Origin of the sequence: Erysipelatoclostridium sp. MSK.7.34 (genome assembly GCF_019041935.1) — a bacterium.
Lineage (GTDB): Bacteria > Bacillota_I > Bacilli_A > Erysipelotrichales > Coprobacillaceae > Thomasclavelia > Thomasclavelia ramosa.
On record NZ_JAHPYJ010000004.1, the window covers coordinates 1 to 57,671 of the forward strand.

A 57,671-nucleotide genomic window follows, 5' to 3' on the forward strand; every position below is an offset into this window, starting at 1 on the left:
TTTTTTATTTCGCATACTTCGTATGCTCAACTGACTTAAGTCTATATGTTCAAATTTTCAATTTGAACAGGTAAAATAAAAAGCCACAGTTATCAAACTGTGACTAAATAACTTCTTCTTCCATTGGTAAAGTTACTTTAAATGTTGTTCCTTCATGTAATTTACTTGTTAATGTAATATTTCCTTGATAATATTGAACGATATGTTTGACAATCGCTAATCCTAGACCAGTTCCCCCTGTTTCTTTATCACGACCTTGATCACACCTAAAGAAACGTTCAAATACTCGTCCTTGATCAATTTTTGAAATTCCTCGTCCAGTATCACTAACTTCAATGATAATATTACGACCAAATTGGTATGACTTAATTATAATTTTACCACCATCAACATTATACTTAATTGCATTAGTAATCAAATTACTTAATAACTGATGCATATGCTGATGATTTGATGTATATGTAATATCTTCTAATTCTTTATCTACTTGTAAATGTTTCTTATCAATCTCTACTTGCATCGTATCAATTATCTCATCTACTAGTGGTGTTAAATGAACTGGATGCTTGATTACATCAACATCTTTATTTTCTAATCTCGATATCATTAAAATATCATTAATTAAAGTAGACATATTATTCACTTCATCATGAATTTTATCCAATGCTTTTTTTGAAGCATCTTTATCATTGATAACTCCCGTTTCTAATAATTCACTATATCCACGAATCGAAGTCATTGGTGTTTTCAACTCATGAGAAACATTAGAGAAAAATTCCTGACGCATCTTCATAGCATTATGCTGCTCAGTAATATTTACAAACAGCAAAGTTACCCCATAATCAACCTTAGCGACATAACAGTTATAGAATTCTTTTTCCTTTTCAACTTCAACTACCTGTTGTTCATCACTTAAATGGTCAAGTGCATTAATAATTTTAAAGTCAAAAATAAAGTCTTTGATTGAACAATTTAACTTGATTGTATGACCATATAATTTTTGAGCTTTACGATTAACCATTAAAACTGTTAAATCACTATCTAATAAGACAAAGCCCTCTTTCATTTGATCAAGAATCCCATTGATTTTTATTTGTTCACTTTTAAGCTTTTTCATAGTATCATGAATTGTTTTAGCCTGTTCTTCCAATTTTGAAGCAATGATATTAAACTCATCATATTTATAACTATCAAATTCTAGTTCACGATAATCCTTCATTTTTGTAACCTGTGTCGTAATATCCTGAATTGGCGCTGTCAATGTATTAGCAAATCGTTTCGATAAGAATAAAGCAATGACTAACGACATTATCGCGCCTACCCCTAGCGGTCTAACCAAAGTTGGAAGATTATCAAAAATACCATTATATGGTAAAGCCAGACGAACTATATATCCTTTATTAAATACTGCCACATAGAGCATATTTCTTTTAACAGTACTTGAGTAACGGGTTGCATAACCAACCCCTTCACTTAGAGCCTGTTTAACTTCTTCACGACCTTTATGATTTTCATCAATTTCTTCACTACCACTATCTGCTAATACTTCACCATTAGTATCAATGACAGTTAATCTAGTTTGATCATTGTAAGCAAGTGGATTCAATGCATCTACTTGTGCTTTTAAATCGTGTGATTCATCTAATTGATAATCAACCAACTTAACCGCGTAAAGCATATCATGTTTAGTATTTTCCAACATTTGACTTGATAAAATAACCATTGAAACACTGCTTGATAAAACTAGAGTGACTAATAAAACTGTGAGAAAATAGCGAAAAATAGTTTTATTCACTACCATCACCTTCCTCATAAAAACGATATCCAACACTACGTATCGTCTTAATATACTTATGGCCATCATCATTTAATTTACTTCGTAAAGCACGAATATGAACATCTAAAGCACGAGATTCACCAATAAAATCATATCCCCAAATTTCGTTTAATAATTCTTCACGTTCAACTACACGATGTTTATTATCCATTAAATAGACCAATAATTGATACTCTTTATTAGTTAATTCTAATTTCTGATCATCTAATTTTACTAAACGTGTTTGCTTGTCAACAGTAAGATGTTTAGTTCTAATAATATCGCTAGTAACATGGCGTCTTAATAATGAGCGAACGCGAGCTTGCAATTCAAGAATCCCAAACGGTTTAGTCATATAGTCATCAGAACCGCTATCTAAACCATTAACCTTATCTATCTCACGATCTTTAGCACTTAAAATTAAGATAGGTAATTCACTATCAGTTTCACGAATTTCCTTGATTGCATCAATTCCGCTCATTTTTGGTAACATTAAATCAAAAATAGCTAATGATGGTGCTTTTTTATCAATTTCTGCCAGTGCATCGATAGCATTATCAAATTGAACAACTTCATAACCATTGCTTACTAATGCTAAATTAATTATCTCGCGGATATTTTCATCATCTTCAACTACAAATATACGTTCACCCATGTTCAGTCCCCCTTAGATCAAACGATAATTATCAACTGTTCCAGTTTGGTTAAATTCAACCCATTCACAAATATTTACAGCATGATCACCAATTCTTTCGAAATATTTAGCAATCATTAGGAAGTTAATCGCTAAATCAATCGTTTCCTTTGACTCATTTACTATTTGTATTAATTCTACCTTAACTTCTTCAAATAGTCCATCCATATCATCTTCCAATTTTTTTACTTCTGAAGCTTTTTTTAAATCATGCTGATGAAAAGCTTCAATTGATTGTTTAACCATATTTTTAGCAAGATGAGCCATATTAGGTATATGTTCAACCATTTTATAAGGGCAGGTTACATCTGTATCTAATAAAATTTCTGCAATATCTGCTCCTTGGTCACCAATTCTTTCTAAATCTGTAACGACTTTTAAAGCTGTAGACACATTTCTTAAATCACTAGCTACAGGCTGTTGTTTTAAAATTAACGATAGACAACGAGCTTCTATCGTTCTTTCCATATCATTAATCACTTTGTCTCCAGCTAAAATATCACGGCATAATTCACGATCTCCTGATTTAAATGCCACAATACAGTTTTCAATTGCTAAAATAACTAGATGACACATCTTATCAAGATCTACGTGTAATTTGTTTAAATCATTTTCAAAATTTGTTCTTAACATTTTTTTCTCCTATCCAAATCTTCCGGTAATATAATCTTCAGTACGTTTATCTTTAGGCATTGCAAAAACATCCTTAGTTTTTCCATATTCAACCATCTCACCTACTAAGAAAAACGCAGTATAATCAGCGATACGACTCGCTTGCTGCATATTATGTGTAACAATTGCAATCGTATACTTTTCTTTAAGTTCCATTAACAATTCTTCAATTTTTAATGTTGAAATTGGATCCAATGCACTTGTTGGTTCATCTAATAAGATCACATCAGGTTCTACTGCTAAAGCACGAGCAATGCACAAACGTTGCTGTTGTCCTCCAGATAATCCTAAAGCACTGCTGTGCAAACGATCTTTTACCTCTTCATATAAAGCAGCTGCTTCTAATGAATCTTTAACAATCTTATCTAACTGTTTTTTATTTTTGATTCCATGAATTCTTGGTCCATATGCGATATTATCATAAATACTCATCGGAAACGGATTTGGCTGTTGGAAAACCATTCCAACTTTTTTCCTCAAAACCGTTGTATCAACACGACTATCATAAATATCTTCACCATCAAGAACCACACTACCAGTTATCTTAATATCTTTAACATAATCATTCATGCGATTTAATGTCTTTAAAAATGTTGATTTACCACAACCGGAAGGCCCGATAAAAGCCGTAATTTTATTTGTTTTAATATCTAGACTAACATTTTTTAAAGCATGCTTTTCACCATAATACAGATCTAGATTTTTTGCTTCAATTTTATTTTCCATTCTAATCCACCCTATTTACATCAAATTTATTTGTAATCAGTTTTGCTAACATATTTAATCCTAAAACAATAACAATTAAAACTAAGGCAATCACAAAGGCCGATTCATAATTAGCTTTAGCCATCTCCAAATATAATTGAATCGTTAGTGTTGCACCTGAACTTGATAAATGTGTAAAGATATTTTTTGGCAAAACACTTACTGAACCAGCTGTAAACAATAACGCCGCTGATTCTGCAACAATTCTACCCATTCCTAAGATCACACCCGTTAAAATTCCTGGCATAGCACTTGGCAATAACACAGTTCTAATCATATACCATTTAGTAGCTCCAATACCCAATGCAGCTTCACGATAACTTTTTGGTACCCCTTCTAAAGCTACCTGAGTATTTCTTGTAATAATTGGTAAGATCATAATTGCAAGTGTGAAAGAACCCGTTAATATTGAGAATTTAAATCCTAATAAATTTCCAAAAAATAACATCCCAAATAAACCATATATAATCGAAGGAATTCCCGCTAATACTTCAGTTGTAAAAGAAATAATATTAACAAATTTCTTATTTTTTGCATACTCATTTAAATAGATTGCTCCCCCAATCCCAATTGGGCAGGCAATTAATAAAGTAATTACAATAATATATAATGTGTTAATAATATTTGGTAGTATCCCTACCGTACCTTTTAAAATACTAGTAGTATTAATTAAATATGAAAAATTAAAGTATGGTAATCCACGATATAAAATATATCCAATACATACAACCAAGATCAGCACTGACAAGGCACTAGAAAGCTGTATCAAAAAATTTAATATTTTATCGCTGCTGCGATGTCTTCTTTCAAAGATACTATTCATGCTGATCTCCTCTCTTAATAATAAATGTTAGGATCAAGTTAATAATTATGATGAAAACAAATAGTACTAATCCAATCGTAAATAAAACTTGACGGTGTGTCCCTGAGGCATATCCCATTTCAGAAACAATTCCCGTAGTTAAAAAACGAACTGAATTGAATGGTAAAGGCAGATTAACTGAGTTTCCTGCTACTAATAAAATTGCCATTGCTTCCCCAATTGCACGCCCTACTCCTAATACAATTGCTGAAACTATCCCTGATTTAGCACTAGGCAAAACAACTTTAAAAATTGTTTGCATTTGACTTGCCCCTAAAGCCAATGAACTTTTACGATAATCATCTGGAACTGCCTTTAAAGCTGTTTCAGTAATATTGATCAAAGTTGGTAAAATCATAATCGCAAGAACTAAAATTGCTGAAATCAGATTTGCCCCACCAGTAAACTGATGAGTCTTTGATCCTGCAAAAATTAATAATTCTAACCTATACATAAACGGACAAATAATTAAAATTCCTAGTAATCCATATACCACTGAAGGAATTCCGGCAAGTAATTCGATTGCAGATTTAACAATTTTACGCACTTTCGGATTTGCCAATTCAGCTAAATTGATAGCTGTAAACAATCCGATTGGTACCCCAATACAAATAGCTAAAAAAACACCAATAATTGAGGTAAGTATAATTAAAAGGATTCCAAATTGAGGATCAGCAGCGGTTGGCGCCCAAACAGTTCCAAAAAGAATATCTAGTATTCCCACTTTGAAAATAGCTGGTGTACCAGAAATAATCATATAACCTGTAATAGAGACAACAGCAATGATAGACATAACAGCACAGCCACGAAAAATTATCGCGGCTGTTTTCTCTACCAAAGATTTTGTTTTTCTATTACTTATAATAGATAACATATCTTTTTCCATAATTAACTCCTATTTTTTATCTGGAATTATTAAACCAACTTGTTCAATAACTTTTTGTCCAGCTTCACTATTGATAAAATCGAACACAGCTTGTACTTCTTTACTTTGTTCACTGATTTTTCCTTTAGTAGCCATTACGAATGGTCTTTGTAAAGTGTAGCTTCCATCTTTAATAGTTTTTTCAGAAGCTTTTACACCATCTAATTTTAATGATTTAACTGTGTCATCAACAACATCTAAAGAAACATAACCAATTGCTCCTGCTGTTTCACTAACTTTTGCCATTACTGCACCAGTTTCGTTTAATTCTTGAGCATATTTACAAGCATCTTCAATTCCTAAAATTTCTTCAAATGCTCCACGAGTTCCTGAACCAGCTTCACGTCCAACAACAACGATTGCTTGATCATCACCACCTAAATCTTTCCAGTTTGTAATTTCACCAGTATAGATTTTCTTTAAGTCATCAGTAGTTAAATCAGACACTTTGTTATCTTTATGAGTAACTACAGCAATACCATCAATAGCAACAATATTTTCTTCAATTCCTTTTGCTTTTTCTTCATCTTTTAAAGCTCTTGAAGAATCTCCGATATCAGCAGTTCCATTTGTAACAGCTTCAATCCCTGCACCTGAACCAGTAAATTGTGGTTCTAATGTTAAGTTTGGATATTCTTCAGTAATCGCTTCTTTTAAAGCATTTACGAATTTTTCCATAGATGTAGACCCGTTAAGGCTAACATTTCCGCTTACATCGTTTCCACTTGCAGAAGAATCATCACCAGATCCCCCACATCCAGTAAGCCCTAAGCATAATACTAATGTTAATAAAACTCCGAATACTTTTTTCATATTTAATAATCCCTTTCTTTATCTTTTCTTAAGACACCTATATAATAATCAAATTGCAATTTACGATATATCAATAAATTGTATTTATTATGTTAAGTTTACGTAAAGAAAAAAGAGAACCCTCAAGTTCTCTATTCATATATCCTTAACATAGCCCTTATTCGTGTCTTTACAATCTCTTTTAGACTTAAAGGAAAAACAACTTCAACCTTATCTTGAAGCATCATTATCCAGCCAATTAAACCATCTGATAAAGCCACATCTTTAATAAATGCTTCAATTCGACCATCAAAGCATTTATTTACATTAATATCTTGTCCAAACTGATTAACAACTTCTCTTAGTACACTAGATTCAAAAGCAATCTTTAAATCGATTCGTTCATTACTAACATACATATTAACATTATTTTCAAATTCTTTTTCCATATCGAAACGATCTTGAATATCTTCATAACTACTGCTATGATTTCTCACGATACGCATTCGATCAATTCGATAAACACTTAAACTATCTTTTCTTTTATCAAAATAACCAATCAAATAATAATTAGAATTTCTAAGAATCAATTTATATGGGGAAATAACATATGTTTCAGGATTAAGATTACCATTAGTATGGTATACCTCTTGAAGAGCATTATCTTTGATATCATAACTAATATATTTAAAAGCAATATTTTTGTGGTTATTAATTGCTTTGATTACCGTAGTTAAATTTAATAATAGATCATATGTTAATTCATTATCATTTTGATGTTCCGTATTTAAACGTTCCATTTGAATAACTGAACTAATCAAAGCTAATTTATTAACTAAATCATTCGCTGATTTTTTATCAAGATTGGGATTAAATAAAACACTGTCAATTAATAGCTGCAGCTGTCCATCTTCAAAAAAATCCTCATCAATAATATAACCCCTTCTTCTAATTGTTTTTATTAACTGCTTATTACTCAAACAATAATAAAAATCATTAAGTTTTTTTATTAAACTATATACCGTTTTAATATCTAGAAAAATCTCATAATTTTCCAAACGCTTTAAAATATCTTTAGCACTAATCGGCTCCCTAGCTTCCTTAATGATTTTAAAAACATAATACAGTTTTTCACCCATAATTTCCTTACTCCTACATTATCGCTAAATTTAATGGTATATACATCATTCTAGCATATTTGTTGTATAATCGGGGACTAAAGTTATACAACGCCGGTAAATAACGTCCCAGTCTTTCATCAATTGTAATGTATTCAAGATGATTATATACTTTTTTATATTGCTTTTCTAATAATAAGATATGACTTGCAAGATAGTGATAACGTTCATTACTAAAGTTTAAACGTGTAGCCAAAGCCATGATAAAATCATTAAGATTATTATTAGTAAACTTAATTAGATGTCTTAATAAACAATACGTTTCAATTGAAAATCCACCATTTTCAATAATATAATTTAATAACTTATATTTATATGTCAACATCGGACTATAATGTTTATCCAATAAAAGATTCATCATGATCAAATGATTTTCCATCTCATTTAAACCCTGAGCCTGATCAATTAGTTTTTTTATCTTACTAAATACTGCTAATTCTAAATCCTTACGTCTCATTAATTTTTTGCGAATAATTTTAACATCCATACTTATATTAATAAGATCATGGATATCCTGCATCCAATATCCTTCACTTATATCCAATAAATACTGTTTAACTTCAATAATATCCTTATCTATAACTTTTTGATAACTTTGCTTTTTCATGATATCACTCCTTTAACTACTTCTATTATAGTAATTTAAAAAATTTTTATACCAAAAATAAGCTAATTAAAAACCGTTATTTTGGTTTTTAATTATTTTGTTAAAATTTGTCGTAAGAAAAACTAAGGAAATCCATTTCAGATAAAATGTTCTTCCTTAGCTATCAATAAAATATATTTATTTAAATTAGCAAAAAGTCTTCAATCCCTTAACAATTATGCGAGTCTTTTCTTAATAACAAAATGAATAATTCTTTCAATAAATAGTCCAAAAATAGATAAGATTAAACCAATAAAAACTAAATTTAATGTTATCGGTGCTAAATGTAATAAACCACTAAATAATAATACTGCACCATAAAAACCTCCAGCCATCATCGTACAGATAATAATTCTTAACATTGTAAAAGGATAACAAGAGCGTATTACCGCTGCCATAGAAATAGTTCCTAAAACTAAATACATTAATGTTACTAGTTCTAAATCATTTATTTTCCACATTGGTCCAAAAATCATGATAGCAATGAATAAAATCACAATACTTAGTGCATTACCAGCTGCTTTACTAAATACTTTAGGCAAAAAACGTCCAGTAATTTTACGAGTATCAGCTTCAAAAATCGTCATAAACGATGGCATTGCTTCAATCAATAAATCAATTAATGTAATTTGTAACGGAATAAATGGGAAGGCAGTATTACTGATTACACAAAACAACGATAATAAAATCGTATAAATTGTTTTGATAAAGAATACACCCGCTACACGCGTAACATTATTAACAACTTTACGTCCTTCGAGAAGAACATCTGGTAAACATGTAAAATCTGAATTTAATAAAACTACTTGTGAGATTTGTTTTGAAGCATCACTTCCATCAGCAATTGCAATTGAACAATCAGCTTCTTTTAACGCTAACAGGTCATTAACTCCATCACCTGTCATAGCTACATGATGACCATCATTTTTTAAAGCTTCGACAATCATTTTCTTTTGACTAGGAGTTACCCGACCAAAAATAGTGTAATTACGAACTACCTCTTGAATTTCATCATCATTTATCGTTGACATATCAATGCAACGTTCATAATTTAATACCCCTGCTTTTTTAGCAATTGCCATAACTGTATTTACATTATCACCAGAAATAATTTTCGCATCTATTCCTTCTTGATGAAAATATTCTAATGTTTCTTTAGTATTATTTCTAATTGTATCTGATAAAATAATCGCCATTAGTGGTTGTAATCGTGGCAACTCTTCTTTATCATCAACAGTCTTTTCAGTATAACCAATGGCAATCGCACGCATTCCTTGCAACATTAATTCATGAATATCTTCAGGCAGTTCACCAGAAATAATTTTTTCTGCTGCTCCTACGACGATGGTTCCTATACCTTTAAATTCAATCGCACTCCACTTACGTAATGAAGAAAATGGGATCTTTTTAACATATTCATAAAGATTATTTTCTCCAAAATAGCTATTCATCGCTTGAAAAGTTGCATTATTATCATCACTGGCACGCATATATGAGCCCATTACTTCATCGAGTTTAAAATTCTGAGTTGTTTCTAACGTATATGTTTTTTCGACCTTCATTTTTCCATCAGTGATTGTTCCTGTTTTATCTAAACACAAAACATCAACATGCGATAATGTCTCTAATGAATATAAATCTTGAATCAACACTTTACGTCTTGCTAAACGAGTCACTCCATTTGCTAACGACACACTAGTTAACAAGACTAACCCTTTAGGCAACATTCCTAATAATCCTGCTGCCGAAGAGACAACTGCATTAAATAACGTATCTTGTCGTAAATACATTGCTTCAACAAACAAAATAATTCCCAATGGGATTATCATAAAAGTAGTAACTTTTGTAACTTTATTCATTGAATCCATTAATTCAGAATTCTTCTCTTTAACTTTTTGTGCCTCTTTAACAATAGTTGTTGCATAATTACTATCACCAACATTTTTAACCCTTGCATAACATTTTCCAGAAACTACACTACTACCTGACAGCAGGTGCCCACCTATATTTTTATGAATCGGATCTGATTCCCCAGTTAATAGTGACTCATTGGCCTCAACCATTCCATGAATCACAGTTGCATCATTACATACTTGATTTCCACTTTCAAGAACTAAAACATCATCTAGAACAACTTCATTAATATCGACAATTACATGTCTACTGTTACGAACAACCATAATTGTTGGCTTAGTTAAAATTGATAATTGATCTACTAGTTTTTTTGCCTTTACTTCTTGCCAAATTCCAATAACTGAGTTGGTAACAATAATTGCCATAAAAACTAAATTTGACCAAGCCTGAACAAATACTAAAGCTACAAATATTAAAAAATTCAAAAGATTAAATAATGTGCAAACATTATCTTTTATAATCTGCCCATAACTTTTACTGACAGGTTTACTAACTCCGTTAACTTGCCCCTTAGCAATTCTTTCTTGGACTTCACTATCATTTAAACCCACTTCATAATACATAGGTAATTCCTTTTCCATCTATTCCACCTCCGGATTTCTCATCATTATATTACACTTTGTTGAGCAAGCATATACACTTTACTAATTCTTAACATTCCCTTAACTAAAATAAAACAAAAAAAAGGATAACTAAGCGTTATCCAATTTTCGCGGTATTTTAACCTCATCATCAAGCTCTCCCTTTTCTTCCCAGTGAGCTTTTATTGTTTTATTGATTAGCCAAATCAGTAAAAATTCACAATATAGAATCCAACTGAATTTGCTTTGAATAAACATAATAAACTTTCCTAATAATGGTATATGCCAAACATATTTACCAATGATATCACTACGTTTTGTATAATATAGATCTAATTCATCTCGACCCTCGGCATTTGTTCGATAATATAATTGTCCATTTTCTTCTTGTGTTTTATTAAAATGATGTGTCAACACTATTTCTTGCTCTCCCCGCTGAACTTTAAATGTAATTATTTCTCCAGGGGCAATAGATTCATTTTCATCAATTGTTTTAGTAAGTACCATTGAATACGTTGGAATTCTAGGTTCCATGCTATCCGTCATGACTGCATAAAAGCGATATCCAATAAAATCAGTTATCTCTTGAGCATAAAATTGCATCCCAACAATATACATCAATATCATTCCCAATATCAGCCAATATGCCAGCTTGCTAAATTTTCTCACCTTTTCTTTCATGACTTTCACATCCTATATTATATACTTGGACAAAAATGCCATTATTGATAGCATTAAACAGTAGTCTTTTGTAATGTTGCTTTTAGTTCAACAGTTACTTTTTTATTTGCTAACGCATCAGTTCCAGCTTTATCATCTGTTGCAGTAACTACTACTTTGTAAGTATTAGTTCCAGTAAGACTTTTATCAACATTACCGGCGACTTTTTCTGCCGATTCCTCTGTTCCATCATAAATTTCTAAAGTATAGCCAGTTGAAATTGCTGTATCATTAGCTTTAACTACTGGTTCTAATTTTAGTTCCTTACCACTTAAATCAGCTGCATCTATACCTGTTATATTAAATGTTACTTCCCCACTTGAACTAGGTACGTAAGAACTAGTTAAATCACTAGCAACTGGCTCGGTAAGAACAATATCAGCTGCCTTTTCCACATTAATTTGTTTAAATGTCACTTCATTGCTTGTAGTAGTATCAGATAAATTATCCCATGCCGCAAAGGTCATTGCAGAAGTTAAAGCTACGGCACCAACTGATGCCATTGTTAATAATGTACTCTTTTTCATAATAATTTTCTCCTTTAGTATTTTTTATATTATATGTGTCGGAATTTGTCATTCCTGTTTCTATACCTATATTCTAATACTAAATTCAAAAAGCAGTTAATACTTATCTTGGTAGGTCTAGTTATACTTTTTGTGTATATCTACATATCCGCATAATTATCGTTAATAATTTCTAAAAATATTTTAGCAGCATCTGATAAAATTTCTCTTTTACGCTTAATAATAATGAATGATTTATTTATATTACAATTTTGAAACTGCATACTTTTTATTCTTGAATGTTTCAGTTCTTCTATTTGCCATTTATGCCCCAACATAAAAGCATCAGTATGATTAAGCATATTGATAATAGCATGATAATTACTCATCGTAATAGTTTTATGAAAACTGCTGATTTGAATACTGCCGTCAATCGTTAGTGATAAATTTAAATTAGAAAAGAAATCATGAGGCAAATGGATATATGTACTGCTAACCAATTCTTTAGCATCTATAATTTCGCCCTTAGCTAACGGATTTTGTTCGTTTATATGAACATATAATGGTCCTGTTCCAAGTACAATCATTTCTACATCTTTCAATTCTGTCATTTTTCTAAAGATTGCCAACTGATAATTATTTAGAATTACTATTCCTATTTCAGATGTCATATCACTAACGTTATTTAGAACTTCTTCTGCCGTAGTCTCAATCATTTTTATTTCAGTATCTGCAGACTTAATGTGATTATAGAATTGTAAAATCAGGTCATCCCTTAAAAAAATAGAATCGACTGATACTGCTAATTTACTATAAATCGATTCCTCACTTAAATTCTTTAATTTCTCTAAAACTTGAAACTGTTCTAAAATTGAGCGCCCGTAATAATATAGCAATCTCCCTGTTGGCGTAAGTGTAACTCCCCGATTACTGCGAATAACTAATTCTTTCCCCATTTCCTCTTCTAATGAATGAATTGAACGACTTAAACTTGGCTGTGAAACATAAAGTTGTTCAGCAGCTTTATTGATACTGCCACAATCAACAACTTTAATAAAATTCCGTAACTGCTCATTTTTCATGCTATCCCTCCAATAACTTATATATCACTATTGTATCACATGAAAATACAAAAAAATAACGCTATTAACGTTATTTTTTCAATTTATCTAGGAATTTTTTTATTCTTGATGTAGCTTCCTTGATTTGTTCGATTGAGTAAGCATACGATACCCTAATAAATCCTTCACCAGCTTCCCCAAAGGCAGTACCAGGGACACAAGCAACTAATTGATCCTTTAATAATTCTTCACAAAATTGATCAGAAGTCATTCCTGTTGATTTAATACACGGGAATACATAAAATGCTCCTTGAGGAGTAAATGTATGTAATCCTAAATCATTAAATGCTTTAACAATGTAATTACGACGAAGCATGTATGCTTTTCGCATTTCTTCAATTTCATTATCACAATGACGCATTGCTTCAATTGCTCCATATTGAGCACCTGTCGGTGCTGACATGATTACATATTGATGAATTTTATTCATTGCTTTAGTCAAAACTTCATTAGCTAATACATATCCTAAACGCCAGCCTGTCATTGCATAAGCTTTAGAATATCCGCTGACTAAAATTACCTGATCCTTGATTTCATCAAATGCAGCAATTGAACAAAATTTTTGTTCATATGATAATTCGGCATATATTTCATCAGTTATTACAATAATCTCATGCTTTTTTATAATTGAAACAATCTTTTCATAATCCTCACGAGTCATAAATCCACCTGTTGGATTACTTGGATAGTTTAATAAGATTGCTTTTGTTTTAGGTGTAATAGCAGCTTCTAATAATTCAGGTGTTAATTTAAACTCATTGTCTTCTTTAAGCTCAATATTTACTACCTTTCCACCTGCTAAAGCAACTCCTGGAGTATATGCGACATAACTCGGCTGTAATAAAATCACTTCATCTCCAGGATTGATAATTGCACGAAAAGCAAGATCAATCGCCTCTGAGCCCCCAACTGTAACGATACATTCCTTATCATAACAATAATCCAAACCAAATCTTCTTTTTTGATAACGACAAATTTCTTTTCTCAGTTCTACTAAACCTTGATTAGCTGTATAAAAGGTTTTACCTTGTTCAATTGAATAAATTGCAGCCTCTCTAATTTTCCATGGAGTATCAAAATCGGGTTCCCCAACCCCTAAAGATATAACTCCCTCCATTTGATTAGCTAAATCAAAGAATTTTCGAATACCACTAGGTGGTATTTCTCTTACTGTATCATTTAATACCTTATTGAAATCCATTATGGAGTTACCAATAATCTTTCTGCAGCTTCTTTGTCATCATCATCAAAACTTAATCCATTATTTTTATATTGCTTTAATACAAACATTGTTGCAGTACCAGTTACCCCTTCTAATGGTGCCAATTTAGAGGCAACGAAACGGGCGGCTTCTTGCATTGTGTGTCCTTTAACAATCGCAACGAATTCAAAGCTTCCGCTTAGCAAATACATTGTATCTACTTCTGGGAATGCATAGATCTTTTTAGCAATACGATCATAACCATACTCACGTTCAGGAGTTGCATTAATTTGAATTAATGCCATTACATTATCAACGTTTGTACGATCCCAATTAATAATCGTATGATATCCGCAGATAACTTTATCCTTTTCTAATTGGCTGATGGTATCAACAACATTATCTTCTGTTTCGTTTAATGCCATCGCAAGATCCGTAACGTCCATACGTGCATTATTATGAAGTAATGTTAATAATAAGTTCTCATCCATATTTCTTTCCTCCAATTTATTTTACTCATTATATAACATTTTATGTTTGAGGTAAAGGTGAAGAACTATTACAATCATTATTTTTTTCTTTAAAAACCATTATTCAAAGTGACTTCCAACATTTAGCTTTTCTTCCTCTTTTTCACCACTATCACCCCAATTACATTAATTGCCATAATCTATATAGGTACCATCTTAATCCCATCACTTGTAGATCCCAATAATTTTGGATATCTTGTTTGCCATTATTGTTAGGTATTTCTTAATCAGGTACTTCAATAATTTCTTCTAAACCAGTCACGGCCATAGTTAAGTTTTCAGTGATCTTAACAATAAGATTCTATCGCTAAATTCAGGTAAGACTAAGCGTAACTAAAAAAGTAACAATCATTAATATTTGTCACCTTCTTCAAAAATAATTATTAACCATAGCTTTAACTGCCCATTTATGAGAACTTAACACCATCTCTCGTGGTGTAAGTTCTAAATCATTAATCAACCATTTCTTTATTAACATAACTTGTGAAGCGGCAAAAAAGTAAGCTGCATACTCCTTTTCGACTAAACTTATTTCTACATCTTTTAATATCTCTAAGTTAATTTCCTCAAAACAATATAAAAGACAATGTTCTAAAGAATTATTCCCCTCAATATTTATAGCCTTTACATAAAACTCTTTTTCGTCATAAAAATGTTGATACATCTTTTCTAATATAATCGGTTGATTTAATTCCTCCTTTCCTAACAATTCTAGCATTCCTTTTAAATCACTAATCACATTATCAACAACAATGCGTTCAATCACTTCATATTTATCATGATATAATGCATAAAAAGTTTTTCTCGAAACATTTGCCATTTGACAGATCATTTTAACAGTAATATTCTCAAATTTTTTGTTTTAACAAGTTCCTTAGCAGCAGTTTCTATCTTCTGATATGATTTCACTTATACCATCTCACTTTCACTTTTAATTATAAACAAATACACTAATTATTTACTATAATAGTCCAAACAATATATATTGTCTACACAAATAAATTACTAAATATCTTTTATTTTTATAATCAACCATTTATAATCAAATTCAAAGGTTAGTAGTTAATAAAACATTTATTAAGAATAAAAATTTATTGCAAAAATGGTATAATAAAACCCTTTCATTAATAATTTATGATAAAATAAAAACAAGGAGGTTTTAACATGAAAACATTCTATGTATCTAGTTATGGTAAAAGTGACAATAAAGGAATTTACATTATTGATCTTAATGAAGAAAATCAAAAATTATCTCTGGTACAACATATAGTAACCCATGATTATCCATCTTACATGATCACTAAAAATAATATTTTATACGTAGCTTACAAAAATGCTAGTCGACTTAATAATGGAGGTGGAATTGGAAGTTTTTCAATTCACAAAGAAGAACTTATTCCCAACAATAATTATAATTCTAATGGACGTTCTTATACCCATTTATGTGTTAGTGATAATTCACGATATCTTTTTGCAGCTAACTATCATGTTGGTTCCACAGCATCATATTTATTAGAAAATAATTTTATTAAAGAAAAAATCTGTGCTATCCACCATACTGGACTTGGTCCCGATCTACTAAAACGACAAACTGGACCACACTGCCATTATGTTGGAATAACCCCTGATAAGGAATTTGTTTATGCTGTTGATTTAGGAGCTGATAAAGTAATCATGTATACTTATCAGGATGGAAAATTAGAAGAAGATGTTGAACATACTTTAAATGTGGTACCAGGCTCTGGACCACGTCACATGATTTTCTCTAAAGATGGTCGTTTTGCTTATCTAGTAAATGAGATTTCTAATAATTTAATGGTTTATAAATATAATGATAAATATTTAAATCTAATTCAAGTTATTCATACAACGCCTCGTCATTTTCACGGTTTTTCGAGCGCTAGCGCTATTCGTCTAAGTGCGACAGGAAATCATTTATTCATTTCAAACCGTGGTCATGATAGCATCGTTCTATATCGAGTCAACCAAGAAACTGGTAAAGTTTCATTACTATATATGGTTCATACTGGTAAAAATCCTCGTGATTTTAATATTATTGATGATAAATATTTAATTGTTGGTGCGCAAGACGATGATGAATTAGAGTTATTAACATTTGATGAAAAAAGCGAACAACTAGTTAGAACAGCTTCAACTTTAGCTATTCCTGCACCAGTTTGTATCGCAATAAATAAGGAGAAATAAAATGAAATACGAGATTAAAGGGGACAATCTCCCTGTAGTGATTTGTCACTTAGAAAAAGGAGAATCAATGATTACTGATAGCGGTGCCATGAGTTGGATGGATCCCGTTATGGAAATGGAAACAACAAGTGGTGGTTTTGGTAAAGCATTTGGTCGAATGTTTAGTGGAGAAACAATGTTCCAAAATCGTTATCATGCTAAAGAAGACGGCATGATTGCTTTTGCATCTTCTTTTCCAGGGTCAATCGAAGCTGTTGAAATTAATCCAAATCATGAAATTATTGTACAAAAGTCATCATTCCTAGCAGGAACTTCAGGAATTGACATGTCAGTTTTTTTCAATAAAAAAATGGCAACAGGAATTTTTGGTGGTGAAGGATTCATTATGAATAAGATCAGCGGTACAGGTACTGTCTTTTTAGAAATTGACGGTTCAGCTATTTCTTACGATTTATTACCTGGTCAACAAATGGTTATTGATACAGGATATCTAGCTATGATGGATGCTACATGCAAGATGGAAATTCAAAGCGTTAAAGGAGTTAAAAATAAACTGTTAGGTGGTGAAGGTTTTTTTAATACGGTTGTCACAGGACCAGGAAAAGTAGTTCTTCAATCAATGCCAATCAGTGCCGTAGCAGCGGGATTAATTCCATTTTTACCAAGCGGAAAATAATTTAATTAAGGAATATGTTTAGTCATATTCCTTTTTTGTTTACATTCATAGGTATGCTTGCTAAAATATACGCATGAAAAGGGGGAGCTTATGAAACCAATGATTTTCTTTGATGTTGATGGAACATTAATGGATAACCATGACTACCAGGTTACTCCATCAACTAAAAAAGCATTACAAAAATTACAAGAGAATGGTTATAAAATTGGAATTGCAACTGGTCGTGCTGTTAATTCATTAAAACGTACCGGGGTTGTTGATATTGCTAATTGGGACGGCTTTGTTTGTAATAATGGTCAAACTGTGCTTAATAAAAATTTTCAAATCGTCGAAGAATTGGTTATTTCCCCGGAAATAGTCCATCGTTGTATAAAAATTGCTAAAGATAATAATATTCCACTCGCTTTAAAAATGGAGCATCGAATCATTACCCAAGAGCCCGATGAAAATGTTTACACTGCACGTAAATTTTTTAACTCTATCATCCCTCCGGTAGGCATTTATCAAAACCAAAAAGTTGAAGCGATGATTGCCTATGGACCGAAGGGATATGATTATGCGCCATTTAAACAATTAGAAGGTTTACATATCTTACCCGGAGTCTCTACATATTGTGATATAACTCATGCCGATGCAACTAAAGCAACTGGTATTCAAGTTATCTTAAAACAATATAATCTTGATAAATATATTTGTTTTGGCGATTCTTTAAATGATGTTGAGATGTTTAATCATGCTGCTATCTCTATTTGCATGGGACAAGGTGACGCATATCTTAAAAACATTGCAACTTTTGTCACTGACAGTATTGATGATGATGGTATTTATAACGCTTGTATTAACTTAGGTTTATTTAAATAGTTATAAAAAGTTCTACAAAAATGTAGAACTTTTTTCTTAATCAAATTTTCGTTTAGATACAGCTACCATCATCAATGAAATAATCATTAAGCTTCCAGCACCTAAAACATTTAAATCATCGCCTGTTTTAACAGCTGTTTGTTTATCATCAGGATTTGTTGTTGAATTATCCTCAACAATCATTGGTAGAGCTACTGATGCTAGTTTATATCTAATCTTAGTCGCAAGATTACGAGCCAAAGAAGTATAATTTAATACTCCATTCTGTGTTGCTAAATCTAATATGATATTACCCTTTTCATTTACTGATACTCTAGCCACCTCAATATCTACAGGCTCATCTTCGCTTCCAAAAATTCCATAAGACTGAACATCACCTTTAACCAAACCACTAGCATCACTATTGTATCCGGTTATTTTAAACATCTCAGTTGTTAATTTAGAAGCATCAACTTTCTTACCGTTCATATCAATTTCAAGAGCCGTTATTTTTTCACCACTATTAGTTACTGTAGCAATTAAGTTATAAGCATAAATATTGTCACCTGCTGCTTCTCCAGCTACAGGATTAGTAACTGTTTTTAATTGATAATCATTAGTTGAAGTTGATAAAGATTTAAACCATGTAATCGTATCTAAACTCGCATTAGTTGAAGCATAAACATCACCATTCAACATTTTGATCCACGACCAGTGAGCGCTGCTATATGTTTCATCAGGATAACTGACATCCTCAAATAAACCACAGTAGATATCTCCATCAAGCCCCCTGTCATCACGATAGGATTTAATCATATTATAAGCATATTGAGTCCATCCATAATAGATTGTTGTATCATAATAACAATGTACCATGAAAATCGGAACATTGCTTACGGCAATATTTTCTAGCCATTCGTCATAATTAGCTAAATATTGATTGAAATCAACTGGTTTCTTAAAGGTATCACCACTTGTATAAGCATCACCAGCATCTAAATATTCAGTAGAATCAGTGTAATTTCCACCTAGACCTTCAACATATTGGTCATTTTTAGCAATAGCAGCACATGACATTAATGCGCCTGCAAAGAAATCACCATATTTTGCTAACATCCGTTGTGTCATTAAACCGCCTGCTGATAATCCAGAAACAAATACTTCTTTAATTCCAAATTCTGCTATAGCTTGATCAATAATAGTTTTTGCTTGTTGCGTATAATCATTATACCAATAATCTGGTGCTTGAAAAGCTAATACATAAGCTCCCTTAAAAGCACTTTGTAGTTCATCAGTTGTATAAGTTACAGCTAAACGATTAGCAGCTATCTGTGAGTAGTTATTACTAACCCCATCAACACCACCTTCTCCATTACCATGAAAAACAACGATTAGAGTATCTCCAGATAATGGTTTATAAACTTTTGAAGCAATACTTGTATAATTCCCAGCACTTCCTGAAACCTTACTATAAGTTTCAAATTGATCTGTTTCATAATTTACATAACCATATGTATTACTTGTGTTCGTATTTTGAACAAACGAGCTATTTACCTCTAATGCACTTAGATTAGAAGTAACCATTGTTGCAACTATCATTATTGCAATTAGCGATGATAAAAACTTTTTAATCTTTTTCATAACATCCTCCTCTTTGACACTTATCTTAGCATGGCGGATTTTATTATTATTGTTGTTTATTTGTTTTAATCTTCATTAATCTTTACTTCTTATTCTTTTCACGATACTGCTTTGGTGTCATTTGATAAACTTCTTTAAATACACGATTAAATATTTGAATATTTGCAAATCCGTTATTTAAAGCAATACTTACAATCGTATCATCAGAATGTTTTAGTTCATATAAACAATGCTGCATTCTGACATTACGTAAATACTCAAAAATAGTAATACCTGTCTTTTTCTTAAAAATATTTGATAAATAAGTCTTGTTATAGCATGTCATTCTTGCTAAATCATCTAAACTAATTTTTTGAGCATAATGATAATCAATATATTCAGTAATCGAAATAACTAATTCATAACTTTCATCATCATGCTTTTCTTTAATATAATGCCCCTCTAACATTAACTGTTCAGCCAAAACACTAATAATTTCTAAAACAATAATATTAGCTTTAACTTTATTATTATTTTCATAGGCTTCTACTAATTTGAATAAATAATCCACAATTTTCTTTTTAGCTAATGGTTCTTTTTCCAAGCTAAAACCACGTTCAATACATTGTGGACAAACATGGTCAATATAATTACGGTCAATCAATAAGACAATCCCCTCTAATCCCTTCTTTACATCAACATCATGAATTACTCCCGAATTCACTAATAACAAAGTTCCTGCTGGTGCAATAACTTCTTTATTCTCCATCTGTTGAACCTTTAAGCCCTTTACTACATAAGTGATTTCAATACTATTATGCCAATGATTTTCCATATAATAATCTTTATCATAATGTGTGTGGGCAAGTGTAAAGAAAGTACTGCGCTGATAATCAATTTTTTCGTGTTTGCGCACCACTATACGATGTGACATGTTAACCTTCCTTTCGTAATTATACATCATTATTATCGTATCACATATTTTATTAATTGGGATTAATCTTTTTGATAAAAAGAGCAAGTATTTAATTTTAAATATTGTTGTATTTATATAAAATATTTTAATTCTCATATTCCTATACAGAAAGACTAGTCTTTTTACTTAAAATCGTATATAATATCCATGTTTTCAATGAGGTGACATTTAAGTGAAAATAATACTATGAAAGGATATAATATATGAACAAAGGTATTTCAGTAAAACTGGTTGTAATCAATGCGATGATTGCGGGGGTTTATGCTGTACTCACTTTAGCAATCTCACCCATCGCATATTCAGAAATCCAATTTAGGCTATCAGAAATAATTGTTTTTTTAGCATTTTATAATCGACGCTATATTCCTGGCTTAACGATTGGTTGCATTATTGCTAATCTATTTTCACCAATGGGAATGTTAGATATTGTCTTTGGAACTTTAAGTACGATTATAGTATGTATTGCTATGTACTTGATTAAAAATCGCTATTTAGCTGCTGGAGCAGGAGCAATTATAACAGGAATGATTATTGGGGCTGAATTATGGTATGCTTTCAATATTCCATATGTAATAAACGCAATCTATGTTGCTGTTGGAGAATTAATTGTTTTAATTATCGGCGCACTTGTCTTTAAATCATTAGAAAAAAATGACCGTTTAATGAACTTATTAGATTTAAAATAAGATCATTGACGGTCTTTTATTACTTTAATATTCTTTTTAATCATTAAGCAGTTTTTTAAGATCAGCAACTGACACATCCATTTTTTTTGAAATCTGCTCCGTTGTCATCCCACGATCAATAAAACGGTTAATTACCATCTTCATCGACTCACCTACTTCAATAATATGTTTATCCAAGTCATAAAAACGGACTACTCGTTGACCCCAGCTATGCTCTATAACATCATCAAGATACTCTATTTGTGGGTACACAGATAATCTTTTTAAAAATGCATCAAAATTTTCTTCTTCAAAACAAATTTCATGATCATTTGCTTTTTCAATAATCTTCTCTTTCTCTATATTAATAAGCCAGTCAAAATCTTGCTGCAATGATAATCCACAATCAAACGTAATATTTATTCCATAATCCTGATAAACTTCTAAATCAAATAGTTCTTCATAAAATTTTTTTGATGCATTAATGTCTTTTACTGATATTACAAATCCTGTATATCTCATCTTCTTCTCCTTAAAATTTTGCCAATTTATTTTTTCCTAATGATTTAGCAATATATAAGGCACTGTCTGCAGCCTTATATAGTTCCGCTACGGTTTCTCCATCCTTTGGTGCAACTGCTAACCCACAACTACATGTGACAACAATATCTGGATGTTCTTCTATTTTTATTTTAGCAATTTGGTTACAAGTCAGTTCAAGTTTTTGAATAACAATATTAATAATTTGAACATTTTCAATTAAGATAACAAACTCGTCACCGCCTAAACGTCCGACCAAATATTCACCAAGATTATCTCTTAAAATTTGTCCAATTTCTTTCAAAATAATATCACCAATAGGATGACCATATGTATCATTGATTTTCTTAAAATCATCAATATCTAAAATCGCTAATCCAAATTCACTTTGAGCTTTTAAATACCTCTTAATTTCCTCTGTTAATTTCCGACGATTATATAAACCTGTCAAACTATCATAATCAGCTCTTTTTAACAAAACACGACGCTCTTTTTTATTTACAATAAAAATATAAAGAACCGTAACTGTTAGAACCATTGCAACAGCTCCCAGCAAATATGTCTCATATTTCATAATAAACTGATAATCCTGAAATGCATCAGAGACTAATACAGAATAACAAATTACCCACTCACTTGACTCTAAAGGAACATATACTAAATAGCGTGTTTCTTTACCTCCTTTAGTCAAAACACATCCTGAAACATAATTACTAATGTCTGTTTTTATCTGCTGTAGCTGCTGATTACTTAAAATATTACTTTCCTGACAATAGTCATAAAAATTTCCTTGATAATTATGAAGCTTCTGATCATTAATCAAAAAATTACCAGAATAATCAATTAAATAAGTATAACCCTTGTTATTATATAAATTAGAAAACTCAATTTCACTAATTGCCCGTACATCATAAGATCCCATTACCATACCGATTATTTGACCATGTTGACTATAAATTGGAACAGATAAAGCCATCCTACGCTCACCATCAATAACTGAATCTACTGGTTCACTATTTCTAGCTCCTCCATTCATCGTATCTTGATAATATCCTCTAGTACTTATATCATAACTACTACCATCACTTAGATATCCAATTCCATCTTCAAACGCCACAACAATTCGATCAAATCCATTTTTAGAAACAAATGCTTTAGTAAAATTTATCAATTGTGACATATCACGTGTGTTTAAGCTAGTGATATACCCAGATATCCCTTCTAATTCTTGATATTGTATAGAGATCGTCGCTTCCAAACTTTTGCGATGAGAAATCACTTCGTTAAGTAAAATTTCTTGAACTTTTTCATTAATCCCACTATTGATATTAGTTAAAAAAATAGTTACACATATAATTGACATTATAATAAAAAACAAGATGGCGAATAGGTACTTCTTTGTGTATTTAGACTCTACTTTTAGCATCTTTTTCACCCCTTGTTTTATTTACTATTATTCACGTTCTTGAATCGTTACGTGAACAATATCTCCTGGTTGTTTATTAATTATTTTTCGAATATCTTTTCTCAACCCAATAATATGATTAGGGGTTTTCATTTTTACTAAACTTCCTAAATATTCGATTCCATCAAATGTAGCAATGACTTTTACACGTCCTTTATTAAATTCCTTTTTTACATCGTATGGAAAATCAACATAAGCACCATCTATATTCGGTACTTTTTTAATTACAGCATCAAATTCATATCTTTTCATATTCATTTTATCACTTCCATATGTAATTGTAACCCATATCAAGAAAATAATCTAATTTCATTACTTTTAACTAGATATAATCTTATTATAAGAAACTCTAAGATTATAAAAATTTAAATATCGATCCCATGATTAAATAAATAAAAACTAAGTCTTTTAAAACATGATATCTCCCATGAATTACCATAAAAAACAACTCGTTTAGCTTTTTTTATTGTCTTTATTAGAATTCTAATTTGATGATCTTCAAACTCAGTTTCTAGAGCACTCCAAGCCATATTGGAACGATACTGTTGATAATCAATATTAAACATTTTTTTCTGTTTTACTTCTTCATCTAATATAGTAATTAAGTCTTTAAAACTCTCATAGCCACCCTTACTAAAAAAACGATGTAAAGAAGCCTTAGAGATCCCTACATCATCAATAACTTTCTTAATCGTCAACTGTTCCAATGAATTTAAATGCATTAATAAATAGTGTGCAATCACACTATCACTAGATTCTTAGCTACACAACCGATATAGCATTTCATATGTATACATATTATCTACCTCTTTCAATAATTATACTTCAATATAAAAAAACATAAAGTTAATTATCTTCATTAACAACTCAAAATAATAATGTTATTGACCATAATTTTATCAAGAAACTACTTATCAAAGTTTATATTTTACAAAAAACAGACTTAATGATGCAATCTCACTAAGTCTGTTTTAAACTATTTTAGTTTAGTAATATCTACTAAAGAAGTATCCCCTTTATGACGTTTTTCTAAACTAGTAATCAATGCTTGAGCAGTATCTAATGAAGTAAAGATTGGAATTCCTGCTTCTACAGCAAATCTTCTAATTAAGAAACCATCTTTTAAGTTATCATTACGAGTGGGAATATCAATGATTAAATCAACAGTATCTGTTAACATTAAATCAAACAATGTGTTACTTTTAGCACTAATGCGATTCACTAAACTAACTGGTACATCATTTTCTTTTAAGAAATTATAAGTTCCTTCGGTTGCATATAAATCATAACCAAACATATAATATTGTTTTGCAATTGGTAAAAATTCATCTTTTGCAGAATCTTTAATCGTACAAATAATATTCTTTTTCTTTGGTAAATTGATTCCTGAACCAATAAATGCTTTATAAATTGCCTCATCATAATCAGTTGAAATTCCAAGCACTTCTCCTGTTGATTTCATTTCTGGACCAAGACTAATCTCAGCTCCCTTAATTTTTTCAAAAGAGAAAACCGGCATTTTTATCGCAATTGTTTCTTTTTCTGGTGCTAAGCCATATTCATATCCCTGTTCTTTAATTGTTTTTCCCATAATAACATGAGTTGCCACATCTACCACCGGAATATCTGTTACTTTAGAAATATATGGAATTGTTCTACTTGAACGAGGATTTACTTCAATTACATATACTTGGTCTTCATATACAATAAATTGAATATTAATTAAACCGATGACATTTAAAGCTTTAGCTAAACGACCTGTGTATTCAACAATCGTATCTTTAATATGCTGTTTGATCTTTTGAGTTGGATAAACTGATATACTATCACCTGAATGGACTCCCGCACGTTCAACATGTTCCATAATTCCCGGAATCAGTATTCCATTTTCATCACAAATAGCATCAACTTCTACTTCTTTGCCAGCTAAATATTTATCAATTAAAATTGGGTGTTCTTGATATTGACGATTAATGATTTTCATAAATTTCTTTACATCACCATCATTTAAACAGATCTCCATTCCTGCTCCCCCTAAAACATATGAAGGACGAACTAAAACTGGATATTTTAATCGATTAGCAACTTCTAAAGCCTCCTCAATTGTAAAGACTGTTGAACCACGAGGACGATCAATTTCACATTTTTCTAAAATCTCATCAAATCTTTCACGGTCTTCAGCTGCATCAACATCGTCAGCTGATGTTCCTAAAATTTTAACCCCCATCTCCATTAATGCCTTTGTTAGTTTGATTGCAGTTTGACCACCAAATTGAACAATTGCTCCATCAGGATGTTCGATATTAACAATATTCTCAACATCCTCTGGTGTTAATGGTTCAAAATATAAGCGATCTGCAATATCAAAGTCAGTACTTACTGTTTCAGGATTATTATTTACAATAATTGTATCATAACCAGCTTCTTTTAAAGCCCAAACGCAATGAACTGAGCAATAATCAAATTCAATTCCTTGTCCAATTCTGATTGGTCCTGAACCTAAAACCATTATTTTTTTCTTATCATCAGCTGGATTTACTTCATTTACTCCACCATAGACTGAATAATAATATGGAGTTGTTGCATCAAATTCAGCCGCACATGTATCAACCACTTTATACACTGCGTTAATTTTATTTTCTTGGCACATATTTTTTACTTCATCACTAGTTTTACCTGTTAACTTAGCAATTACTTGATTTGGGAATTCTAAACGTTTAGCTTTTTTCAATAACTCTCCACTTAATTCTTTATTTTGTAATTCCTTTTCTACTTCTACTAAATGTTTGATTTTATCGATAAACCATAAATCAATTTTTGTGATATCATGAATTTCTTTTTCACTAATTCCTTGGCGTAATGCTTCTGCTACCGCAAAAATTCTTTGATCGTCAACATCTTTTAATTTCTTTTGGAGAAATTCAACATCTTTTCCATCAAATTCATCTAGATGCAAATAGTAAAGATTTTGCTCCAGTGAACGTAATGCTTTCATTAGCGCACCTTCAAAATTATTGCAAATGCTCATAACTTCTCCAGTTGCTTTCATTTGAGTCCCTAATTCCCTTGAAGCATCAACAAATTTATCAAATGGCCATTTAGGAATTTTACATACGACATAATCTAATGTTGGTTCATATGAAGCATAAGTTTTCCCTGTTACTGCATTGATGATTTCATCTAATGTGTACCCTAAAGCAATCTTTGCTGCTAGTTTTGCAATTGGATAACCAGTAGCTTTACTAGCTAAAGCTGAAGAACGACTAACTCGTGGATTTACTTCAATTACACAGTATTCAAAACTATCGGGATTTAGCGCATATTGAACATTACACCCACCTTGAATATCTAATGCTGTAATAATATTTAAAGCAGAGGTTCTTAACATTTGATATTCTTTATCTGATAAAGTTTGGCTTGGCGCTACAACAATACTGTCACCAGTATGAACTCCTACAGGATCTAAATTTTCCATGTTGCATACAGTGATGCAGTTTCCAGCACCATCACGCATTACTTCATACTCAATTTCTTTCCATCCGGCAATACACCTTTCAATTAAACATTGACTAACTCGTGATAACCTTAATCCATTTGAACAGATATCATGTAATTCTGTTTCATCATAAGCGATTCCGCCTCCCGTTCCACCTAAAGTATAAGCAGGACGTACTACAACTGGATAACCAATCTTTTTAGCAAACTCTAAAGCATCATCAACATGATTAACAACTAATGAGGCTGCACATGGTTCATTAATATTTTCCATTAGGGTTTTAAACTCTAAGCGATCTTCGGCTAATTTAATCGTATTAGTTGAAGTCCCAATCGTTTGAACATTATGTTCTTCTAAAAAACCTTCATCAGCTAATGCCATCGCAATATTCAAAGCATTTTGACCACCCAGGGTTGGCAAAATACTGTCTGGCTGTTCTTTAATTATTAAACTTTTAACAACCGGTACGGTTAAGGGCTCAATATAAACCTTATCAGCAATATCCTTATCAGTCATGATTGTTGCAGGGTTAGAGTTGATTAAAACTACTTCAATCCCTTCTTCTTTTAATGCCCGACAAGCTTGAGTTCCAGCATAATCAAATTCTGCTGCTTGACCAATAATAATTGGTCCCGAACCAATTACTAATACTTTTTTTATTCTACTATCTTTTGGCATTCTATTTTCCCTCCATCATCTTTATAAATTCTTCAAATAAAGCATCAGTATCCAATGGACCAGCACATGCTTCAGGGTGAAATTGTACTGTTTTAATATTTTCCTTAAGATAAGTAACACCTTCGATTGTCTTATCATTTACATTGATAAACCATGGTTTTGCTACTGCTGAATCAATTGAATCTTCTTTAATCACAAAATTATGATTCTGAGTAGAAATATATACTCGACCAGTTTCTAAATCTTTAACCGGATGATTAGCACCATGATGGCCATACTTCATCTTTTCAGTTTTGAAACCATGGGCTAAAGCCATTAACTGATGTCCTAAACAAATCGCAAAAATCGGTGTTTGACTACTTGCAAGCAGCTTGATTTCTTCAATAATTTGAACATTTTCCTCAGGATCTCCAGGACCATTTGAAAGCATGATTCCATCATACTTTTCTTTTAGAATAACTGACGCTGGCGTACTGGCAGGATAGACTGTAACTTGACATCCACGTTTCACTAAACTTTTAGCAATGTTAGCTTTTGCTCCATAATCTAATAAAGCAACTCTTTTATCTCCAGTACCAATTGTATAAGACTCTTTACATGTAGTTTGTTCCACAACTCCAGTTACTTTGAAAGCATGAATCCGTTTCATTACTTCATCAAGATTTTCATATTTAGTTGTTGTTATCATTCCATTCATACATCCAATATTACGAATAATTTTCGTTAGATTTCGAGTATCAATTCCTTGAATCCCAGGAATATCATGTTGGATTAGGTATTCCTCTAAATCAATATTTTTTCTAAAATTACTTCCCAATCTAGCTAGTTCATTTACAATAAATCCCTCTACATGTGGTTTACTTGACTCTTGGTCTTCTAAACAAACCCCATAATTCCCAATTAATGGATAAGTCATTACGACTGACTGACCAGCATAAGAAGGATCTGTTAACACTTCTAAATATCCTGTCATCGAAGTATTAAATACAAACTCACTAACTACTTCTTTAACTGCACCAATACTTGTTCCTTCAAATACACTGCCATCTTCTAAAATTAAGTATGCTTTCATCATTCATCCTCCTTAATTACTATAAAAAAACATATCAATATAACTGATATGTTTAATAACAATAAAAATATAAAAATGAGTTCATAATATCAAATTTTTCACTTACTAATTCTTTAAAAAACACCAACATATGCCTCATTCCTTTCTTATTCTTGTATAGTATAGTAGAAATCATTTGAATATTCAAGATATTTTTATACTTTTTTATTATCACGAGTCAAATTTATTGATATAGATTAATATTTTCAAGCCTAATAATAAAAAATCATTGATACAAACACAATAAAATCCCACCTCCATAGATTTAGTGAAATTATCTCATTTATCTACTTTGGTGGGAATAGCTTAAATTTAAATTTTATTTAATTGCTAAATGATACTCTTGTAAAGATTTAACTTCATGACTACCATGAATTTTCATTTCCATAATTCCTTCTAATGATGCTTTAGCAGCAGCAATATTAGTCATATATGGAATTCTCATTTTAATTGCAGCTTTACGAATATAACTATCATCATGAGCACTTTGTTTACCATGAGGTGTATTAATGATCATTGCTAATTCACCATTAGTTAAAGCATCACTAATATTTGGACGACCTTCATGAATTTTTTTGATTTTTTCTACTGGAATACCACTTTCTTTGATCAAGTTATAAGTATTCCCTGTTGCTACAATAGTAAATCCAGCATCATAATATCCTTGTGCAAGCTCAACAACTTCTGGTTTGTCTAAGTCACTAACACTGATCAAAACTTTTCCTTCAGTTGGTAAAATTGTTTTCGCCCCTTCTTCAGCTTTATATAAAGCTGCTCCATATGAACTGGCAATTCCTAATACCTCTCCAGTTGAACGCATTTCAGGTCCTAAAACAGGATCTACTTCCGGGAACATATTGAATGGGAAAACTGCTTGTTTAACTCCAATATGAGGAATTTTCTTTTCTGTTAAAGTTGGTACTGGTGAAGGACGCCCAGTCAATTCACGAGTAACAATATCTGTCGCAATTTTTACCATATTAATATTACATACCTTTGAAACTAGTGGTACTGTTCTTGAAGCTCTTGGATTGGCTTCTAATACATATACTTTATCATCAGCAATTGCATATTGCATATTCATTAAACCACGAACATTCATTTCTTTAGCAATTTTCTTTGTATATTCTTTAATTGTTTCTAAATGACGGATAGGAATATGTTTAGAGGGTAAGATACATGCTGAATCACCTGAGTGGATACCAGCTAATTCGATATGTTCCATAACCGCAGGAACAAAAACAGTTTCACCGTCACTGATTGCATCAGCTTCACATTCCATAGCATTATTTAAGAAGCGGTCGATTAAGATTGGGCGATCAGGAGTTACCCCAACAGCTGCTTTCATATATTGTTCAAGACTTTCATCATCATAAACAACTTCCATTCCACGACCACCTAAAACATAAGAAGGTCTTACCATTAATGGATAGCCGATTCTTTTAGCAATTTCTAATGCTTCTTCAACATTTACTGCCATTCCAGATTCAGGCATTGGAATTTCTAATTTTTCCATCATTGCATTAAATAAGTCACGATCTTCTGCCATATCAATAGTTTCTGGTGTTGTTCCTAAAATATTCACACCATTTTTCTTTAATTGAGCAGCTAAGTTAAGTGGTGTCTGTCCACCAAATTGTGCAATTACACCTACTGGTTTTTCTTTTTCATGAATACTTAAAACATCTTCTAATGTTAGTGGTTCAAAGTATAATTTATCAGATGTATCATAGTCAGTTGATACAGTTTCAGGGTTACAGTTAACAATAATTGTTTCAAATCCTAATTTCTTTAATGCTAAAGCAGCATGAACACAGCAATAGTCAAATTCAATTCCTTGTCCAATACGATTAGGTCCACCACCTAAAATCATAATTTTCTTTTTATCGTGATGAATGTCGCTATTATCTTCAGCATTATATGTTGAATAATAATAAGCACTATCCTTTGTTCCACTTACGTGTACTGGTTCCCATGCTTGATTAATATTATTAGCTAATCTTTCTTCTCTAATTACATTTTCCTCAACATTCAAAATTTGACTTAAATATTTATCTGAGAATCCATCTTGTTTTGCTTGTTTTAGTACTTCAGCCGGTAATTCTTTACCTTCGTATGATTTTATATTTTCTTCTTCTTCAACTAATTCTTTCATTTGTTCAATGAAATAATGTTTGATTTGTGTTAGTTCAAATAATTCTTCAACTGTTGCTCCCTTTCTTAACGCTTCATACATAATGAATTGTCTTTCGCTAGTTGGAACAGTTAACATATGTAATAATTCTTCTTTAGATAACTTATTGAAGTTTTTAGCATACCCTAAGCCATAACGTCCAATTTCCAATGAACGAATTGCTTTTTGGAAAGCTTCTTTATAAGTTTTGCCGATACTCATAACTTCCCCAACAGCTTTCATTTGAGTACCAAGTTTATCTTCAGCCCCTTTGAATTTTTCAAATGCCCAACGTGCAAACTTGATTACAACATAATCACCATCAGGTACATATTTATCTAAAGTTCCATATTTACCACAAGGAATATCTTCCATAGTCAAACCAGCCGCTAACATTGCTGAAACTAAAGCAATTGGGAATCCTGTTGCTTTTGATGCTAAAGCTGATGAACGAGATGTTCTTGGATTAATTTCAATAACAACGATTCGATCAGTTTCTGGATCATGAGCAAATTGAACATTTGTCCCTCCAATTACACCAATTGATTCAACAATTCTAAATGCTTGGTCTTTTAAACGATCTTGCACTTCTTGGCTAATTGTTAACATTGGAGCGCTACAGAATGAATCTCCAGTATGAACTCCTAATGGATCAATATTTTCAATGAAACATACTGTGATCATGTTGTTGTTAGCATCACGAACAACTTCAACTTCTAATTCTTCCCAACCTAAAATAGATTCTTCGATTAAACATTGACCAACTAAACTAGCTTGTAACCCCCGAGATACAACTGTTTTTAATTCTTCAACGTTATATACCAGTCCACCACCGGCACCACCCATAGTATAAGCAGGGCGCACAACTACTGGATAACCTAACCGTTCAGCAATTGCTAAGGCTTCTTCAACAGTTGTTGAAACCTCACTACGAGCCATTTCAATGCCTAATTTATCCATTTCTTTTTTAAATTCTAAACGGTCTTCACCACGTTCAATCGCATCAACTTGAACTCCTAATACTTGAACGTTATATTTTTCTAAAACACCAGCCTCATTTAATTCAGAACATAAGTTTAATGCTGATTGCCCACCTAAGTTAGGAAGTAACGCATCTGGTCTTTCTTTTTCAATGATCTGTGTTAATCGTTCTACATTTAATGGTTCAATATAAGTAACATCAGCAGTTTCCGGATCTGTCATGATCGTTGCAGGATTTGAGTTCACTAACACGATCTTATAACCTAACCCTCTTAAAGCTTTACACGCTTGAGTTCCTGAATAATCAAATTCACAAGCTTGACCAATAATAATTGGACCTGAACCAATTACTAATACTGTATTAATATCTTCTCTTTTTGGCATTTTTGTTCCTCCGTATAATCTTGATTAATTTCACAAAAAAACATATCAAGTAAATGATATGTTAATTATAAAAAATAGAAATATAAAAGAATTGAAAATGATCAGTAATAGTCTTAACAATGCGTTCACCAAATACTTTAAACATCATAATCACTCCTTCATAACTTTATCCATATTAGTATACAAAACTAAATGACACTATTCAACAAATTTATAATTAGTTATCATTGTAAGAAACCTTCTTCAAAATCCATATTTTTATTTAAAATCTAGTTATTGCGTTTAAAACAAAACAAGCTGTAAATACTATATAAAAGGATGGTTTTAATGAAAAATTTAACACACACTAAAATAATAAATGAAATCATTGAAAATGTTCGTGATGATATGCAGGATGAAGAAATAATTCATCTTGTTCTTGAAAAAACAGTTGCTTTACCTGATGGTAAGGATGAAACACTAGGACAAAAAATTGCTGATAAAATTGCTCATCTTGGTGGTAGTTGGACTTTTATCATTATTTTTATTATATTACTAATTTCCTGGATGATTTATAATATCCTTGCTAAAGATAGCCTCGATCCTTATCCCTTTATTCTTTTAAATCTGATTTTGTCATGTATTGCTGCGATTCAAGCACCTATTATTATGATGTCGCAAAATCGTCAAGAGCAAAAAGATCGTCAAAGAAACGAAAATGATTATAAAGTAAATTTGAAAACTGAAATCATTATTCAGGATCTTCATAATAAATTAGATCAAATTCTTGAAGAACTTGAAAAACAAAATCATCAATAAGCATCAATCGACAACTATTTTTAATTATGTTAGAATTAGTTGTCGAGGTGATATCATGAAAAAGAAAACTAAAAATAAAATTTTTAGTCAAAAAAATATTATTTTTCTTTTTATTGCTGGTACCCTTCTTTTTTCATGTTCATTATATTATAAACAATATTTACCAAAGTATCTGACCCATAGTATCGTTATTTTACTAATTATGATATTTTGTTTACTGCCATTTTTATTTAAGCGATTTAAAAAGCAACATAATCTAATCAAAATCATCGTATCTGCTTTATCATTTAGTTTAATTGTTACTGGTATATTAGTCTTTAATCATAATGATCGATTAGCTAAAGACGGCCAATATATTGGCATTGATATTTCTAAATGGAATAATAATGTGAATTTGCAGTTAGCTCGTCAAGAAATTGATTTTGTGATTATCCGTTGCGGCTATACTTCTCTAACTGATGGTACCAAAACCAAAGTTGATCCGCTTTTTGAACAAAATATCAAGCAATGTCAAAATTTAAATATTCCTTACGGTGTATATTATTATTCTTTAGCCACTGAAGCTGCTCAAGCAAAAAAAGAGGCTGAGTATGTTAATCATTTACTAGATGGAAGAGTTCCCGAACTTGGGGTTTTTATTGATTTAGAAGACGAAACTTTTCAAGGGGCTTTAACAAATGATCAATTAACAATCGTAGCTACAACTTTTTTAGATAACATTCAAAATCAAAATAAAAAAGGAATCTATGCTAATCATCACTGGTGGACAACTAAATTAACTGATAAAAAACTAGATTCTTACATTAAATGGAAAGCACGTTATAATGATACTCCAGTATTAGAAGAAGAATATCATATTTTACAATATAGTGAAACTGGTCAAATTAGAGGAATCAATGGTAACGTTGATTTAAATATGACTATCAATAAATATTGGTAATAATTTCATTTTAATAGCTTAATTAAAAGCCCCATTAACTGGGGCTTTCGTCATATTTATAATATTCTACGTTTCTGTTTTGTAAAAATTAAAAAGAATATAAAGCTTATTAATGCAATTCCAGCATAACCACTATAATTGCTTATATCACCAGTTGGTACCACAGGAATATGCTGATTTTCAAATACTATTTCTTTTATACTCTCACTGTTTTCAACTTTAAACGTAAGTTCTGGCGCAAGTGTATAACCGGCTGGAGCCTTGACCTCTTTTAAAACATATTCACAATCAACTAACAGCCCCTTGATTAAATGTGCATCATCAGTTGATACCCATTGTTCAATCAAACTCAATGATTCTCCATCCTTTAAATATAGTTCTAATGTTGCTCCTGGTAATAATTGCTTAGTTAGAGCGTCAATTTTAGAAATTGTTGTTTGTGTTAATTTATTTTCTACATTTAAAGTATACTGGTATTCTTTGGTAACCCTATCTTCTTTATTAAAAGCTACTTCATAAACAGTATCATCAAATACATATCCCGGTAAAGTCTTTACCTCACTAATAAGATAACTTCCCATCGGTAACTTATCAATAATAATTTGTCCATTTTGATCTGTAATATAAATTCCTTGATTTTGACCAATTGGCATACCAGCTCGATAAAGAACTGTCCCTGTAATTATATCTTTAATGTCCTCCTTAGCAGTTATCTTAAATTCAATTCCAGATAAATCATCTAAATGTCCTTCTAGTTTCTTATTGATTATTAATTTACCGACTGGTATCAATTCATTGACAATTGTTTTTGTAGTCACTTCATTACTTTTAATCGTAACAGTGTATTCCTTATTAAGACTATCATGATCGGCTGGTGTCTTAATTTCCGTTAAAATATAATCTCCAACTAATAAATTATCTATTTGTAATACGCCATTTTTAACCACATGATCTTGATTATAATCATTATTTTTCCCCTTCAAATTAAATACCGCCCCATCTAGCATCTGTTTATCCTCATTTGTTTTGATTAATTTCAAACTCCCCACTGGTAAATATTCTACTTGCAAACTAGTTGGTTTGGTTTCTCCATTCCCTAAAACCATTGTTCCAATCGTTTGGGTTTCATCGTCAATCGTTAAAACTAAAGGTCGATAATAACTATTCGTTGTTCCCATCAAAGAACCACTCGACCAGTTATAATTGTCTCGTTTGGTTAATGGAGACGATAAATAGAATTTTTGACCACTACTTAATTGTACCGTCCCAGTAACTGTTTGATTTGTCGTTAAATTATGTAATTCCATGTCTTTGTCTAAAACCATCGTTAAAGTAGCATCAGCATCACCAATTACCGTAATTTCTTCACTCCGCTGCCTACCATCTTTTTGATACATTTTCAAACTATTTTTTGAAAATCCAATCTCTCCTTTAGGAATTGCAGGACGATTAGGGATTGCTTCGATCCATTCTGCCCAGCCCCAGCCACGTAGTTTTTCCAAGTCAACACCATGAAGATCTCCAGCATAATAATAGCTTGCGGCAATATGAGTTAACAGATATGCCATTTCAACACTAGTTACACCATCTGTTGATAGTGTATCAGCAGGACCCCCATAGCCATAATAAAGTACTTTTTGAAGATTTTCATTATCTACATAACTTCCTTCTCCTACAGTTCCATTACCTGGTGAATGTTTGCTTGCTTCTAAACAATATGCTATTTTTCCATCTACAGTATACATTCGTGTTGACCAGGTTCCACTACTGTCAAACCAGCTAGGATATTTAATTTTCTCACCTGCACTAATTTGATATTGCTGTCCATTGACATAAGTTACAGCATTACAAAACACCAAAATAAAAGTCACTGCAACTAACAGTGACTTTCGAATATATTGATTTAATTTTCTTTTCATCTTTCTGCTCCTTTGTTGATTTATATCACTAATATAATGACACTCTGACAAGGAGAACGACAATAATATCTCACATTTCCCTCCAACAAAAAAGAGATCTCATTGAATGAAATCTCTTTTATCATATTTTATTTATTTTCTTCAAGATACATAATCGTTTGATATGGTTTCAATACTTTACCATCATATTCTTTATAATTATTTAAAATAAGCTCTTTAGCACAAATAAATGGCTGCTCTTGATTCGAAAAATTACATACATTGACAATAAGTTGTCCTTGATAACTTCTCTGGTAGACAATCAAATTATCATTTTCACATTCATCGGGAATAAAGCTTCCAAAAGTTAAAGTATTACTATAAACACTTTGTTGTCTTAAATAGATCATTTTCTTATAAAAACTATAAACTGAATCCGGATCATTAAACTGTGCCTTAACATTTATAACTGGATAACTTTCATTTAACGCTAACCACGGTTCAACATCAGAAAACCCAGCATATTGACTGTCATCAAACGGCATTGGAGTTCTAGAATTATCACGACTGCGTTTATTAACTAGAGCCAATGCCTCACTTTCACTAAATCCTTCTTCAAGCATTCTTTGATATTGGCCATGTGAACTAATATCATCAAAATCATCAATAGATCGCCGAACACAATTTGCCATTCCTAATTCTTCTCCTTGATAAATATAGGGAACCCCTCTTAAAAAGAAATACATTGAAGCAATCATTGTAGCACTATAATAACCATGATCTGCTTTATTTACAATCAACTTATCTAAAGAACGCGGCTGATCATGATTTTCTAGGAAAGTTCCTACCCAGCCTACTTTATTTACTTCGACTTGTGAAGTAAATAGTAAATCTCTAAATTGTTTTACAGTCCAGTCTTTACGAATAAACCATTCCTCATTATCTCCAATATCAAAATTAGAGTAATTAAAGTCGAACATACTGTCAAAACATCCATTTTCACCAATATAGATACCTAATTTATCATATGATACCCCATAAGCCTCAGAAATTGTCATACAGTCATGTTTAGCAAACGTATTCTCCTTTAATTCCTTAAAGAAAACTTCAATTCCTGGCTGATTACGCGCAAAAGGGATACAAGACACTAATCCATCTTCACCATCAGGCTCACCATCTTGATAACGTTGATCCTTTTTAATAAAATTAATGGCATCCACCCTAAATCCTGCAATTCCTTTATCTAACCACCAGTTGATCATTTGATAAATTTCTTGCCGTAATACAGGGTTTTCCCAATTTAAGCATGGTTGCTTTTTTGAAAAAGCATGAAAATAATATTCATCTTCAGTAACTTTTTGCCATACTGAGCCACCGAAAATACTCCGCCAATTAGTTGGCGCACGACCATCTTTTCCATGTTTAAATATATAATAATTCCGATACTTACTCGTCGGATCAGCGATTGCTGCTTTAAACCATGGGTGTTCATCAGAGGTGTGATTTACAACTAAATCCATAATTATCTTAATTCCTCGTGCTTTTCCTTTTTTAATTAACTCATCCAAATCTTCCATTGTTCCAAACATAGGATTAATTGCATAATAATCACTAATATCATAACCATTATCATCCATTGGTGAAGCATAAATTGGACATAACCATAGGCTCGTTACCCCTAAATCACTAAAATAATCTAATTTCTCAATAATTCCTTGTAAATCACCAATTCCATCACCATTGCTATCTTTAAAGCTTTTAGGATAAATCTGATAAACTACTTCCTTTTGCCACCATTTCTCCATTATTAAATCACTCTCCTTTTATTCATATAAATAAATCATATATCTTCATTATAAAAGCCTAATCCCTTCAATATTTCTAATTTTCATATTATAAAAATAAATATGATAAAAAGGATAAGCTGCTGCCTACCCTTATGTAAAAATATTAATTTATTTTAGTAATTGTATACCCAAGTTTATTAAACTCATCAATAATCATTTGAATGTGCGCATTACCATTAGTCTCAACTGTTACTCTTAATTCTACTTCAGAAAAACGAGCAAAATTTTTAAACTGATTATGGTCAACACCAATTACATTGGCATTACATTGATTTAAAACCTTCGATACTAATTCCAACTGCCCTGGTTTATCAGGTAATTGAACAGAGAAAGTAAAAATTCGTCCTCTTGAAATAAGTCCTTTATTAATCATAGACGAAATAGTTAACACATCAATATTTCCACCACTGATCAATGATACAACTTTCTTCCCTTTAGTTTTTAGCTTCTTTAATCCTGCTAAAGCTAAAATCCCAGAACCTTCAGCTACCAGCTTATGTTTTTCAACTAATAACAAGAATGCTTCCATCAATTCATAGTCATTGACCAAAACAATATCATCAACATATTCTTTAATATATTTAAACGTTTTAGAGCCAATTTGTTGCACAGCTGTACCATCGGCAATCGTATTAACCTCATTCAATAAAACTACCTGATCCTCTTGAATAGCTGCAGAAGCACTTGCCGCTCCTTCAGGTTCAACCCCAATGATTTGAATATCGGGTTTAATTAATTTAGCAGCTGCAGCAATCCCCGAAATTAAGCCACCGCCACCAATTGGTACTAAAATCATATCAGCATCTGGTAATTCTTCAAGAATCTCCAATGCGATCGTCCCTTGTCCTTCCATAACATCTTCATCATCAAACGGATGGACAAAAGTATACCCTTCACTTTCTTGTAGTTCAACTGCCTTAGCGTAAGCATCATCATAAACCTCGCCAGCTAAAACCACATCAGCACCATGGGCCTTTGTTGCCTCAACCTTGATCAATGGTGTATGACTAGGCATTACAATAGTTGCCTTAACTCCTAGTTTATTAGCTGCATAAGCAACCCCTTGAGCATGATTTCCCGCTGAAGATGCAATTAATCCATGCTTTTTAGCTTCATCATCTAATTTCACGATCTTATTATAGGCACCTCTAATCTTGAAAGCACCAGTTTTTTGTAAATTTTCTGGTTTGATATAAACATCATTACCACATTCAGCTGAAAAAGCATCGCTATGAATTAAATGTGTCTCTAAAATTACTTCATCAACTCTTTGCTTTGCGGCTTTAAAATCTTCTAACTTCAACATTTGACATGTCCCCCTTAATTAAATTACATTATAGCATTTATCATTAAAAAGTAAAAGATTGTCTTTAATAATATCAGATGATTAAAAATATAATCATAAAAAAAGACAAATCATATTGATCTGCCTTATTTAATTTTTATTTGGTTAATTTTTTCATCAAAATAATATCCATTCACATCCAATAATTCCATGATTTCAATTTCATTAGCATCATTAATTTCTAATATTTGTGCCAATGACATATCATCATCACGTAATTTAGTATTTAAAAAACTCACTAGCATATTAATATCATTTGGTAACATTAAATTTCACCCTTTTCACTTAACATCTTTAAGCACTCATAAATTCCTTCTTCATCATTTGATAAAGTGATATAAGCCGCTCTCTTTTTTACTTCATCAACTGCATTGGCCATTGCTACACCGAATTTTGCAAACTCAATCATACTCAAATCATTATAACCATCACCAAAGCTAATTACTTCATCTCGTTTAATTCCTAAACGCTCAATTAAAGCCTGCAATGAAGCCGCTTTATCAATTCCTTGCGCCATCACTTCAATGAAAAATGGTGCTGAACGATAAATACTTAAAGAATCACCATATGGTGCCTTAAACTCATCAAGTATTGTCTCAGCATATTCAGGCTTTGCCGTTAATAAGACTTTATTTACAGAAAAATTCACTGCATCTTTAAAATTATCAATATGTTTGATTGGCATATGATTAATATCGCCTTCAATACAAACATACTCATCGGTTTCATCTTCTGTAAGAATCAATTCATCAGTATAAGTCATTACCGCCAAATTATACTGTTTCGCTCGCTCATAAACCTGATGTGCCGTTTTAGCATCGTACACTTTTTGATATATGATTTCTTTTGTTTTATAATCAACAACCTTAGCACCATTAAATGATAGTAAATAGCCACCTGTTTTATCTAATTCCAGCTCATTAGCTTCTGCATACAATCCAGCAGTTGGACGACCTGAAGCCAAAACAATCACTACACCTCTTTTTGCCAGCTCCTGCAAGATGGCTTTTGTCTTTGGTAAGATTTGTTTATCAGTACTCTTCAAAGTACCATCTAAATCTAATGCAATTAATTTATACGTCATTTTTCTACCTCTCAATATAATCAAAGTTTATTAAAAGATAGTTATTTTGTCAAATATATTTAAAGATAATATTTGATACTAGTATTATAACCCTAAAATAACCTATTTTAGTCTCAAATCAATAATAAATTAGTCTTATTATCATCTCAATATTTTTGCTTGAAAATATTAATAATTATGGTAGAATTGCTTTAATTTATAAGGAGGTTGCATCATGTCACTACAACAAGCTAAAAATTATTTGAAACAATTCAACCGGGAACAAGATATTATCGAATTCGATGTTTCTAGTGCTACTGTTGAACTTGCTGCTAAAGCTTTAAACTGTGCGCCTGAACGTATTGCTAAGACATTATCTTTTAAAATCAACGAACGCGCGATTTTGATTGTTACTGCTGGTGATGTTAAAATCGATAATCGCAAATACAAAGAAACCTTTAAAACCAAAGCAAAAATGCTCGCACGCGATGAAGTATTGCCAATCATCGGTCATGATATTGGGGGAGTATGCCCTTTTGGCGTTAATCCTGATGTTACTATCTATCTTGATGAATCACTTAAGCGATTTCAAACAGTTTTTCCTGCCTGCGGCAATTCTAACAGTGCTATTGAATTAACGATTGATGAACTTTCTAGCTATATTAAAGCAGAATGGATTGATGTTTGTAAAACCATCTGATGATGGTTTTTTATTATTTTGCAATTTTTTCTATCGTATTGAAGCTTTTTTATTGCATTTAATAAAAAAATAATATATACTATTTTCAATTACTATAAAGTAATTAAAAGCAATGACGAGGAGAGTAGTAATCTACAGAAGCTTTAGCGAATCAGGGAACGGTGCAAGCCTGATAGTGAAGTAGTTTATGAAGAACACCTAAGAGCTGTCTACCGAAAGCATTATGCAAGTAGGCTAGAACGTTACCAGTAACGTTACTATTGGCGGGTATCGAGTACTCTATGAAGTATTTTCCGTACCATGTAACTATAAATTCCTTTTCTAGTTATACGGTACTCGCTTCTTTAGGCGAGTTTTTATATTCTCGCAACAATAATTTTAAGGGGGAAACAAATTATGTGCGGTTTTTTAGTAGTAGGAAGTAGTGAATTAGAATTACAAGTATTCAATGATGCATTAAATCAGGCTGCTTATCGTGGTCCTGATCATCAACATGTAAGCATTAACAACGGTATAACCTGGGGATTTAACCGTCTTTCAATTATGGATTTGTCATCAAAAGGTAATCAGCCTTTTGTCTATAAGGATTGTGTTCTTGTCTGCAATGGTGAAGTTTATAACTATCATAGCTTAAAAGCTATGTTAGAAACGGACTATACTTTTAAGTCAGGAAGTGACTGTGAAGTACTGATTCCGCTATATCACAAATACGGGATAGAGATATTATGTAAATTTTTAGATGCCGAATTTGCAATGGTAATCTATGATGCCAAAAAGGATAAAATTTTAGCTGCACGTGATCCAATGGGAATTCGCCCTATGTTCTATGGATATCATAAAGAAGACGGTAAGATCTGCTTTGCTTCAGAAGCAAAAGGATTATTTCCTTTATGCCAAGAAATAATGCCATTTCCACCAGGGCATTATTATGAAGATGGCAAATTTATTTGTTATAATGATTTAAGTAATCCTAAAACGATCAATAACGATGATTTAGAAACAATTGCAATAAATTTACGCCTCAAATTAGAAAAAGCAGTGGAAAAAAGATTGCAAAGCGATGCTCCAATCGGATATTTATTAAGCGGTGGTTTAGATTCATCCTTGGTTTGTGCGATTGCCGCACGTTTAAATGATCAACCAATCAAAACCTTTGCAATCGGTATGGATACTGATCCTATTGATTTAAAGTATGCTAAACAAGTTGCTGATTACTTAGGAACTGATCATACAGAAGTAATTATGACCAAGGAAGATCTATTAGAAAATTTAAGAGATGTTATTTTTCATTTAGAAACTTATGATATCACAACGATCAGAGCCAGTATGGCAATGTATTTATTATGTAAATATATTCATGAAAAAACTGATTTAAAAGTTATTCTAACCGGTGAAGTAAGCGATGAGTTATTTGGCTACAAATATACTGATTTTGCACCAGATCCATCACAATTTCAAAAAGAAGCACAAAAGCGAATTAAAGAATTATATATGTATGATGTTCTAAGAGCTGATCGTTGTATCTCTGCTCACGCTTTAGAGGGACGGGTTCCATTTGCAGATATTGATTTTGTTGATTATTCAATGAGTATTGATCCAGCTAAGAAAATGAATATCTATAATAAAGGAAAATATTTATTAAGACATGCTTTTGAAAATCAGGATTATTTACCTGATGAAATTTTATTTAGGGAAAAGGCCGCATTTTCAGACGCTGTTGGTCATTCAATGGTTGATTATTTAAAAGAATATGCAGCTACTTTATATACTGATGAAGATGTTATTAAAGCTAAAGAAAAATATGCTTTTGCAACACCTTTTACTAAAGAATCTCTCTTATACCGTGATATTTTTGAATCGTTTTATCCGGGGCAAGCAAAATGGGTCAAAGACTTTTGGATGCCAAATAAAGATTGGGAAAACTGTAATGTTGATGATCCCAGTGCTCGAGTTTTAAAAAACTATGGTGACAGCGGTAAATAAAAATACCAGTTCTTTTACGAACTGGTATTTTCTTTATCATAATCAATAATACAATAATTATTGCGACCATTGTTTTTCACACGATAAAGAGCATCATCTGCCAATCTATATAATTCATCATAAGACAACGAAACACTCGAAACTACGGCACCAACACTAATACTTGTAATAATATGGGTCCCCTGGTATTCTACTTTTGAAGTTGATTTAATCATATTTTGACAATACTCAGCTACTTTTTCAATACTCTTAGGATATTTTATTAATGTTAAAAATTCATCTCCACCAACCCGTCCAAAGATATCTAAAGGATGGCTCACTTCCAATAATGCCTGAGCTATTTTTTGAAGGACAATATCACCACATAAATGTCCATAAGTATCATTAATATATTTAAAGTTATCAATATCAATAATTATCAAAGCAACTTGGGCTGCTGTATTATTTTGTAAAAACTCTTCTGCCTTTTCACGACAAGCTGCAGAATTATAAATTTTTGTTAAACTATCTTTTTGAGCCAGCTCCCGCCATAATAACTGTTCTTCTTTTTCAGAATGGATATCAATAACCTTTCCAATAATATGTGTCGGTTTATTATTCAAATCAAAAATCGGACGCAAATTAATCTTTAACCAACGTTTTTTCCCATCAATAAATTTAACAAACTCCTCACTCTCACATTCCGTCAAATTACGTAGACTCATTTCTAAAGTATCTTTATTAGAAATTGGTCTCTTTAAAAAATCTTTAATAATCGTTTCCTTTGAAAGCAGTTTGGCTCCACCTCCCATTAAAACAAGGGTATCAGTTGCAATATTATATTCAACAAAGCAATCATGAGAAAATTCACTAATTTGTTGATAACGCTTATACTCACTTAAAATCTTTTCATTATTACGTTTATTTATATAATTACGCCAAATCAAGAAAAACAGCACAATAATGGCAACTGCCATAAGCGTAAAAGTAGCTACTTGAAGTTGATTATTTTCAACATAGTCAAAGAAAGTAACATCATTTTCACTGGTACTGGCATTAGTAAATATAATTTCTTCAATCTTACTGTAAGATACGACATCAATTCCTTTATTGGTAATATCTAAAAGCTCATCCGCAACACCTGTATTAATTGCAAAATAACTGCCTTGATTTCTTAAATTCCCTTGAGGAATAATATTAATATTCTTGAAATCATAATTACTATTATAAAACAAGGCAACATGATTATTTATATACGTATAGTCAGCTGTGCCGTTTTCTACCGCTTTGATACATTCTAACTGAGTTCCATAATAATTAACTTTGTTACTACTATCTCCAACTGCGGCACTATCAACTTCAGAATCATAAATCATTGCTGCCTGTTTACCGTCTAGCTCATTAGCATTAATATTTTTATTAGTTACTAGCGTCATCGCTGAATCTAAATAAGCTTTCGTCGTAATATATTTTTCTGGATTGCTATTATACACCCCACCAATAATCATTGGTTTCTTCGTCTCAATCTGCTTATTATATTCATCAATATCATTGGCATAAATATAATTAAACTTCAAACCGCTCAGTTTTCCAATATAATTAAGCACATCAACGGTAATTCCTACAACCTTGCCTTTTTTTTCATCATAATACTGGATTGGGGCTTTCCCACCCAATATAAGAACATCAATTTTTGAATTATTTGCAACAAAACCTTTCTCAGCTTCGGTAAGAATGAAATTACGGTTCGCTAAAGAAAAGTAACGTTCATGAAGATTGCTCATATAATTAGGCTGTTCTTTATTTAACTGTGTCATCGCTTCATTTAGCTCTGACATCAGTTCTTGATTTCCTTTTGTCATTACAAAATAAAATGGACGAGGCGAAAAACGTGCTACGACCCGATAATTACCTTCTTCAATTGATAAATCTGATAATACCATAGCATCTATTTCATTTCTCTCTAATGATGTTAATAAATCTGGGGTATTATCAAAAAATATTTGATTAATATTAATTCCATTAATATCTCCAAAATCTTTTAAATTAACATTAGTTTCCTTTTTAGTTGAAACAACTCCAACATTTAAATTCTTAAGAGAATATATACTAGTATCATTGATTTCAGCATTATTAGAATTAACATAGATAGCCATATTTCCCATGCCATAATTGGTTGCCGAATAATCATAATCATTGATTAAGGTATCAATATAGAGCATCCCACCCATTAAATCAATCTCGCCTGTTTTGACCTTTTCCATAGCGCTTGACAGCTGCTCATTTACTGTGCCTTCTAAGCGTACAAATTCTAAGTTCCAATTCGTAAATCGAGAGATTTCTTTTAAATATTCATAAGTATAGCCGGAATATAATCCATCTTCATCTATCTCTGTTAATCCAGATTGAATTGGATAAGCAACTTTAACAGTTCGGGAGGCTGCTTTAATTGGGATGATATTGATCAGCATTGACATAATTAACAATACTAAAATTGTTTTTAGTGTTTTCATCAAACCACCCCTTTTTACATCACAATATTATCATATTAATTATACATTAAATTGATGAACATTAAAATAAAAAGGCACAAATCATCAGAATAATTCATGCCTGTATCAATATTTTATCTAATTGTTTTAAAAACTGATTTCTTACTTCATCAGTTCTTTTAGCTGGTCCACGTGTCCGCTTACCACTTTTTCGTTGTTTAGCTGATACATAACGACTCATTAATAATTCTTCAATATTATTATCATCAATTACTTTTCCTGAAATATGCAAAACTTTAGCCCCTTTTGATAACACTAAACTTGCTAGACCATAGTCCTGAGTAATAACAAGATCATTTGCTTGAACCTGTTTCAATAAAACTAGATCAACACTGTCACTTCCCACTTCACATAGAATAGTTCTAAAATAATCATCCTGTATAAAATGAGCATAATCAACAAAAACCGTCATTTCAACCTGATATTTCCAAGCTAAATCTCTAATTGTTGGTAAATCAGGACAAGCATCACCATCAACTAAAAGTGCCATACACCACAACCAATCAACATTGCAGTTGCTAAAAAGCCACCTGCCAGACCTCCAAAATGTCCCGCCTTTGATACCTGACGATTGAAAAATGTAAAAGCTACATTAATTAAAATCACATATATATATTGTTGCAACATATAATCAAAATAACCGCCTACAAGTATTCCTAAAGCAATCATTGCACCTAAATAACCATAAAAAATCCCACTAGCTCCTAAAGTCACAGTATTATATGCATAAGCATATTTTTTTCCATGATAATAACAAGCTCCGCTAGTAGCAAGACAGCTTATGAAGATTAGATATAAATATGCGCCCGTTCCTAATAAGTATTCAAAAAAATGGCCAAGATTATAAATACAATATACATTCATAAAAATATGCATAATATCGATATGAACGAAATTAGCGGTAATAAAACGCCAATATTCTTTTTTTACTTCAATTCGCGGCATATAAAAAGCCCCGTATTTAATCGCTAAAGAGGTTTTATCATAATTACTCTTATCAATAAAATTAATTAAAATAAAGATTATAATCGATATGATAATAATAGCATTGGTTATCATCTATTCTCCTGCCTTTTCTGTTTTAATGACACTAACGCGTCTTGTTCTTTGGAGATTATGTCCTTTATCATTTGTAATTGAATAAATTACTTCATAATCACCAACTTTATCTGTATTAACATTATTTTTTAAAATTTTTATATTCTTAGTAATATCATTCCCACTACCATCAGTAGCTTTCACTCCATCAAGAGGATTAAATTTACTATTTTTTAATACCTCAATATCATCAATTCCTGTAAGAGTAGGATTATTACCATTTTGTCCAGCTACTATTTTAACTCGTAAACTGGCAGATTGATTTCCTGCCTGATCTTCAACAATTATCCTTTCAACATAAGAACCTTTTTCAGTGAACACTTTATGTGTTGACTTCTCACCATTTTCATCAATAAAATATGCAGCTATATCTGAATTATCCTCAACCTTTTCAATTAAATCAATTGCATATACTTCAGTATTTAAATGAACATTAAACGTAGATGCTTTTAATGTTACAACTGGTTTAGTTGTATCAACTATCTTTATATAAAAAGGATATTCAACACCTAAATATGTAGCAGATACTTTATATTCACCAATTTCATTTTTTAAATTCGAAAAATTCAAAATAACTTGTGATAAAATTGCCTCATTAGCATTAATATAATCTTGCGGCTTAGTCGATATTTCACTACCATATTCATAAACAAATGTATCTCTTTTGATCGTTAGGGGGGTAACATTGAAGGCACAAGCAATTAAAATTATATTTACTATGACAAAGAAGCTTAAAACAACTGATATAATTCGATTTTTCATGCTATCACCCTCTCCCATCTTTAAATCCATTTTTCTATATTCACGAACTATCTTATGCTTTTTCCAGCTAAAAATCAATGAGATTTTATGATTATTAAGACTTTTTAAGTTTCAATAATCATAACTTAGAAATTTCTAAAAAAATTCAAAAAATTACGTTAAAATAATTGAATCTTTTTACTTTTTTAATTTTAAAATTTTCTCATACTCATCTAATGGCAGCGGTCGAGCACAATAATATCCCTGAATATAATCTACCTTCATTCTAATTAATTCCTCATACTGTCCAGCCTGTTCTACACCTTCAGCTACAACGACTAGCCCTAAAGATTGAGCTAAACTAATAATCGATTTCAAAATTTCTTTAGCCTTTGAATTGACCTCCAAATCATCAATCATTGTTTTATCAATTTTTAAACAATCGATTGGCATTGATTCGAGCATCATGATTGAAGAATAACCTGAACCAAAATCATCCATAGATACTGTAATCTTTAATTTCCTAAATTTATTGAGAATATCTTTTAAAATATCACGATTATCAAACAAACTTGTTTCCGTCATCTCTAATTCAATTAAATTATAGGGTATCTGATAAGCATCAATTACTTTTAGATAACTTTCAACAAAATCTTGACGATATAAATGTAATTGCGAAACATTTACCGCTATAGGAGCAACCTCAAGACCATCATCAAGCCATTTACGAATCTGCTTACACGTAATTACAAAAACATACTCATCCAATTCAATAATATTACTGCTGCGTTCTAAAACCGGTATAAATTCTCCAGGACTTATCGATCCTAGTTTACTGCTTTTCCACCTAACCAGCGCCTCAGCTCCATAAAGTCTTTTTTTCTTTGTACTATATTTTGGCTGAAAATAAACTTCAAATTCATGATTATGCAAGGCTTCCTCAAACAAGTCTTCCAACTCTTTATTTTTATACATTCTTTGACGAATGTTATCATTGTAAAAATTACAATTCTCTAGTTCATGGCGATTTTCATCACGAATCACAGTTGCGGCTCGATCAACCATTGATTCAATTCGATCATTATAATTTTCAATTAAATAAATCCCAACAATCATTTTAATTCGATAAGCTGCTTCATCATTACTGTTAATTGCATTTTCCATATTTTTAATCATATACTCTGCCCGCTTTTTCAACTGTGTAACAGAGTCATATTGTAATAAAGCAACAAAGTGATCAGCTTGAATTCGTGCACAAAACTCTTTTTCCTGCAACAAATTATTTAAAATTTTAGCTATTTTCACTAAAATAAGATTACCCTCATCATAGCCATATAAATCATTAATATACTGAAACTTCAAAATATTGAAATAAACCATTGTATATTTAGATTTGGTAGATTTTAAAATATCACCACCAGCCAGTCTAAAGCGTGTATATGAACCGCATCCCGTTACCTCATCAACTAGTGCCACTTCTTCTAAACGTTTTTGATTATTACGATACATCAATACAATTCGAGTAATTAAATATAAAATTCCTAATAAACAGCAGCCTAGCATCATATAACCTAAAAAAAGCATTCCATTAATATTATTATCAACCACCGAAGCAGGAATAACACTCAACAAATACCAATCATTAACATCAAGCTTTTGGTAATACAAATATCTAGCTTCATCTGTCCGATCATACTCTAAAAATCCACTTTTTTCATTTTTAATATTATGTTTTAAATTTTCCAGCTTTTCTTTATTTTCTTTTGAAATTGCCCCAATATCATCAAAAAAGTTAGAAAATTTAATGCTTGTCTTGTTAGAAGAATCTACAATTTTATCACCATTTTCCTTAATAATAAAACTATATCCTAAACCATCAAATGTAGAAACCGATAAAGTCTCTTTATAATACCGTGATGCATAAGCTCCAAAAAGTACACAATGTTGATCATTATCAAAGGTTATGGGTAACGTATAAACACTAACTTCTTCACCATCAATCAAATCCGGCAATGTATCAGTAATTGATACTTCACCATTCATCGCTTTATTAAAACGGGTCATTTGCTGTTCATTTAATAAAATATTATTATCATCTGTCGTATAGGACTGTCCTCTCTCATCAATTATTCCAATTCGTTTAAAATTATTAATTTCATTCACTTTTTTTATTTTGTTAATAATTTTGACGGGATCAAAAGCATCCTCTTGGCTAATATAAATTGATAAATTTGCTAAAACTGCAACATTTTTTTGAATCTCTTTATCAATCACATTTACACTTTGACTAGAAATTTCTGATAACGTATTTAGAACCTGTTCTTGTGAAATTGTTTGAGATTTAAAAGCAAAAAAAGTTGCGACAACAGCAATGATCAAACATGATATCACGATGTCGACATAGATTCTTTTAAAGTTTTTAATTTTCATCTCATACACCCCACATTTATCTCTACAATATTATATCATTATCGATTAATAAAATCGATTAATTGTATAATTAAGGGTCATATTCGCTTTTGAACATGACCCTTTAACTAATTAACTCTTCTTTCTTAATCTAACCACAGCTAAAAGTGCAACTAATGATATCATTGCAAATTCAAAGAGCATTGTTTCATCACCTGTTTTAGCATTTTTCTTTGTTTTGTCTGATACCTCAGTCCCTGGCTGTTCCTCAACCTTCGGTTCCTCTTTTTGACTAGCTTTAACAGCTTCGATTTTTGTTAATAGAGCATCACTCATTTTATTAACATCTTCACTGCTAACATCATTAGCAATCAGTGCAACTGCCTGACTTAATAATTCTTCTAATTCCTTGACTAACTCAATATCATATTTATCTTTGTTAGCAAGAACTTGTTTTGCCAATTCAATTTGGAGTAGTAAATTATCTTTATTAACAACTTGCTTTAATTCATTGAAAGCTCTTAGTAATTCATCGTAGGCATTTTGAATAGCACCTTCATTAGCGTCAAGATCCTGATTAACTGTGACGGCCCTTTCATAACCATTTTTAAACGTTTTCCATGATTCTTCAGTATAATCTTCTTCTTTTAAATCTTTAACCTGTTCAATCAATTTATCTAAATCCTTGCGCTCTACTATTTCTAAAAGTCCTTCAATCGCTTCATTGATTTCTTGTTTTGCATTTTGTAAAACTATAAGTTCCTTACTGTTATCATCTATTAGTTTTCTTCCTGCTTCATAAGCATCTTGCAATACTTTCAAAGTAGCTGGCCGAAGATTTACTGCTTCTTTATCCAAAATCTCTTTTGCAACTTCAACGCTTACCTTTAATTCCCGGTAACTAATCAGAATGGCTTTTTCATTTGCAAGATTTGTTAGATTGGCTTGAACATCTTTTTCAACTACTTCTCCTGCTCCTAGTGCAACTAAGGCATTTGCTTGATCAAGATATCCTTTCATAACCTTAAACATTTCTGCAGAATAATCAGTTTCCATCTTAGTAACTTCATCAATCAGTGCAACCAGTTCATTAAATGACGATTCCAACGCCCTAAATGTTAAATTATCTAATGCTGTTTGCAGTTCAGATACCATCTTATCAACATCGCTTTGAGTAATATCCATTCTATCAGCCATTGCTTCAGCTGCTTTTTTGTTTTGTATGAAACTTTGCCAGCTTGAAACTGTACTATTTGCTTCACTGTACCCTTCTGCCAGTTTACTCTCCGCCACTTCAAGCACTGTTTCTAAAGCACCTTTATCAACTCTTACAACCTGTTTCTTTAAATTTGTGTATTTTTTAGACAATTCTTCTTTGAACTTAAGCATTTCTTCTTCACTGATACTTTCTTTTCCTACCACTTCATTTTCAAGATTGGTTAAATAAGCCGTGAAAGTTTGATAAGCTTCTTCTTTGATTTGACCGTGGAAATTACCCACATTCATTTCACTTAATTTATCTTTAACTTGACTAATTGTTCTAAGTAAATCATTTTTAGGATTTTCATATACTTCAATTTCATAAATAGAATATCCATACTTAGCGTTATTAGCAGCTTTTGTACCAATTAATTTAATATAACGTGCTTCAATATCACCTAATCCAGTATGATTATTTTCCTTAGCTACATTACCAGTTACATTTTTGATCGTAAACCAGTCTTTACCGTTAACTGAGCCTTTTAATTCATAGTCCACTCCATAAGCATCTTCCCAGGTAATCTTGATTTGATCAACTTTATAAACTTTATTTAAATCTACCTGGATCCACTGATCATGCGTACGTGCTGACGCCCAGCGTGATTGCTCAGGACCACTAGCACTTTGATTAATGATTCCATCAAATGCCTTATTTGGTGTTTGATAATCAGTATAGCTGCTTGAAGCTGTTGCTTCTTTATTCAAAGCAATATTTTCATGAATAACATCTATTCCTGTATCATAAAGATTTTTAATTTCTTCATTATTCAATAAACGATTATAAACTTTAATATTATCTAATGTTCCTACTAAATTTTGTCCAATCTTTTGTAGTGGTAAATTGATTGAAGCTGAATCATACCACTTATTCCCCGAATTGGTAAGAATTGGTCCATTGATCGTTGATTTAACTACTCCATCTAGATAAACATTAGTATATTTTTTATCAGAAGTAAAAGCTAATTGATATAATTTTCCCTTTTCAAGTTCTATATTATGCTCATAATGATAACTATCACGATCGTACATCAGCTTGTATTTACCATCAATTTCTTTTAAATAGATTTTTCTTGTTTGATACTTTGTATCAATCCACTGATTACATTCTTCTATTGGCATTGTTTCTTCAAATAATACAATATCGCCTGTTTGTGATTCATCGATTTTTAAATCAAAAGCTAAAGTATACGGCCATTTCAATGCACTATGCTGCATTTGTAGATAACCATCACCATTTAATTTCAATGCCTGACCTTCATCAGTTGTTTCAACTGTTGCTTTGATTGCAGTAGCATCATAACCATTTCCAGAATTATCTTTAATGACTAAATTATCCCCTTGTTTTGAAGTGTTTTCCATATCAAAGTCATATACTTTTTCTGTTTTACTGCTAATTTCTTTATCCATCTCAACATTTGGACCAGTACCTAAAGTATTGACCTCAGCTTTAAATTGGTCATATGACTTGTCATTATCTTTACCGTACCAAAAGGTTTGAGCATATATTGGTAAGATACTTTGTGTTCTTGCAAAAACATCATAAACAGAAATCCCATTAAAGATTCCTCGGTCATTCCATAATGAAATCGAACCCCCAACAATTTTTGGATGTCCTTCAGCAACATCAACTCCAGCGCCCATTTTATCTCTAAATTTTCCAGCACTTAAGTTATTGTACATTTCTTCTTCTTTCGCAAAATCTGGATAACCATTATTCCCGCCAGGAACAATATAACCATACTTATTAGTTGCGTTAATTAATTTATAATCCTGATTAAATAATGATTTTAAACTGATTGCATAATTTGCCCAAGCATCCATAATTGGATAATCTGGTATTTTTGTTTTATCAGAATCTACACATCCCATAGAAGCCCATGCCATTGGCGTTTTACCATATTTATTATAAACAAGATCCATTACGTATTGAGTATACTGGGTCATATCTTCCTTGTATGCACTATTGTACTCATCAAGCCCTACATTAAATGCATCGGTTACAAAAACCGGATTATCTCCCCCCATATATTCTTCATATAGATCAGCAATAAATTTATACACTGTTTCTTTTTTATCAGAATTTAAGCGTATATCTAAATGTGTTCCATCAAATCCTAATTCAGAATTATTGTCAATAAACACTGCTGAATGTGCTGGAGTATCGAACTCAGAAACAATTCTAATTCCATAATCCTCAGCATAATATTGGAAATCACGATACTCACCTTTTGTATAATAACCATCTGTTGCCGTTAATCCTGGAATATCTGACTCCAATCTAAAACGCGAATGACCGTTGTATGAAGTATCATTTAAATGTACTTGAATATCTGTGAACTTGTACCAAGATGCATATTTAACAAAATCTTTTAAATACCACATTGGCATATATTTACGGGCAACATCCAACATGAATTTACGATATTCATATTTAGCATAATCTCGTGCTTCACCTTTATTAATTGTCAGTGCATCCCCACTTGCAACTAATGCTTGTAAAACACTGCGTGTTCCAAAGAAAATACCTTGATAAGTTGTTGACTTAATTGTAATACTATCCCCAATTTCTAATGTATATCCCTGATCACCAATAGTGGTATCCGCATTTTCTTTAGTTAATAAAATATCTCCTTTTTTTACTGTTGTATTACTAATTTCTAATTCTAATCCAAATAAATCCTTAATATCATCTTTAGTAATTTGAGCTGCTTTATATAAACTTTCATCTTGAACAATAATTCTAGAATTATTAGTTAATTGATAAGTTCCTGTTGCTCCATTCCATTCTTGAATCGTTGGAACTGTAGTAGGGACAGGATTACTATCTAAAGCAACTGAATTTTGCCCTGGAATTATAACTGGAATATTTTTCATTTCCTTAGTTGCATTAGTTCTTTTATCTTTAATAATATAAGTAACTAACACTTCCTTATCTACCAATGGCTTATGAATCATTCCATTATCTTCAACTACAAAGTCAGTATCACTACAAAAAATTTCTGCTACAATATTATCATTATCATAATGATATACTGGCATCTTATCCATATTTGAAGTAATTGTTGCGATTGTAAAATCTTTGGCAATATCATCAACTGTAAGACTATTATTTACTTCTTCATAAATTTCCATTTCCCAAATAGAAATCGGTTTAGCACTACCAACACCATTACTTGCTGTAGCATATAAACGAACAAACCGAGCTGTAATTGGATCAAAATCAAATTTTTCCCAACTTCCCTTACCATCATCTACATTTACAAATGTTATCCAATTTTTATCAGTTCCAACATCATTAGAATATTGCAATACATATTTTGTCGCAAAAGCATTTTCCCAAAAAATATGTATTGATGAAAATGTCATTTCTGCTTCTAAATCAACATAGATCCATTGGGGACTCTTAGTAATATTTCCACTTGACCAGCGTTCATTATAATCATTACTGTATTTACCATCAAAGGCTCCACCTGGTCCAAGACGATCCAAATTAGCTTCATTGCCAGAAGCATATGCTGGTTTATTTAAAGCAATATTAACTGGATCATTACTAGTATCCTTCTTAACTCTTAAAACTTCTAATTCTTTTAAACCAATCGTACTTTCTCCGCTCTTAGCTTCAATCAGTTCAATTTTCACATAGCGGGCAATTGTATTTTCTTCCATTTCCCATTCTTCATCGCCACCAGTACCCTCTTCGTGGAATAGGACTTGTCCATATTTTTGGTCGGCCTTAGCCACATATAGTTTATAACGAAATGCAAAATTACTAGCCCACTTTAATGTAATTTTTTCAAAACTTTCCTCTTTCCCTAAATCAACTATAATACTTGGGTTTGTACTAATATTACCTACTTCCCATTTAGTATCTATCTTACCATCAACTGCATTGCTCCCCTCATTGCCGGCAATAGCACTACTCGCCACAACCACTTTATCCAATGCGATATTTTCATACTCTTGTTCAGCAGCTACATTTGTAATAAGTTGGTTAAATGTAGTAAATACCATCAAGAGTGATAATAATGAAATAAAACCTTTCCTTAATATCTTTTCCATAATTCTTCCCTTTCTTTGATTAATAAAAATCTTACTTATTTTCCCTCTGTGCATGTCCCTCCTTTTTTTGAAGCCAGATGTTTTTAGTAAAAAAAGACAAGACTAAAAAGCATCTTGCTTTTTCGGTCTTGCCTACTGAAAGTAACAATCCTTTGCTATATTTTTAATATAGCACTATTTATACATAAAAGAAATGTGTCTATACAATTACGGTACAATGTTTCGTATAAAAGATATAAACATGGCACAATGTTCCATATAAAAACCCCCTAAAGTGATAGATATCTAGAATTCTGGACACATATCACTTTATAGAGGGTCACCACAAAAATACTGTTTTTAATTAATCAAATTTTTTACGACAAATTAATCCCATTAGAGCTATTCCTAATAATCCTGCATAACCAAATAAATTAACATCATCACCTGTTTTTACAGATTTATCACTTGTATCAGTTACTGGTTTGTTAGTTGGTGTTTCCGTTTCCTCACCAGGTTTTACTTCTATTGGTTTTAAAGCATCATAAACTTGATTTAATGAATCTAACATAGCATCAAATTCCGCCTGAGATACATCTTTACTATCTAATAATTCTTTTGCTGCCTTAATCATTGTTTGAAGTTTATTCCATGAATCTTGATCATAATTAGCTTGATCTAGATCTTTTATCGCTTCAGTTATTTTATTGATAACTTTTTCAAGGTCTTTTGAATTACCTAATTCTAGAAGTTTCATCGCAGCCTCTCGAACTAATGCAACCATTGCATCTACTTGTTCTTGGTTAACATCACTATTATCGACTACCATTGCATTTGCTGCCTGATATACTCCTGCAAATTCTGCCCATGTACTTATTGTATAATCAGCTTCATCGTATTCTTTTAATAATTTCGCTAATTCTTTAGTATTTCCTCGTTTTTCTAAATTAATTTCATTAAGAGCAGCTATCGCATTATCTACATCCACTTGATTTAAACTTACATTTTCATGAACAAGCTTAGCAGCATCAACAATTGTTTTCATCGTTTGCCATGAACTCGTTGTATAATCAGTTTCTTGAAAATTATCATAACTTTCAATAGCTGTTTTTAATTTACTTCGATCCAATTTAACTAAACTACTATCTAAAGTTTGTAATTGTCCCATTGCTTCATTTACTTTAATATAATCATCAGCATTATCAATTAATCCTTTAATAGCAGTTAATTTTGTATTAAAATCAACAAAGCTATCCTTTGTGAAATCTTTTTCTTGATATAAACTAACTTTTTGATATAGTTCATTTAATTCGTTTTTTGAATAAATCACACTATCTTCTATTGAGTTGATTATCGCAGTCACTTCTTTTAATAGCTTGCCAATTTCCTCAGTAGAAATTTCTGTACCGTCTGCAAGTGCTAAATAATCCTCAAATTTTTGTTCAAATACTTCATAATCATCTTTAGCAATATTTCCATTTTTATTACCAGCATCAAATTTTGCTAGCTCAGCTTGACCTTCTTTAACTAATGCTCTTAATCCCTCATTAGTACTTTGATATACTTCTAATTCATAAATTGAATATCCCCAATTACGATTTTTAGTATCATGACAAGCAATTCTTATATAACGTGTTTCAACATCACCTAAGTCTTTATGAGTTATTTCTCCTCCAGTACCATTAGTAATATCTTTAATGTCAAAGAAGTTTACACCATCCAATGAGCCTTGAATCGTGTATTTAGTTGCATAAGCACCTTCCCAAGAAATAAATACTTTATCAACTTTATAGTTTGCCCCTAAATCTACCGTAAGATCTTGTTCAACTGTTCCATATTCAGTATCGCCTTCATTAGTTCCTGCACCTGTTGCCCGTTTGCTTGACCAGCGATTAGTTGTAACTTTAGTATTGTCTCCATCAACTGCTAAATTTGGTGTCAAATTAGGAGTAAGTGGATTTACGGAAGATGCAGTTGCATTTTTGTTTAAAGCTAAATTTTCTAATTGAATATAACCTAATTCATCAGAAATTTCTGTCGCACTAAAGGTTTTATTATAAATCTTAATGTTATCAACACTACCTTTTGCATTATTTAAGATTTTTTCAACTGGTAAAACAAATGTACTAGAATCTTTACGGTTATTAATTGCAGTGCCCATATTAATTCCCGTTGTTATCGCTTTTCCATTAATGTATAAAGTCGTATTCTTTTGATCACAAGTCAAAGCTAAATTTACCCAAGTATCTTTGGGAAGTTCATAATCAAAAGTAAAGTTATATCCACT

Annotated in this window: 45 protein-coding genes (1 of these 45 running past the window's edge); 8 read left to right on the top strand and 37 right to left on the bottom strand. The window is 31.4% G+C overall.

What is annotated here, in order from left to right; translation table 11 throughout:
- Window positions 1–103: 103 nt before the first annotated feature.
- The 16 genes from KTF99_RS03940 to KTF99_RS04015 all read right to left on the bottom strand — a co-directional run bounded on the left by KTF99_RS03940 (window position 104) and on the right by KTF99_RS04015 (window position 15,755).
- A complete protein-coding gene (locus KTF99_RS03940; RefSeq protein ID WP_003537102.1) occupies window positions 104–1,801 on the bottom strand; it encodes a sensor histidine kinase in 1,698 nt (565 codons plus the stop codon).
- Window positions 1,788–2,471 (bottom strand): response regulator transcription factor, encoded by a 684-nt coding sequence (locus tag KTF99_RS03945; protein WP_003537100.1) that lies wholly within the window; start codon window positions 2,469–2,471, stop codon window positions 1,788–1,790. The genes KTF99_RS03940 and KTF99_RS03945 overlap by 14 nt, the downstream gene beginning before the upstream one ends.
- Window positions 2,472–2,483: 12 nt before the next feature.
- On the bottom strand, window positions 2,484–3,143 hold the full coding sequence (gene phoU / locus KTF99_RS03950) for a phosphate signaling complex protein PhoU (protein WP_003537098.1): 660 nt from the start codon (window positions 3,141–3,143) through the stop codon (window positions 2,484–2,486).
- A 9-nt stretch (window positions 3,144–3,152) separates the two neighbouring features.
- Window positions 3,153–3,908, bottom strand: a complete 756-nt coding sequence (pstB, locus tag KTF99_RS03955) for a phosphate ABC transporter ATP-binding protein PstB (RefSeq protein ID WP_003537096.1) — start codon at window positions 3,906–3,908, stop codon at window positions 3,153–3,155.
- 1 nt (window position 3,909) lies between these two features.
- A complete protein-coding gene (pstA, locus tag KTF99_RS03960) occupies window positions 3,910–4,770 on the bottom strand; it encodes a phosphate ABC transporter permease PstA (RefSeq protein ID WP_003537094.1) in 861 nt (286 codons plus the stop codon).
- Window positions 4,763–5,695, bottom strand: a complete 933-nt coding sequence (gene pstC / locus KTF99_RS03965) for a phosphate ABC transporter permease subunit PstC (RefSeq protein ID WP_003537092.1) — start codon at window positions 5,693–5,695, stop codon at window positions 4,763–4,765. The genes pstA and pstC overlap by 8 nt, the downstream gene beginning before the upstream one ends.
- Window positions 5,696–5,704: 9 nt before the next feature.
- On the bottom strand, window positions 5,705–6,547 hold the full coding sequence (locus KTF99_RS03970; RefSeq protein WP_003537090.1) for a phosphate ABC transporter substrate-binding protein: 843 nt from the start codon (window positions 6,545–6,547) through the stop codon (window positions 5,705–5,707).
- Between the two features lie 131 nt (window positions 6,548–6,678).
- Window positions 6,679–7,665: a helix-turn-helix transcriptional regulator gene (locus KTF99_RS03975; protein ID WP_003537088.1), complete on the bottom strand. Its 987-nt coding sequence runs from the start codon at window positions 7,663–7,665 to the stop codon at window positions 6,679–6,681.
- 13 nt (window positions 7,666–7,678) lie between these two features.
- Complete coding sequence (locus tag KTF99_RS03980) at window positions 7,679–8,311, bottom strand: hypothetical protein (protein WP_003537087.1); 633 nt, start codon at window positions 8,309–8,311, stop codon at window positions 7,679–7,681.
- Window positions 8,312–8,526: 215 nt separating this feature from the next.
- Window positions 8,527–10,845: a cation-translocating P-type ATPase gene (locus KTF99_RS03985; RefSeq protein ID WP_029481177.1), complete on the bottom strand. Its 2,319-nt coding sequence runs from the start codon at window positions 10,843–10,845 to the stop codon at window positions 8,527–8,529.
- 111 nt (window positions 10,846–10,956) lie between these two features.
- Window positions 10,957–11,526 carry a signal peptidase I gene (locus tag KTF99_RS03990; RefSeq protein ID WP_003537085.1) on the bottom strand — a complete coding sequence of 190 codons (570 nt, stop codon included), beginning with the start codon at window positions 11,524–11,526 and terminating at the stop codon, window positions 10,957–10,959.
- Window positions 11,527–11,579: 53 nt separating this feature from the next.
- Window positions 11,580–12,092 (bottom strand): hypothetical protein, encoded by a 513-nt coding sequence (locus KTF99_RS03995; protein ID WP_003537084.1) that lies wholly within the window; start codon window positions 12,090–12,092, stop codon window positions 11,580–11,582.
- Between the two features lie 140 nt (window positions 12,093–12,232).
- Window positions 12,233–13,153, bottom strand: coding sequence for a LysR family transcriptional regulator (locus KTF99_RS04000; RefSeq protein ID WP_009300707.1), 921 nt, complete (start codon window positions 13,151–13,153; stop codon window positions 12,233–12,235).
- A 70-nt stretch (window positions 13,154–13,223) separates the two neighbouring features.
- The gene (locus KTF99_RS04005) at window positions 13,224–14,393 is read right to left on the bottom strand and encodes an aminotransferase class I/II-fold pyridoxal phosphate-dependent enzyme (RefSeq protein ID WP_003537082.1); all 1,170 of its coding nucleotides are present in this window, start codon (window positions 14,391–14,393) and stop codon (window positions 13,224–13,226) included.
- Window positions 14,393–14,884, bottom strand: coding sequence for an Lrp/AsnC family transcriptional regulator (locus KTF99_RS04010; RefSeq protein ID WP_003537080.1), 492 nt, complete (start codon window positions 14,882–14,884; stop codon window positions 14,393–14,395). Before KTF99_RS04010 ends, KTF99_RS04005 begins: the two co-directional genes overlap by 1 nt.
- Window positions 14,885–15,293: 409 nt before the next feature.
- Window positions 15,294–15,755, bottom strand: coding sequence for a TetR-like C-terminal domain-containing protein (locus KTF99_RS04015; protein ID WP_029481185.1), 462 nt, complete (start codon window positions 15,753–15,755; stop codon window positions 15,294–15,296).
- Between the two features lie 332 nt (window positions 15,756–16,087).
- On the opposite strand from KTF99_RS04015, the gene KTF99_RS04020 reads away from it, so the two are divergent.
- From KTF99_RS04020 to KTF99_RS04030, 3 genes are all read left to right on the top strand, one after another.
- Complete coding sequence (locus KTF99_RS04020) at window positions 16,088–17,128, top strand: lactonase family protein (protein WP_003537076.1); 1,041 nt, start codon at window positions 16,088–16,090, stop codon at window positions 17,126–17,128.
- 1 nt (window position 17,129) lies between these two features.
- On the top strand, window positions 17,130–17,804 hold the full coding sequence (locus KTF99_RS04025) for a TIGR00266 family protein (RefSeq protein WP_003537074.1): 675 nt from the start codon (window positions 17,130–17,132) through the stop codon (window positions 17,802–17,804).
- Between the two features lie 90 nt (window positions 17,805–17,894).
- Window positions 17,895–18,665, top strand: a complete 771-nt coding sequence (locus KTF99_RS04030) for a Cof-type HAD-IIB family hydrolase (protein ID WP_008790930.1) — start codon at window positions 17,895–17,897, stop codon at window positions 18,663–18,665.
- Between the two features lie 36 nt (window positions 18,666–18,701).
- Here the strand turns inward: KTF99_RS04030 and KTF99_RS04035 are convergent, their stop codons facing one another.
- Both KTF99_RS04035 and KTF99_RS04040 read right to left on the bottom strand, forming a co-directional pair.
- Complete coding sequence (locus KTF99_RS04035; protein WP_009300703.1) at window positions 18,702–20,285, bottom strand: hypothetical protein; 1,584 nt, start codon at window positions 20,283–20,285, stop codon at window positions 18,702–18,704.
- An 82-nt stretch (window positions 20,286–20,367) separates the two neighbouring features.
- Window positions 20,368–21,198, bottom strand: coding sequence for an AraC family transcriptional regulator (locus tag KTF99_RS04040; RefSeq protein WP_008793040.1), 831 nt, complete (start codon window positions 21,196–21,198; stop codon window positions 20,368–20,370).
- Window positions 21,199–21,443: 245 nt separating this feature from the next.
- On the opposite strand from KTF99_RS04040, the gene KTF99_RS04045 reads away from it, so the two are divergent.
- Window positions 21,444–21,926, top strand: coding sequence for a QueT transporter family protein (locus KTF99_RS04045; RefSeq protein ID WP_003537067.1), 483 nt, complete (start codon window positions 21,444–21,446; stop codon window positions 21,924–21,926).
- Between the two features lie 36 nt (window positions 21,927–21,962).
- Here the strand turns inward: KTF99_RS04045 and KTF99_RS04050 are convergent, their stop codons facing one another.
- From KTF99_RS04050 to carB (KTF99_RS04080), 7 genes are all read right to left on the bottom strand, one after another.
- Entirely contained in the window at window positions 21,963–22,427 is a 465-nt protein-coding gene (locus KTF99_RS04050) for a glyoxalase (RefSeq protein WP_008793041.1), read from the bottom strand.
- Window positions 22,428–22,437: 10 nt separating this feature from the next.
- A complete protein-coding gene (locus KTF99_RS04055; protein ID WP_226828655.1) occupies window positions 22,438–23,808 on the bottom strand; it encodes a sensor domain-containing diguanylate cyclase in 1,371 nt (456 codons plus the stop codon).
- A gap of 90 nt (window positions 23,809–23,898) precedes the next feature.
- Entirely contained in the window at window positions 23,899–24,168 is a 270-nt protein-coding gene (locus tag KTF99_RS04060) for a DUF1905 domain-containing protein (protein ID WP_008793043.1), read from the bottom strand.
- A 107-nt stretch (window positions 24,169–24,275) separates the two neighbouring features.
- Window positions 24,276–24,632, bottom strand: a complete 357-nt coding sequence (locus KTF99_RS04065; RefSeq protein ID WP_254210088.1) for a hypothetical protein — start codon at window positions 24,630–24,632, stop codon at window positions 24,276–24,278.
- Window positions 24,633–24,886: 254 nt separating this feature from the next.
- Entirely contained in the window at window positions 24,887–28,084 is a 3,198-nt protein-coding gene (gene carB / locus KTF99_RS04070) for a carbamoyl-phosphate synthase large subunit (protein ID WP_029481193.1), read from the bottom strand.
- Between the two features lies 1 nt (window position 28,085).
- Entirely contained in the window at window positions 28,086–29,156 is a 1,071-nt protein-coding gene (locus KTF99_RS04075) for a carbamoyl phosphate synthase small subunit (RefSeq protein ID WP_009300698.1), read from the bottom strand.
- 358 nt (window positions 29,157–29,514) lie between these two features.
- A complete protein-coding gene (gene carB, locus KTF99_RS04080) occupies window positions 29,515–32,733 on the bottom strand; it encodes a carbamoyl-phosphate synthase large subunit (RefSeq protein ID WP_003537059.1) in 3,219 nt (1,072 codons plus the stop codon).
- A 327-nt stretch (window positions 32,734–33,060) separates the two neighbouring features.
- Here carB (KTF99_RS04080) and KTF99_RS04085 point away from each other — a divergent pair, with 327 nt between their 5' ends.
- Window positions 33,061–33,531 carry a DUF1003 domain-containing protein gene (locus KTF99_RS04085; RefSeq protein WP_008793046.1) on the top strand — a complete coding sequence of 157 codons (471 nt, stop codon included), beginning with the start codon at window positions 33,061–33,063 and terminating at the stop codon, window positions 33,529–33,531.
- Between the two features lie 55 nt (window positions 33,532–33,586).
- Entirely contained in the window at window positions 33,587–34,471 is an 885-nt protein-coding gene (locus tag KTF99_RS04090) for a GH25 family lysozyme (protein WP_008793047.1), read from the top strand.
- Between the two features lie 56 nt (window positions 34,472–34,527).
- On the opposite strand, the gene KTF99_RS04095 is transcribed toward KTF99_RS04090, so the two are convergent.
- The 5 genes from KTF99_RS04095 to KTF99_RS04115 form a co-directional block, all read right to left on the bottom strand.
- The gene (locus tag KTF99_RS04095; RefSeq protein ID WP_008793048.1) at window positions 34,528–36,390 is read right to left on the bottom strand and encodes a thioester domain-containing protein; all 1,863 of its coding nucleotides are present in this window, start codon (window positions 36,388–36,390) and stop codon (window positions 34,528–34,530) included.
- A 128-nt stretch (window positions 36,391–36,518) separates the two neighbouring features.
- The gene (locus KTF99_RS04100; RefSeq protein ID WP_034559266.1) at window positions 36,519–38,174 is read right to left on the bottom strand and encodes an alpha-glucosidase; all 1,656 of its coding nucleotides are present in this window, start codon (window positions 38,172–38,174) and stop codon (window positions 36,519–36,521) included.
- Window positions 38,175–38,319: 145 nt separating this feature from the next.
- Window positions 38,320–39,522, bottom strand: coding sequence for a threonine ammonia-lyase (gene ilvA, locus KTF99_RS04105; RefSeq protein ID WP_009009308.1), 1,203 nt, complete (start codon window positions 39,520–39,522; stop codon window positions 38,320–38,322).
- 125 nt (window positions 39,523–39,647) lie between these two features.
- On the bottom strand, window positions 39,648–39,827 hold the full coding sequence (locus tag KTF99_RS04110) for a DUF4250 domain-containing protein (protein WP_003537049.1): 180 nt from the start codon (window positions 39,825–39,827) through the stop codon (window positions 39,648–39,650).
- Window positions 39,827–40,645: a Cof-type HAD-IIB family hydrolase gene (locus KTF99_RS04115; protein WP_003537047.1), complete on the bottom strand. Its 819-nt coding sequence runs from the start codon at window positions 40,643–40,645 to the stop codon at window positions 39,827–39,829. The genes KTF99_RS04110 and KTF99_RS04115 overlap by 1 nt, the downstream gene beginning before the upstream one ends.
- 214 nt (window positions 40,646–40,859) lie before the next feature.
- Here KTF99_RS04115 and KTF99_RS04120 point away from each other — a divergent pair, with 214 nt between their 5' ends.
- Complete coding sequence (locus KTF99_RS04120; protein ID WP_003537045.1) at window positions 40,860–41,324, top strand: YbaK/EbsC family protein; 465 nt, start codon at window positions 40,860–40,862, stop codon at window positions 41,322–41,324.
- A 396-nt stretch (window positions 41,325–41,720) separates the two neighbouring features.
- Window positions 41,721–43,307 carry an asparagine synthase B gene (asnB, locus tag KTF99_RS04125; protein ID WP_009300694.1) on the top strand — a complete coding sequence of 529 codons (1,587 nt, stop codon included), beginning with the start codon at window positions 41,721–41,723 and terminating at the stop codon, window positions 43,305–43,307.
- 14 nt (window positions 43,308–43,321) lie between these two features.
- Here asnB and KTF99_RS04130 read toward each other — a convergent pair whose 3' ends face one another.
- The 7 genes from KTF99_RS04130 to KTF99_RS04160 all read right to left on the bottom strand — a co-directional run.
- Window positions 43,322–45,799, bottom strand: a complete 2,478-nt coding sequence (locus KTF99_RS04130) for a transporter substrate-binding domain-containing diguanylate cyclase (protein WP_217215462.1) — start codon at window positions 45,797–45,799, stop codon at window positions 43,322–43,324.
- A gap of 94 nt (window positions 45,800–45,893) precedes the next feature.
- The gene (locus KTF99_RS04135; RefSeq protein WP_029481202.1) at window positions 45,894–46,328 is read right to left on the bottom strand and encodes a YaiI/YqxD family protein; all 435 of its coding nucleotides are present in this window, start codon (window positions 46,326–46,328) and stop codon (window positions 45,894–45,896) included.
- A complete protein-coding gene (locus tag KTF99_RS04140; RefSeq protein WP_003537037.1) occupies window positions 46,316–46,897 on the bottom strand; it encodes a rhomboid family intramembrane serine protease in 582 nt (193 codons plus the stop codon). The genes KTF99_RS04135 and KTF99_RS04140 overlap by 13 nt, the downstream gene beginning before the upstream one ends.
- Window positions 46,898–47,698 (bottom strand): immunoglobulin-like domain-containing protein, encoded by an 801-nt coding sequence (locus tag KTF99_RS04145; RefSeq protein ID WP_224209033.1) that lies wholly within the window; start codon window positions 47,696–47,698, stop codon window positions 46,898–46,900.
- 177 nt (window positions 47,699–47,875) lie between these two features.
- Window positions 47,876–50,107, bottom strand: a complete 2,232-nt coding sequence (locus tag KTF99_RS04150) for a bifunctional diguanylate cyclase/phosphodiesterase (RefSeq protein ID WP_003537035.1) — start codon at window positions 50,105–50,107, stop codon at window positions 47,876–47,878.
- 111 nt (window positions 50,108–50,218) lie between these two features.
- On the bottom strand, window positions 50,219–55,405 hold the full coding sequence (locus tag KTF99_RS04155) for a discoidin domain-containing protein (RefSeq protein WP_254210089.1): 5,187 nt from the start codon (window positions 55,403–55,405) through the stop codon (window positions 50,219–50,221).
- 343 nt (window positions 55,406–55,748) lie between these two features.
- Window positions 55,749–57,671, bottom strand: the 3' end of a protein-coding gene (locus tag KTF99_RS04160; RefSeq protein WP_029481213.1) for a discoidin domain-containing protein. 3,918 nt of this gene lie beyond the right edge of the window; 1,923 of the gene's 5,841 nt are visible here — the last part of the coding sequence; its start codon lies beyond the right edge, outside the window; its stop codon occupies window positions 55,749–55,751.

What these genes read in the sequence shown, in the direction of transcription:
- KTF99_RS03940 (WP_003537102.1), bottom strand. Translation starts at nt 1,801, where the DNA reads ATGGTAGTGAATAAAACTATTTTTCGCTATTTTCTCACAGTTTTATTA.
- KTF99_RS03945 (WP_003537100.1), bottom strand. Translation starts at nt 2,471, where the DNA reads ATGGGTGAACGTATATTTGTAGTTGAAGATGATGAAAATATCCGCGAG.
- phoU (WP_003537098.1), bottom strand. Translation starts at nt 3,143, where the DNA reads ATGTTAAGAACAAATTTTGAAAATGATTTAAACAAATTACACGTAGAT.
- pstB (WP_003537096.1), bottom strand. Translation starts at nt 3,908, where the DNA reads ATGGAAAATAAAATTGAAGCAAAAAATCTAGATCTGTATTATGGTGAA.
- pstA (WP_003537094.1), bottom strand. Translation starts at nt 4,770, where the DNA reads ATGAATAGTATCTTTGAAAGAAGACATCGCAGCAGCGATAAAATATTA.
- pstC (WP_003537092.1), bottom strand. Translation starts at nt 5,695, where the DNA reads ATGGAAAAAGATATGTTATCTATTATAAGTAATAGAAAAACAAAATCT.
- KTF99_RS03970 (WP_003537090.1), bottom strand. Translation starts at nt 6,547, where the DNA reads ATGAAAAAAGTATTCGGAGTTTTATTAACATTAGTATTATGCTTAGGG.
- KTF99_RS03975 (WP_003537088.1), bottom strand. Translation starts at nt 7,665, where the DNA reads ATGGGTGAAAAACTGTATTATGTTTTTAAAATCATTAAGGAAGCTAGG.
- KTF99_RS03980 (WP_003537087.1), bottom strand. Translation starts at nt 8,311, where the DNA reads ATGAAAAAGCAAAGTTATCAAAAAGTTATAGATAAGGATATTATTGAA.
- KTF99_RS03985 (WP_029481177.1), bottom strand. Translation starts at nt 10,845, where the DNA reads ATGGAAAAGGAATTACCTATGTATTATGAAGTGGGTTTAAATGATAGT.
- KTF99_RS03990 (WP_003537085.1), bottom strand. Translation starts at nt 11,526, where the DNA reads ATGAAAGAAAAGGTGAGAAAATTTAGCAAGCTGGCATATTGGCTGATA.
- KTF99_RS03995 (WP_003537084.1), bottom strand. Translation starts at nt 12,092, where the DNA reads ATGAAAAAGAGTACATTATTAACAATGGCATCAGTTGGTGCCGTAGCT.
- KTF99_RS04000 (WP_009300707.1), bottom strand. Translation starts at nt 13,153, where the DNA reads ATGAAAAATGAGCAGTTACGGAATTTTATTAAAGTTGTTGATTGTGGC.
- KTF99_RS04005 (WP_003537082.1), bottom strand. Translation starts at nt 14,393, where the DNA reads ATGGATTTCAATAAGGTATTAAATGATACAGTAAGAGAAATACCACCT.
- KTF99_RS04010 (WP_003537080.1), bottom strand. Translation starts at nt 14,884, where the DNA reads ATGGATGAGAACTTATTATTAACATTACTTCATAATAATGCACGTATG.
- KTF99_RS04015 (WP_029481185.1), bottom strand. Translation starts at nt 15,755, where the DNA reads ATGATCTGTCAAATGGCAAATGTTTCGAGAAAAACTTTTTATGCATTA.
- KTF99_RS04020 (WP_003537076.1), top strand. Translation starts at nt 16,088, where the DNA reads ATGAAAACATTCTATGTATCTAGTTATGGTAAAAGTGACAATAAAGGA.
- KTF99_RS04025 (WP_003537074.1), top strand. Translation starts at nt 17,130, where the DNA reads ATGAAATACGAGATTAAAGGGGACAATCTCCCTGTAGTGATTTGTCAC.
- KTF99_RS04030 (WP_008790930.1), top strand. Translation starts at nt 17,895, where the DNA reads ATGAAACCAATGATTTTCTTTGATGTTGATGGAACATTAATGGATAAC.
- KTF99_RS04035 (WP_009300703.1), bottom strand. Translation starts at nt 20,285, where the DNA reads ATGAAAAAGATTAAAAAGTTTTTATCATCGCTAATTGCAATAATGATA.
- KTF99_RS04040 (WP_008793040.1), bottom strand. Translation starts at nt 21,198, where the DNA reads ATGTCACATCGTATAGTGGTGCGCAAACACGAAAAAATTGATTATCAG.
- KTF99_RS04045 (WP_003537067.1), top strand. Translation starts at nt 21,444, where the DNA reads ATGAACAAAGGTATTTCAGTAAAACTGGTTGTAATCAATGCGATGATT.
- KTF99_RS04050 (WP_008793041.1), bottom strand. Translation starts at nt 22,427, where the DNA reads ATGAGATATACAGGATTTGTAATATCAGTAAAAGACATTAATGCATCA.
- KTF99_RS04055 (WP_226828655.1), bottom strand. Translation starts at nt 23,808, where the DNA reads ATGTCAATTATATGTGTAACTATTTTTTTAACTAATATCAATAGTGGG.
- KTF99_RS04060 (WP_008793043.1), bottom strand. Translation starts at nt 24,168, where the DNA reads ATGAATATGAAAAGATATGAATTTGATGCTGTAATTAAAAAAGTACCG.
- KTF99_RS04065 (WP_254210088.1), bottom strand. Translation starts at nt 24,632, where the DNA reads ATGCATTTAAATTCATTGGAACAGTTGACGATTAAGAAAGTTATTGAT.
- carB (WP_029481193.1), bottom strand. Translation starts at nt 28,084, where the DNA reads ATGCCAAAAGATAGTAGAATAAAAAAAGTATTAGTAATTGGTTCGGGA.
- KTF99_RS04075 (WP_009300698.1), bottom strand. Translation starts at nt 29,156, where the DNA reads ATGAAAGCATACTTAATTTTAGAAGATGGCAGTGTATTTGAAGGAACA.
- carB (WP_003537059.1), bottom strand. Translation starts at nt 32,733, where the DNA reads ATGCCAAAAAGAGAAGATATTAATACAGTATTAGTAATTGGTTCAGGT.
- KTF99_RS04085 (WP_008793046.1), top strand. Translation starts at nt 33,061, where the DNA reads ATGAAAAATTTAACACACACTAAAATAATAAATGAAATCATTGAAAAT.
- KTF99_RS04090 (WP_008793047.1), top strand. Translation starts at nt 33,587, where the DNA reads ATGAAAAAGAAAACTAAAAATAAAATTTTTAGTCAAAAAAATATTATT.
- KTF99_RS04095 (WP_008793048.1), bottom strand. Translation starts at nt 36,390, where the DNA reads ATGAAAAGAAAATTAAATCAATATATTCGAAAGTCACTGTTAGTTGCA.
- KTF99_RS04100 (WP_034559266.1), bottom strand. Translation starts at nt 38,174, where the DNA reads ATGGAGAAATGGTGGCAAAAGGAAGTAGTTTATCAGATTTATCCTAAA.
- ilvA (WP_009009308.1), bottom strand. Translation starts at nt 39,522, where the DNA reads ATGTTGAAGTTAGAAGATTTTAAAGCCGCAAAGCAAAGAGTTGATGAA.
- KTF99_RS04110 (WP_003537049.1), bottom strand. Translation starts at nt 39,827, where the DNA reads ATGTTACCAAATGATATTAATATGCTAGTGAGTTTTTTAAATACTAAA.
- KTF99_RS04115 (WP_003537047.1), bottom strand. Translation starts at nt 40,645, where the DNA reads ATGACGTATAAATTAATTGCATTAGATTTAGATGGTACTTTGAAGAGT.
- KTF99_RS04120 (WP_003537045.1), top strand. Translation starts at nt 40,860, where the DNA reads ATGTCACTACAACAAGCTAAAAATTATTTGAAACAATTCAACCGGGAA.
- asnB (WP_009300694.1), top strand. Translation starts at nt 41,721, where the DNA reads ATGTGCGGTTTTTTAGTAGTAGGAAGTAGTGAATTAGAATTACAAGTA.
- KTF99_RS04130 (WP_217215462.1), bottom strand. Translation starts at nt 45,799, where the DNA reads ATGAAAACACTAAAAACAATTTTAGTATTGTTAATTATGTCAATGCTG.
- KTF99_RS04135 (WP_029481202.1), bottom strand. Translation starts at nt 46,328, where the DNA reads ATGGCACTTTTAGTTGATGGTGATGCTTGTCCTGATTTACCAACAATT.
- KTF99_RS04140 (WP_003537037.1), bottom strand. Translation starts at nt 46,897, where the DNA reads ATGATAACCAATGCTATTATTATCATATCGATTATAATCTTTATTTTA.
- KTF99_RS04145 (WP_224209033.1), bottom strand. Translation starts at nt 47,698, where the DNA reads ATGAAAAATCGAATTATATCAGTTGTTTTAAGCTTCTTTGTCATAGTA.
- KTF99_RS04150 (WP_003537035.1), bottom strand. Translation starts at nt 50,107, where the DNA reads ATGAAAATTAAAAACTTTAAAAGAATCTATGTCGACATCGTGATATCA.
- KTF99_RS04155 (WP_254210089.1), bottom strand. Translation starts at nt 55,405, where the DNA reads ATGGAAAAGATATTAAGGAAAGGTTTTATTTCATTATTATCACTCTTG.